Origin of the sequence: Acidisphaera sp. S103 (genome assembly GCF_009765975.1) — a bacterium.
GTDB lineage: Bacteria > Pseudomonadota > Alphaproteobacteria > Acetobacterales > Acetobacteraceae > Rhodopila.
The window spans coordinates 88,588-143,565 of record NZ_LMUJ01000036.1 but is presented as its reverse complement, the minus strand read 5'-3'; the positions used below and the strand labels follow the sequence as shown (position 1 = coordinate 143,565).

General features: G+C 63.5%; 59 protein-coding genes and 1 tRNA gene (1 of these 60 only partly in view). 39 read left to right on the top strand and 21 right to left on the bottom strand.

Translation table 11 applies throughout. From position 1 onward, the window contains the following. The 4 genes from GSQ89_RS09095 to GSQ89_RS09080 form a co-directional block, all read right to left on the bottom strand. Positions 1-591, bottom strand: partial view of a glycosyltransferase gene (locus tag GSQ89_RS09095; protein ID WP_158924189.1) — the 5' end (the start) only. It extends 1,806 nt beyond the left edge of the window; the window shows 591 of its 2,397 coding nt (coding positions 1-591); it begins with the start codon at positions 589-591; the stop codon falls past the left edge of the window. 466 nt (positions 592-1,057) lie between these two features. Continuing rightward, positions 1,058-1,357 carry a ribbon-helix-helix domain-containing protein gene (locus tag GSQ89_RS09090; RefSeq protein ID WP_158924187.1) on the bottom strand — a complete coding sequence of 100 codons (300 nt, stop codon included), beginning with the start codon at positions 1,355-1,357 and terminating at the stop codon, positions 1,058-1,060. A gap of 99 nt (positions 1,358-1,456) precedes the next feature. Next, positions 1,457-1,921 (bottom strand): Lrp/AsnC family transcriptional regulator, encoded by a 465-nt coding sequence (locus GSQ89_RS09085; RefSeq protein WP_158924185.1) that lies wholly within the window; start codon positions 1,919-1,921, stop codon positions 1,457-1,459. A gap of 119 nt (positions 1,922-2,040) precedes the next feature. Further along, the gene (locus tag GSQ89_RS09080; protein WP_158924183.1) at positions 2,041-2,352 is read right to left on the bottom strand and encodes a BolA family transcriptional regulator; all 312 of its coding nucleotides are present in this window, start codon (positions 2,350-2,352) and stop codon (positions 2,041-2,043) included. A 112-nt stretch (positions 2,353-2,464) separates the two neighbouring features. Here GSQ89_RS09080 and GSQ89_RS09075 point away from each other — a divergent pair, with 112 nt between their 5' ends. Beyond that, complete coding sequence (locus GSQ89_RS09075) at positions 2,465-3,235, top strand: hypothetical protein (RefSeq protein WP_158924181.1); 771 nt, start codon at positions 2,465-2,467, stop codon at positions 3,233-3,235. 15 nt (positions 3,236-3,250) lie between these two features. Then, positions 3,251-3,448: a hypothetical protein gene (locus GSQ89_RS09070; RefSeq protein ID WP_158924179.1), complete on the top strand. Its 198-nt coding sequence runs from the start codon at positions 3,251-3,253 to the stop codon at positions 3,446-3,448. Here the strand turns inward: GSQ89_RS09070 and GSQ89_RS09065 are convergent, their stop codons facing one another. The 3 genes from GSQ89_RS09065 to GSQ89_RS09055 all read right to left on the bottom strand — a co-directional run bounded on the left by GSQ89_RS09065 (position 3,449) and on the right by GSQ89_RS09055 (position 5,705). Beyond that, the gene (locus GSQ89_RS09065; protein WP_158924177.1) at positions 3,449-3,907 is read right to left on the bottom strand and encodes a hypothetical protein; all 459 of its coding nucleotides are present in this window, start codon (positions 3,905-3,907) and stop codon (positions 3,449-3,451) included. It lies immediately after the preceding gene. A 295-nt stretch (positions 3,908-4,202) separates the two neighbouring features. Next, positions 4,203-5,000, bottom strand: coding sequence for an alpha/beta fold hydrolase (locus GSQ89_RS09060; RefSeq protein WP_158924175.1), 798 nt, complete (start codon positions 4,998-5,000; stop codon positions 4,203-4,205). 81 nt (positions 5,001-5,081) lie between these two features. Continuing rightward, a complete protein-coding gene (locus GSQ89_RS09055; RefSeq protein ID WP_158924173.1) occupies positions 5,082-5,705 on the bottom strand; it encodes a TetR/AcrR family transcriptional regulator in 624 nt (207 codons plus the stop codon). Positions 5,706-5,800: 95 nt separating this feature from the next. On the opposite strand from GSQ89_RS09055, the gene GSQ89_RS09050 reads away from it, so the two are divergent. The 12 genes from GSQ89_RS09050 (at position 5,801) to GSQ89_RS08995 (ending at position 18,310) form a co-directional block, all read left to right on the top strand. Beyond that, positions 5,801-7,198 carry a carotenoid oxygenase family protein gene (locus GSQ89_RS09050; protein ID WP_158924171.1) on the top strand — a complete coding sequence of 466 codons (1,398 nt, stop codon included), beginning with the start codon at positions 5,801-5,803 and terminating at the stop codon, positions 7,196-7,198. Between the two features lie 22 nt (positions 7,199-7,220). Beyond that, positions 7,221-7,808 (top strand): inner membrane-spanning protein YciB, encoded by a 588-nt coding sequence (locus tag GSQ89_RS09045; RefSeq protein ID WP_158924169.1) that lies wholly within the window; start codon positions 7,221-7,223, stop codon positions 7,806-7,808. 103 nt (positions 7,809-7,911) lie between these two features. Continuing rightward, positions 7,912-8,496 carry a bacterioferritin gene (locus tag GSQ89_RS09040; RefSeq protein WP_254073133.1) on the top strand — a complete coding sequence of 195 codons (585 nt, stop codon included), beginning with the start codon at positions 7,912-7,914 and terminating at the stop codon, positions 8,494-8,496. Between the two features lie 63 nt (positions 8,497-8,559). Then, a complete protein-coding gene (gene hisD, locus GSQ89_RS09035) occupies positions 8,560-9,849 on the top strand; it encodes a histidinol dehydrogenase (protein WP_158924167.1) in 1,290 nt (429 codons plus the stop codon). A gap of 77 nt (positions 9,850-9,926) precedes the next feature. Next, positions 9,927-11,294: an acyclic terpene utilization AtuA family protein gene (locus GSQ89_RS09030; RefSeq protein WP_254073132.1), complete on the top strand. Its 1,368-nt coding sequence runs from the start codon at positions 9,927-9,929 to the stop codon at positions 11,292-11,294. A 1-nt stretch (position 11,295) separates the two neighbouring features. Continuing rightward, on the top strand, positions 11,296-11,616 hold the full coding sequence (locus GSQ89_RS09025; RefSeq protein WP_158924165.1) for a DUF4387 domain-containing protein: 321 nt from the start codon (positions 11,296-11,298) through the stop codon (positions 11,614-11,616). Then, the gene (locus GSQ89_RS09020; protein WP_158924163.1) at positions 11,613-12,977 is read left to right on the top strand and encodes an LLM class flavin-dependent oxidoreductase; all 1,365 of its coding nucleotides are present in this window, start codon (positions 11,613-11,615) and stop codon (positions 12,975-12,977) included. The genes GSQ89_RS09025 and GSQ89_RS09020 overlap by 4 nt, the downstream gene beginning before the upstream one ends. Next, the gene (locus GSQ89_RS09015) at positions 12,974-13,819 is read left to right on the top strand and encodes a CoA ester lyase (RefSeq protein WP_158924161.1); all 846 of its coding nucleotides are present in this window, start codon (positions 12,974-12,976) and stop codon (positions 13,817-13,819) included. The genes GSQ89_RS09020 and GSQ89_RS09015 overlap by 4 nt, the downstream gene beginning before the upstream one ends. Then, positions 13,816-15,018, top strand: a complete 1,203-nt coding sequence (locus GSQ89_RS09010; protein ID WP_158924159.1) for a CaiB/BaiF CoA-transferase family protein — start codon at positions 13,816-13,818, stop codon at positions 15,016-15,018. Before GSQ89_RS09015 ends, GSQ89_RS09010 begins: the two co-directional genes overlap by 4 nt. A 5-nt stretch (positions 15,019-15,023) precedes the next feature. Further along, positions 15,024-15,812 (top strand): carboxylesterase, encoded by a 789-nt coding sequence (locus tag GSQ89_RS09005; protein ID WP_158924157.1) that lies wholly within the window; start codon positions 15,024-15,026, stop codon positions 15,810-15,812. A 24-nt stretch (positions 15,813-15,836) separates the two neighbouring features. Beyond that, a complete protein-coding gene (gene paaK / locus GSQ89_RS09000) occupies positions 15,837-17,123 on the top strand; it encodes a phenylacetate--CoA ligase PaaK (protein ID WP_254073131.1) in 1,287 nt (428 codons plus the stop codon). Between the two features lie 5 nt (positions 17,124-17,128). After that, complete coding sequence (locus tag GSQ89_RS08995; protein WP_254073130.1) at positions 17,129-18,310, top strand: enoyl-CoA hydratase/isomerase family protein; 1,182 nt, start codon at positions 17,129-17,131, stop codon at positions 18,308-18,310. Between the two features lie 152 nt (positions 18,311-18,462). Here GSQ89_RS08995 and GSQ89_RS08990 read toward each other — a convergent pair whose 3' ends face one another. Beyond that, on the bottom strand, positions 18,463-19,692 hold the full coding sequence (locus GSQ89_RS08990) for a hypothetical protein (protein WP_158924153.1): 1,230 nt from the start codon (positions 19,690-19,692) through the stop codon (positions 18,463-18,465). A 136-nt stretch (positions 19,693-19,828) separates the two neighbouring features. Here GSQ89_RS08990 and GSQ89_RS08985 point away from each other — a divergent pair, with 136 nt between their 5' ends. Beyond that, positions 19,829-20,602: an SDR family NAD(P)-dependent oxidoreductase gene (locus GSQ89_RS08985; RefSeq protein WP_158924150.1), complete on the top strand. Its 774-nt coding sequence runs from the start codon at positions 19,829-19,831 to the stop codon at positions 20,600-20,602. A gap of 102 nt (positions 20,603-20,704) precedes the next feature. Here the strand turns inward: GSQ89_RS08985 and GSQ89_RS08980 are convergent, their stop codons facing one another. After that, positions 20,705-21,031 (bottom strand): hypothetical protein, encoded by a 327-nt coding sequence (locus GSQ89_RS08980; protein ID WP_158924147.1) that lies wholly within the window; start codon positions 21,029-21,031, stop codon positions 20,705-20,707. A gap of 102 nt (positions 21,032-21,133) precedes the next feature. After that, the gene (locus tag GSQ89_RS08975; RefSeq protein WP_158924145.1) at positions 21,134-22,411 is read right to left on the bottom strand and encodes an MFS transporter; all 1,278 of its coding nucleotides are present in this window, start codon (positions 22,409-22,411) and stop codon (positions 21,134-21,136) included. Positions 22,412-22,859: 448 nt separating this feature from the next. Here GSQ89_RS08975 and GSQ89_RS08970 point away from each other — a divergent pair, with 448 nt between their 5' ends. After that, the gene (locus tag GSQ89_RS08970; RefSeq protein WP_216856077.1) at positions 22,860-23,249 is read left to right on the top strand and encodes a cupin domain-containing protein; all 390 of its coding nucleotides are present in this window, start codon (positions 22,860-22,862) and stop codon (positions 23,247-23,249) included. Between the two features lie 86 nt (positions 23,250-23,335). Here the strand turns inward: GSQ89_RS08970 and GSQ89_RS08965 are convergent, their stop codons facing one another. The 3 genes from GSQ89_RS08965 to GSQ89_RS08955 all read right to left on the bottom strand — a co-directional run bounded on the left by GSQ89_RS08965 (position 23,336) and on the right by GSQ89_RS08955 (position 26,638). Beyond that, a complete protein-coding gene (locus GSQ89_RS08965) occupies positions 23,336-24,079 on the bottom strand; it encodes a GNAT family N-acetyltransferase (protein WP_158924143.1) in 744 nt (247 codons plus the stop codon). Positions 24,080-24,155: 76 nt separating this feature from the next. Further along, on the bottom strand, positions 24,156-24,818 hold the full coding sequence (locus GSQ89_RS08960; RefSeq protein ID WP_158924141.1) for an O-methyltransferase: 663 nt from the start codon (positions 24,816-24,818) through the stop codon (positions 24,156-24,158). A gap of 344 nt (positions 24,819-25,162) precedes the next feature. Further along, the gene (locus GSQ89_RS08955; RefSeq protein WP_158924139.1) at positions 25,163-26,638 is read right to left on the bottom strand and encodes a trypsin-like peptidase domain-containing protein; all 1,476 of its coding nucleotides are present in this window, start codon (positions 26,636-26,638) and stop codon (positions 25,163-25,165) included. A 265-nt stretch (positions 26,639-26,903) separates the two neighbouring features. Between GSQ89_RS08955 and GSQ89_RS08950 the strand changes: the two genes are divergently transcribed. Next, positions 26,904-27,881, top strand: coding sequence for a DUF2891 domain-containing protein (locus GSQ89_RS08950; RefSeq protein WP_158924137.1), 978 nt, complete (start codon positions 26,904-26,906; stop codon positions 27,879-27,881). A gap of 285 nt (positions 27,882-28,166) precedes the next feature. Here GSQ89_RS08950 and GSQ89_RS08945 read toward each other — a convergent pair whose 3' ends face one another. Both GSQ89_RS08945 and GSQ89_RS39150 read right to left on the bottom strand, forming a co-directional pair. Continuing rightward, on the bottom strand, positions 28,167-28,541 hold the full coding sequence (locus tag GSQ89_RS08945) for a GxxExxY protein (protein WP_158924135.1): 375 nt from the start codon (positions 28,539-28,541) through the stop codon (positions 28,167-28,169). Then, entirely contained in the window at positions 28,534-28,830 is a 297-nt protein-coding gene (locus GSQ89_RS39150) for a hypothetical protein (RefSeq protein ID WP_254073129.1), read from the bottom strand. Before GSQ89_RS39150 ends, GSQ89_RS08945 begins: the two co-directional genes overlap by 8 nt. Before the next feature lie 235 nt (positions 28,831-29,065). Between GSQ89_RS39150 and infA the strand changes: the two genes are divergently transcribed. From infA to GSQ89_RS08915, 5 genes are all read left to right on the top strand, one after another. Continuing rightward, positions 29,066-29,284 (top strand): translation initiation factor IF-1, encoded by a 219-nt coding sequence (gene infA / locus GSQ89_RS08935; RefSeq protein WP_158924133.1) that lies wholly within the window; start codon positions 29,066-29,068, stop codon positions 29,282-29,284. Between the two features lies 1 nt (position 29,285). Next, positions 29,286-29,876, top strand: coding sequence for a nucleoside triphosphate pyrophosphatase (locus GSQ89_RS08930; protein ID WP_256367310.1), 591 nt, complete (start codon positions 29,286-29,288; stop codon positions 29,874-29,876). After that, the gene (locus GSQ89_RS08925; RefSeq protein ID WP_158924129.1) at positions 29,873-30,973 is read left to right on the top strand and encodes a ribonuclease E/G; all 1,101 of its coding nucleotides are present in this window, start codon (positions 29,873-29,875) and stop codon (positions 30,971-30,973) included. Before GSQ89_RS08930 ends, GSQ89_RS08925 begins: the two co-directional genes overlap by 4 nt. Next, on the top strand, positions 30,966-31,148 hold the full coding sequence (locus tag GSQ89_RS08920; RefSeq protein WP_158924127.1) for a DNA gyrase inhibitor YacG: 183 nt from the start codon (positions 30,966-30,968) through the stop codon (positions 31,146-31,148). The genes GSQ89_RS08925 and GSQ89_RS08920 overlap by 8 nt, the downstream gene beginning before the upstream one ends. 86 nt (positions 31,149-31,234) lie before the next feature. Then, positions 31,235-31,310: transfer RNA gene (locus GSQ89_RS08915), tRNA-Phe, on the top strand. Between the two features lie 445 nt (positions 31,311-31,755). Here GSQ89_RS08915 and GSQ89_RS08910 read toward each other — a convergent pair. Beyond that, a complete protein-coding gene (locus GSQ89_RS08910; RefSeq protein ID WP_158924125.1) occupies positions 31,756-33,105 on the bottom strand; it encodes an MmgE/PrpD family protein in 1,350 nt (449 codons plus the stop codon). Positions 33,106-33,183: 78 nt separating this feature from the next. Between GSQ89_RS08910 and GSQ89_RS08905 the strand changes: the two genes are divergently transcribed. Both GSQ89_RS08905 and GSQ89_RS08900 read left to right on the top strand, forming a co-directional pair. Further along, entirely contained in the window at positions 33,184-34,509 is a 1,326-nt protein-coding gene (locus tag GSQ89_RS08905) for an MFS transporter (protein ID WP_158924123.1), read from the top strand. A 175-nt stretch (positions 34,510-34,684) separates the two neighbouring features. Further along, positions 34,685-36,070 (top strand): MFS transporter, encoded by a 1,386-nt coding sequence (locus GSQ89_RS08900; RefSeq protein WP_158924121.1) that lies wholly within the window; start codon positions 34,685-34,687, stop codon positions 36,068-36,070. A 30-nt stretch (positions 36,071-36,100) separates the two neighbouring features. On the opposite strand, the gene GSQ89_RS08895 is transcribed toward GSQ89_RS08900, so the two are convergent. Beyond that, on the bottom strand, positions 36,101-36,379 hold the full coding sequence (locus GSQ89_RS08895) for a hypothetical protein (RefSeq protein ID WP_158924119.1): 279 nt from the start codon (positions 36,377-36,379) through the stop codon (positions 36,101-36,103). A 296-nt stretch (positions 36,380-36,675) separates the two neighbouring features. On the opposite strand from GSQ89_RS08895, the gene GSQ89_RS08890 reads away from it, so the two are divergent. The 9 genes from GSQ89_RS08890 (at position 36,676) to GSQ89_RS08850 (ending at position 43,432) form a co-directional block, all read left to right on the top strand. Beyond that, entirely contained in the window at positions 36,676-37,359 is a 684-nt protein-coding gene (locus GSQ89_RS08890) for a GntR family transcriptional regulator (RefSeq protein WP_158924117.1), read from the top strand. Further along, positions 37,356-38,024: an amino acid ABC transporter permease gene (locus GSQ89_RS08885; protein ID WP_158924115.1), complete on the top strand. Its 669-nt coding sequence runs from the start codon at positions 37,356-37,358 to the stop codon at positions 38,022-38,024. The genes GSQ89_RS08890 and GSQ89_RS08885 overlap by 4 nt, the downstream gene beginning before the upstream one ends. 2 nt (positions 38,025-38,026) lie before the next feature. Then, on the top strand, positions 38,027-38,695 hold the full coding sequence (locus GSQ89_RS08880) for an amino acid ABC transporter permease (protein WP_158924113.1): 669 nt from the start codon (positions 38,027-38,029) through the stop codon (positions 38,693-38,695). 26 nt (positions 38,696-38,721) lie between these two features. Continuing rightward, complete coding sequence (locus GSQ89_RS08875; protein WP_158924111.1) at positions 38,722-39,540, top strand: transporter substrate-binding domain-containing protein; 819 nt, start codon at positions 38,722-38,724, stop codon at positions 39,538-39,540. 19 nt (positions 39,541-39,559) lie between these two features. Beyond that, on the top strand, positions 39,560-40,669 hold the full coding sequence (locus GSQ89_RS08870) for a mandelate racemase/muconate lactonizing enzyme family protein (protein ID WP_158924109.1): 1,110 nt from the start codon (positions 39,560-39,562) through the stop codon (positions 40,667-40,669). A 12-nt stretch (positions 40,670-40,681) separates the two neighbouring features. After that, positions 40,682-41,329 carry an RraA family protein gene (locus tag GSQ89_RS08865; protein ID WP_158924107.1) on the top strand — a complete coding sequence of 216 codons (648 nt, stop codon included), beginning with the start codon at positions 40,682-40,684 and terminating at the stop codon, positions 41,327-41,329. Beyond that, positions 41,329-41,649 (top strand): UxaA family hydrolase, encoded by a 321-nt coding sequence (locus GSQ89_RS08860; protein ID WP_216856076.1) that lies wholly within the window; start codon positions 41,329-41,331, stop codon positions 41,647-41,649. Before GSQ89_RS08865 ends, GSQ89_RS08860 begins: the two co-directional genes overlap by 1 nt. Continuing rightward, positions 41,646-42,842, top strand: a complete 1,197-nt coding sequence (locus GSQ89_RS08855; RefSeq protein ID WP_216856075.1) for a UxaA family hydrolase — start codon at positions 41,646-41,648, stop codon at positions 42,840-42,842. The genes GSQ89_RS08860 and GSQ89_RS08855 overlap by 4 nt, the downstream gene beginning before the upstream one ends. A 284-nt stretch (positions 42,843-43,126) precedes the next feature. After that, positions 43,127-43,432, top strand: a complete 306-nt coding sequence (locus GSQ89_RS08850) for an ABC transporter permease subunit (RefSeq protein WP_158924105.1) — start codon at positions 43,127-43,129, stop codon at positions 43,430-43,432. A gap of 349 nt (positions 43,433-43,781) precedes the next feature. On the opposite strand, the gene GSQ89_RS08845 is transcribed toward GSQ89_RS08850, so the two are convergent. Further along, positions 43,782-45,530, bottom strand: a complete 1,749-nt coding sequence (locus GSQ89_RS08845) for an MmgE/PrpD family protein (protein WP_256367309.1) — start codon at positions 45,528-45,530, stop codon at positions 43,782-43,784. Between the two features lie 142 nt (positions 45,531-45,672). Here GSQ89_RS08845 and GSQ89_RS08840 point away from each other — a divergent pair, with 142 nt between their 5' ends. Next, positions 45,673-46,545 (top strand): alpha/beta fold hydrolase, encoded by an 873-nt coding sequence (locus GSQ89_RS08840; RefSeq protein WP_158924100.1) that lies wholly within the window; start codon positions 45,673-45,675, stop codon positions 46,543-46,545. A gap of 423 nt (positions 46,546-46,968) precedes the next feature. On the opposite strand, the gene GSQ89_RS08830 is transcribed toward GSQ89_RS08840, so the two are convergent. Continuing rightward, positions 46,969-47,796, bottom strand: a complete 828-nt coding sequence (locus tag GSQ89_RS08830; protein WP_158924098.1) for an amidohydrolase — start codon at positions 47,794-47,796, stop codon at positions 46,969-46,971. A gap of 26 nt (positions 47,797-47,822) precedes the next feature. Here GSQ89_RS08830 and GSQ89_RS08825 point away from each other — a divergent pair, with 26 nt between their 5' ends. Together GSQ89_RS08825 and GSQ89_RS08820 are read left to right on the top strand one after the other, a co-directional pair. Further along, positions 47,823-47,978, top strand: coding sequence for a hypothetical protein (locus GSQ89_RS08825; protein WP_158924096.1), 156 nt, complete (start codon positions 47,823-47,825; stop codon positions 47,976-47,978). Positions 47,979-48,129: 151 nt separating this feature from the next. Then, positions 48,130-49,707 carry a winged helix-turn-helix domain-containing tetratricopeptide repeat protein gene (locus GSQ89_RS08820; protein ID WP_158924094.1) on the top strand — a complete coding sequence of 526 codons (1,578 nt, stop codon included), beginning with the start codon at positions 48,130-48,132 and terminating at the stop codon, positions 49,705-49,707. Positions 49,708-49,804: 97 nt separating this feature from the next. Here the strand turns inward: GSQ89_RS08820 and GSQ89_RS08815 are convergent, their stop codons facing one another. Next, positions 49,805-50,797 (bottom strand): LysR substrate-binding domain-containing protein, encoded by a 993-nt coding sequence (locus GSQ89_RS08815; protein ID WP_158924092.1) that lies wholly within the window; start codon positions 50,795-50,797, stop codon positions 49,805-49,807. A 436-nt stretch (positions 50,798-51,233) separates the two neighbouring features. Between GSQ89_RS08815 and GSQ89_RS40045 the strand changes: the two genes are divergently transcribed. The 3 genes from GSQ89_RS40045 (at position 51,234) to GSQ89_RS08805 (ending at position 53,597) form a co-directional block, all read left to right on the top strand. Continuing rightward, a complete protein-coding gene (locus GSQ89_RS40045; protein WP_371734238.1) occupies positions 51,234-51,674 on the top strand; it encodes a GCG_CRPN prefix-to-repeats domain-containing protein in 441 nt (146 codons plus the stop codon). A gap of 149 nt (positions 51,675-51,823) precedes the next feature. Then, positions 51,824-52,339, top strand: coding sequence for a hypothetical protein (locus tag GSQ89_RS08810; protein ID WP_158924090.1), 516 nt, complete (start codon positions 51,824-51,826; stop codon positions 52,337-52,339). 100 nt (positions 52,340-52,439) lie between these two features. Beyond that, positions 52,440-53,597: an alpha/beta fold hydrolase gene (locus GSQ89_RS08805; protein WP_158924088.1), complete on the top strand. Its 1,158-nt coding sequence runs from the start codon at positions 52,440-52,442 to the stop codon at positions 53,595-53,597. A gap of 89 nt (positions 53,598-53,686) precedes the next feature. On the opposite strand, the gene GSQ89_RS08800 is transcribed toward GSQ89_RS08805, so the two are convergent. After that, positions 53,687-54,757 carry a cupin domain-containing protein gene (locus GSQ89_RS08800; protein WP_216856074.1) on the bottom strand — a complete coding sequence of 357 codons (1,071 nt, stop codon included), beginning with the start codon at positions 54,755-54,757 and terminating at the stop codon, positions 53,687-53,689. Positions 54,758-54,978 lie beyond the last annotated feature (221 nt).

Here is a 54,978-nt window from a genome sequence, read left to right as displayed (position 1 = left end):
CACCATCGGATCCATCCAGTCATTCAGCACCTGGGTGTCGTTGTTGAGGAAATAGAGGTAGCGCCCTTTCGCCACCCTGGCTGCCTTGTTGCAACTGTGCAGGAAGCCGATATTGGTTTCATTTCGTATAAAACGGATACCGCGCACCTGGTCCAGTTGCGCCGCGCCGGCGCCGTTCCATGCGTCGTCGATCACGATCACCTCGATCGGCAGCGACGGCGCGTGCGCCGCGATCGACGCCAGGCAGCCCAGGGTGAACGGCAACTGCCCGTAGGTCGGAACGATCACGGAGACGACCGGCTGGTCGGAGAACGGCACCTTCAACTGCCGCGGGTCCACCGTTGCCATCGGTTGCACGGGTTCGGCGCGGGGCGCGGCACGACGGTCCAGACGAACGCGCAGGCAGCGGCCGAGTTGCGTGTGAAGCTGCAGCGTGACGGTCCACCACACCAGCAGCACGCACCGGCGAAGCTGTCTTGCCATCCAGGGCGACCGGCCATGGAGCGATCTCGCGAAGGTCAAGGTTCGGAACAGCGTGGCGTCGATCGCGGCCGCGACATGGATGCGTGAAACGCGGAAAGACTGGCTCACCCTGAGGTCTCCGTGAGAAGAACCCGTCCTACAGGGGAAGTCTTAACGTATCGTTAAGGGTGGGTGGGTCGTTTTGGCCGGTGCTCGGGAACAGGGTGTTGGGAGAAGGCCACTCAAGCGTTTCGGAATCACCGCGTCGGACGCCCGTGTATGATTGCGTTACCGTCATGGCTGGAAGGGTCCCAGGCATTTGTCCCATCGTGCGTGCGTAGATGGCCGGGACACGCCCGGCCATGACGGATGGGCCACAGCCACGCCCGGCCATGACGGGTGGGCTGCAGACACGCCCGGCCATGACGGGTGGGCTGCAGACACGCCCGGCCGTGACGGGTGGGCTGCAGACACGCCCGGCCGTGACGGGTGGGCTGCAGACACGCCCGGCCGTGACGGGTGGGCCGCAAGCCCACCATTTTGCTGGCACTTGCGTATGGCCCATAGCACGCGGATTTCCGCGTTCAGGCGATCGTCAGGCGGCGGAGCGGGCCAGTTCCGGTGCCACTCTGCGCAGCAGTGGCCCGTGACCGGCTGCCGCATGCCCGACCTCGGTCGCGGCTGTGTAGAAATAGGTCGTGACGTAGACACGGACCGCGCTTGTGCGGCCGCCCGCGTGCCCGGCCGCTTCGATCTGACGCACCAACGTGCTCATATCCTGCGCTTCGCGCTCACAGATTTCACTCAGCAAGTCCCAGAGTTCGGGTTCCAGCCGCATGCTGGTCCGACCGCGCTCCGCGACAACGTTTCGGTTGACTAGACGACTGACAGCCATTGGCCACCTCCTAATTGCCGGAGGGGAGAAGATCAGGAATTTATTAAGAGAAGGTTCACAGCGCGAAAAAAATTTGATTTTTTTGGCACGCGATGGTGTTCATACCGGCAACGGCGCGTCCTTCATCCGCTCCATGCTGAAGCGGCTGCTGACGTTGCGCAGCGGCACGGCGGCGATCAGCTTGCGGTAGAAATGGTCGTAGGAGGCGATATCGGCGACCACCACATGCAGCAGATAATCGACGTCACCGCTCATGCGCCAGGCGTCGACGATCTCCGGCGTGTCCTGGATCACCTTGGCGAATCGGCCGAGCCAGTCGCTGGAATGATCGGCGGTTTCGACGGCGACGAAGACCGAAACGGGCAGGCCGACCTTGTCCGCGTCCAGGATGGCGACGCGGCGCTGGATGATGCCGTCCTGCTCCATCCGGCGGATGCGTTTCCAGCACGGCGTCGGGGTCAGCCCAACCTTAGAGGCGATGTCGGCCAGGGACAGCGAGGCGTCGACCGATATCAATCGGAGGATTTCCCGGTCGAGACGATCGATATCTTTATCCGCGGACATTCAAGGCAGCCCCTTCTCTCAAACCTACCGTTCAGCAGATATTTTCCGTGATACAGCCATAACGAGTTCTTCGAGAGAAGAAAATACTCTAAATTCCTGGTGGGTGAGGATGGTGGGGATTATCCTCCGGGTCGGGCGGCGTACTCCCCGGGCGTGCGCAGGGTCAGGGCCAGGGCGTGCATGCCGCCCAGTTCGGCCGAACCGAATTCCGCCGCCAGGGCGGCATGCACGGCGCGGGACCGGGCGACGCGGCTGACGTCCTGGAAGGCGGCGCTGACCAGCAGCACGCTGAAGTGGGATTGGCCGCCGGCCTGGGCGCCGGCGTGACCGGCATGATGGGCGCTGTCGTCCTGAACGGTCAGTTCGGTTGGCGCGAATGCCCCGGTCAGGATGTCGCGGATCCGGTCGGCGCGCGATGGGATGTTTGTCATGGTGGGATTATCCGTCCTTTGTGGGAGGGCGCCAAGATCATAACGGGCCTGCTTTCGCCGGCACCCCGGCCTCGCATAGGGTGATGCCCGCAATTGAGATCGAGCCGTGACAATGAGCCTTCGTCTGTCGTGTTTCATCCTGGTTCTATCCCTGGTGGCCGGTTCGGCCCGATCGGCACCCCCGGATGCCGCCCGCCTGGTGGCGGGACCCGCCCTTGGCGCCGGCCTGATGGCGTTTCCGCGCATCGCGGCACCCGATGGAGCCGCGTCGCAGCGCATCAATAAAGCCCTGAGCGCCGCCGATGACCGGTTGCGCTCGGCCGCGAAAGACTGCGATGCGGGTGCGTCCGGCCCGCTGGCGGACCAGAAGGATGCCGGATGGCAGCGCAGCGTGACGGTGGCGATGCGCGGGCCGGGGTATCTCGCCCTGGTCGCGTCCGACGACCTGTTCTGCGGGGGCGCCCATCCCGACACCGACAGCTTCGCGCTGGCCTACGACCTGGGTACCGGGGCGCCGCTGAACTGGGAGCGGCTGCTGCCGAAGACGCTGGCGGGGAAAGCCTCGCTGGACACCGCAGCCGACGGAACCCGGCTGGGCGTGATGGCCTCACCGGCGTTGACGGCGCTGTATCTGAAGCTGTCGAAGCCGGATGCGGACTGCGCGCCGGCGCTGCGCGACACAGAGCTGCAATTCATGCTGTGGCCGGACGCGGCGCGTGAAGGCGTGGCGATGGAGCCGTCCGGCCTGCCGCACGTGATCGCCGCCTGCGGGACGGATGCGGTCATCCCACTGGCAACGCTGCGCTCGCTGGGCGTGGATCCGGCACTGCTGGACGCTATCGCGGCGGGTCACAAGGCCGGGCTATACGATTCCAAGCCGTAATACAGGAGGACGCCGATGGCGGATGCGACCGAGGAGTTTCAGCGGGGCTGGGACGCGGCCCTGCTCGCCGCGCGCGATTGGCATGAGGCCAAGGCCAAACAGGCCCTCGTGCAGTCGAGGCGCAGCCGATTTCCCAAAACGCTGGAGCGCGAGGCGGACTTTCACAAGCAATCCGCCGAGATGATCGTGACCCTTAGCCCCGACGACGTGTGATCAGAGCGCGGACCCCAGGCTGATCGCGAGCCCGCGCGCCATCATCAGGCCCATATCGCCGGGACGGTCGCTGAATTCCTTCATCGTCCGGTACGGCACGGCGGTGACCTCGGCGATGTAGTTCAGCTTCTGCGCCACATCGAGGGCGCTGAAACGTCCGGCTTTCGGCCGCCGCTCGAACAGCGACGCCACCGATTGCAGCGTTCGCGGCGGGATGACGGCCAGGACCTTGCGATGCTCCGGCGTGATGTCGTTGATGGTGAGGACGCGCGACGGGGTGGCGGATGCAGGGGCCGGCCCGGTTTTCGTCGCCGGGGGGGTCGCGGTCAGGTCACGCGTCGGAAAATCGATTTCGACGCCGTTGGCTTGCACCAAGTAGGTGGTGTCGCCGTCGCACTCCAGGACCGTGCCGCTGTGCTTGCCGGTCCTGTGATAGACTGTCTGTCCGACCGAAAACATGGGCCTGCTTTCTGTTTGGGTGCGGACAGGATACGCCTGTGACTGGCCCGCGATAGGGGGCGGCGCCGCGTGGGCGTCAGGGTCGGACGGCTTGACCGGATCGGCCGCGGTTGGCTCTTCGTGTGTTCGGGTACCCTTCGCATGAACGTCGGGGGGCGGATGGCCGGGACGCCGCCCGGCCATGACGGTGGAAGTGTGCACGCCGGTGACGGTGAAAGTGTGCGCGCCGGTGACGGTGAGAGTGGGAGTGGGCGGGCCAACGGGGCGTGTGCGGATGCCTCGGCGTCCGGACCGGTTATACCGCCGGCAGTGCCGTGATGAACCGATCGATCAGCGCGTTTGTCCGTGCGCTCTCGTCGAGCTGCGGGAAGTGGCCTGTGTCGGGGACGATCTCTATTTCGACCCAGGGGATGTTGGTGCGCACCATGTCGAGGTATGGGGTGATTTGCCCCTCGGTCATCGGGCGGCGTTCACGCTTCTCGTTGCTGTAGGTCGATTGCAGCGCCATGACGGGCACGCGCAGGCTGGCCAGCGATGCTGCCAGACGACCGACATCGTAGCGCTGCATGTCGGTCAGCATTTTCTCGCCGATCTCACGCGGTAGCGTGGCGGCACGCGCGCCGACGGCGGCGGCCACGGCCGGGTCGCTCCTGGTGGTGAACATGTCGGTGAACAAACCGTTCACCAGCGTCGCATAGCCGTCCGGCGCCGCGAAACGTTGCCGCAGCACCGTTGCCATCGAGGCGGCGAACTGGCTGCCGTCGACCAGGATCACCGCCGCGGTGTGGGCCGGCGCCTGCAGCGCGGCCTCGGTCACCACCCGGCATCCCATGCTGTGGCCCACCAGCACCGCCGGCGGCAATGACAACGCCCGCATGACGTCGGCGACATCGGCACCGTACCGCTCGATGGAGCAGTCCGCGGCCGATCCCGGGCTGGCGCCATGTCCGCGCAGATCGACGGCGACCGTTTGGTGACGTGGCGACAGATGCGCCACCTGGGCGTCCCAGTCGCCGTGGGCACAGCCAAAGCCGTGCACGAACACAATCGGCGGCCGTCCCTGGCCTGCTACGACATGATGGATCAGCGCCATTGTCTCCCCCCACCGTCATTCCGGGCGATTTCGGTCTGCAACCTGCTGCGGCGGGATAATTCTGACAAGCCTCCGGCCGGATCAGCCGTCGAACCGCGTCACCGCGAGAACGGCGTCCAGCAGGTCGTCGGCATCCTCGTTCGGGGATAACGACCCGATCATTCCGGCGAGCCGGCCGTCGAGCAGCAGCATCGCGAAGCCGTGGACCAGCGACCAGCGTGCCGCCGCCCGCGCGGCCGCCTGTAGTGGTGGCAGAGGCACGGCAGGGGGGGCACCGACAGAGCGGAGCGCCTGGGCCGCGGCGTCCATTGCGTCGCGCAAGGCCGGACGGGTGGTGTCGAGCCGCTCGCCACGGAACATCAGGATGAACAGGTTCGGGTAGGTGCGGGCAAACGTCACGTAGGCCTGGCCCATCGCCCTGGAGCCTGACGGCTGGCCGCCGCCACCGGTGGCGCGCGCGGCGGTCAGCATCGCGCTGAACCGGATGAATCCGACGGCGGCAAGCTCACTGAGCAGGCCGGTCAGGTCGCCGAAATGATTGGCCGGGGCCGCGTGGGAAACGCCGGCAGCCCGAGCGGCTGCTCGTAGCGTGAGGGCCTGGATGCCGTCGCGTTCGAGGATCGCCTCGGCTTGCGTGAGCAACGCGGTTTTCAGGTCGCCGTGGTGGTAGGGGCGGGCGACGGCCGTGGCTTCGGAGTGGTCCATGGGGGATGTTTACGGTGGAAAGATTGTTGTTGACAAGGCGGGGCGGGAGCGCCTAGCCATATGTTGTCAATGTCAATATCTGGAGTGCATCCAAGATGCCGAACGATTTCAATTTGGATCCGGATGACAATTTCGCGCCGATCGACCGTGGATACGGCCTGGCGGATCTGCGGATCGTGGGTGATTTGCCGCGTGGGATGAACGGCACGTTGTTCCGCAATGGGCCGAACCCGCAATTTCCGCCTCTCAACCCGATGGAGAATCATTGGTTCGCTGGTGACGGGATGGTTCACGCGTTCGCGCTGCGGAACGGCCGTGCGTCCTATCGCAATCGGTGGGTTCGCACGGACAAATGGATCGCCGAACGGGCCGCCGAACGGCCGCTGGTGGCGGTTTTCGGTGACGCGTCGTGTTCGGATATCCAGGTTCCCGACACCGGGATCGCCAACACCAACATCATCTGGCACGGCGGCCGGCTATTGGCGCTGGAGGAGGCACATCTGCCATTCGAACTCGATCCCGCGACGCTGGCGACGCGTGGCGTGCAAAGCTTCGGCGGAGTGCTTGAAGGGCCGTTCACCGCGCATCCGAAGATCGATCCGGTCACCGGGGAACTGGTGTTCTTCGGCTACTCGGTGGGCGGCCCTCTGACCCCGGGCATGACTTACGGGACGATCGGTTCGGACGGACGCCCGGGGCGCGTCGAGCGGTTCGAGGCCCCCTATTGCAGCATGGTGCATGATTTCGCCGTCACCGAACGGCACGTGCTGTTCCCGATCCTGCCGTTGAGCGGCAGCCTGGCGCGGGCGGAGGCCGGGCAGATGCCGTACGCCTGGGAACCCGATCTCGGCAGCCATATCGGGGTTATCCGGCGCGACCGGGGCGTTGCCTCGCTGCGCTGGTTCCGCGCGGAAAATTGTTATGTGTTCCATGTGCTCAATGCCTGGGACGAGGGAAGCAAGATCGTCGCCGATGTGATCCAGTATGACGAACCGCCCCTGTTTCCGCGCGCGGATGGCCAGCCCTCGGCCCCCGGCGCGACGCGCGGCAGGCTGGTGCGCTGGACGCTTGATCTGGATGCCGGCACGGATGCTCTCAAACGCAGCGAACTCGACGGCATGAACGGCGAATTCCCCCGCCTGGATGAGCGTCGCGCGGGGCTGCGCAACCGCTTCGGGACGTTTGCCGGGAAAACCCGCGACGAGGGTTGGCTGGACACGCTTGTCTGGCTCGACTTCGTGTCGGGGCAGCGAGCGGCCTACACGCTGCCGGCGGGCGATGCGGTCTCGGAGCCGGTATTCGTGCCGCGCGGGCCGCTGGCGGCGGAAGGCGATGGATGGGTGCTGGCCGTGGTGTGGCGCGGTGGGGAGCGGCGCAGCGACCTGATCGTGCTGGATACGGATGCGATCGAGCGGGGGCCGGTCGCGACGGTTCAACTGCCGCACCGCGTGCCGTTCGGGTTCCATGGCAACTGGGTCGGACATCCGGCCTGACCGAGCAGAAAGGGATAGTCCGATGCAAAATATGCTGAAGGCAGCGAAACTGCTACTGTTGGATATGGCCTCGACGTTCGCTTTACTCGTGGTTTATCTCGCGACGAAGAACATGAGCGTGGCGGTCGGTTGCGGCATGGCGCTGGGGATCGCCCAGATTGGCTATGAGTATGTGCGAAAGCGGCCGATCGATACCATGCAGTATCTGAGTCTGTTCCTTGTGGTGGGGTCGGGCGGCGCGGCGCTGCTGACCGGCGATCCGCGGTTCGTGATGCTGAAGCCGAGTGTCATCTATGGTGTGGTTGGCACCGTCATGCTGAAACCGGGCTGGATGAACCGCTATCTGCCGCCGATCGTGCAGGAACTGGTGCCGGACGTCGCATTCATCTTTGGCTTCGTCTGGGCGGCGCTGATGTTCTTCTCGGCCGGACTGAATATCGTGGTCGCGTTGCATTTCAGCGTGACGACGTGGTCGGCGTTCATGTCGTCGTATGCCATCGCCAGCAAGGCCGGGCTGTTCCTGATCCAGTATGCCATCATGCGGGCGATCGGCGTGCGCCGTCGTCATGCGCAGGTGGGGTTGACCGATGGCGGGGTCAGGCCGGCGTAGCGAATGACGGGAATGTCAAGCCGCGAGGCGTCGGGGCTGCTGGCAACCGGGGGGCGAGCCTTGCGTTAGGGGTTCGGTCCATCGACCCCAGAAGGAGATCGCGGTGAGTAACGCCCCTGTGAGCAAAGACGCGTCCGGCAAGCCCTTTCTGAGCGATGTCAAAACGTTGCGCGAGCGTGCGCGGAAGAACATGTCCTCGGGGGTGGTGACGTCCACGTATGGCGGCGACGTCAAGAAGACGATCGAAATCCTGCAGTCGGTATTGGCCACGGAGATCGTCTGCGTGTTGCGCTACACGATGCATGCGGTGACCGCGACCGGCATTTCCAGCGAGGGCATCAAGGCCGAGTTTGCCCAGCATGCGAAAGAAGAACAGGCCCATGCGATGGCGGTCGCGGAGCGGATCGACCAACTTGGTGGCAAGCCCAACTTCAACCCCGAGGGAATGGCGAGCCGTTCGGCATCGCAATACTCCGAGGGCGGTAATCTGGTGGACATGATCAAGGAGAACCTGATCGCCGAACGGATCGCGGTGGATCATTACCGGGAGTTGGTGCGCTATTTCGACAACGACGACCCGGCTACGCGGGTGATGCTGGAGGGGATCCTGTCGGTCGAAGAAGAGCACGCGACAGACATGCACGACCTGCTGATCGCGCATGAAGGCAAGCCTCGTCTGGAGGATTGATCGGCGCGTTGGGGTTTCACGAGACCCCATGACGCGCCGGTTCGGATCGGCTACAGCAGCGGCATGATCCGCCTTAGCATCTCCGATCCCGGCTTCGAACCCCAGTTCGTGGCGTTGCTCTCCCAGGCCCGCGAAACTACCGAGACGGTGGATCGTGTCGTGGCCGGCATTCTGGCCGATGTCCGAGCGCGCGGCGATGCGGCGGTTATAGATTATACTGCCAGGTTCGATCGGATGGTGCTGACGGCGGACCGGTTGCTTGTGTCCTCGGCCGAGGTCGATGCGGCGGTGGCGGGGATTCCGGCTGAACTGGCGGCGGCGTTGGATCTGGCGGCGACGCGGATCGAGGCGTTTCACAGGGCGCAGTTGCCGGCCGATTTGCGGATGACGGACGCGGCCGGGGTGACGATGGGCATGCGGTGGACGGCGCTGGATGCGGTCGGGCTGTATGTGCCGGGGGGCAAGGCGGCATATCCGTCGTCGGTGCTGATGAATGCGATCCCGGCGCGGGCAGCGGGGGTGGCGCGCATCGCGATGTGCGTGCCGACGCCGGATGGGGTGTTGAACCCGCTGGTGCTGGCGGCGGCTCGGCGCGCCGGGGTGTCGGAGATCTATCGGATCGGCGGGGCTCAGGCGGTGGCGGCGCTGGCGTATGGCACGGCGTCGATCGCGGCAGTGGACCGGATCGTCGGGCCGGGGAACGCGTATGTGGCCGAGGCGAAGCGGCAGGTGTTCGGGCGGGTCGGCATCGACAACATCGCCGGGCCGTCGGAGGTGGTGGTGTTGGCGGACCGGTCGAATGACCCTCGGCGGATTGCGGTCGATCTGTTGGCTCAGGCGGAGCACGATGAGGCGGCGCAGTCGATCCTGATCACGGATGATGCGGGGTTCGCGGATGCGGTGGCGGCGGCGGTGACGGCGGAGTTGCCCACCCTGCCCCGGTCTGCGATCGCGGGGGCGAGCTGGGATGCGCATGGGGCGGTTATCGTGGTGGAGAACTGGGACCAGGCGGTCGGGTTGGTAGACCGGTTGGCTCCGGAGCATTTGCAGTTGATGTTGCGCGATCCGGAGGCGGTGTTTGCCCGGGTGCGGCATGCGGGGGCGGTGTTCCTGGGGGCGTTCTGTCCGGAGGCGGTGGGGGATTATGTCGCCGGGCCGAACCATGTGCTGCCGACGGGGCGGACGGCTCGGTTTGCGTCCGGGTTGTCAGTGTTCGATTTTCTGAAGCGGACGACGTTCGTGTCGGCCTCGGAGGCGGCGCTGGCGGTTATCGGGCCGGCGGGGGTGGCGTTGGCGGAGGCCGAGGGGTTGCAGGCGCATGCTCGGAGTATTGCGCTGCGGCTGGGTGGGTGAACGCTTGCCCGTGACGTGGGATCAGTGCATTCCCTCTATAGGAGGAAATGATCGATGCCAGATGTTGAGCCTGCCGCATGAGCCGGGAAATTCGTCTGCTGTCCACCAGCGCGATCCTTGGGTACGGGTTTCCTGAGGCCTCGCTACAGGCTGGGCTTGATCGCCGGCCGGATGTGATCGGCGTGGATGGCGGCAGCGTCGATCCGGGGCCGCATTACCTGGGGTCGGGCAAGCCGTTCTGTTCCCCCATCGCCATCCGGCGTGATCTGCGATTGATGCTGAACGCGGCGGTGCGGGCGGGGATTCCGATGGTGATCGGGACTTGCGGCGGGGCGGGCGCGGCGCCGCATCTTGATCTGGTGGCGGGAATGGCGCGGGAGATCGCTCGGGAGGACGGGCTGCATTTCAAGATGGCGCTGATCGAGGCGGAGCAGGACAAGGCGTCGTTGAAAAGGCGGGTGGCGGCGGGGCGGGTGAAGCCGTTGGTTCGGCAGCCGGTGTTGGCGGATGCAACGATCGATGCATCCACACGCGTGGTGGCGATGATGGGGCCGGAACCGTTTGTCTCGGCGCTGGATAATGGGGCGCAAGTGGTGCTGGCGGGGCGGGCGAGCGATCCGGCGTCCTGGGTGGCGGCGGCGACGCGGGCGGGTTTGCCCCCTGCCCCGGCCTGGTATGCCGGCAAAATGCTGGAATGCGGGGCGACGCCGTCGATCCCGAAGGGGCATGACTGTCTGTTCGTTACGGTACGTGACGACCATGTCGAATGCGAGCCGACCAATCCGGCGCGCCGTTGCACGCCGCTGTCGATCGCCAACCACTCGCTGCACGAGAACAGCAGTCCGATCCATCATATCGAGCCGGGAGGGATGCTGGACACGTCCGATTGCCGGTTTGAGGCGGTCAGCGATCGGGCGGTGCGGATTTCTGGTATGCGATGGGTGAAGGCCGAGCGGTATACTGTCAAATTGGAGGGGGTTGCGCTGGCGGGGTATCGGTCGGTGTGCGTTTGCGGCACGCGCGACCCGTTGCTGATCGGGCGGTTGGACGACTTTATTTCCAGTGTCCGTGGTGAAGTTGCCTCGAAGGCGGCGGCGTTTGGTGCGTCTCCGGATAGTTACCAGCTTGGCATTCGTGTTTACGGACGTGATGGCGTGATGGCGGCCCGAGAGCCGCTGCGCGACGCGGTGCCGCATGAGCTGGGGTTTGTGTTGGAGGTTGTTTCCCAGGTGAGTCAGGAAATGGCCAGTGCGGTTCTGGGCATGGCGCGCACCAACATGCTGCACACCGATTTTCCCGGGCGATTGTGCCGGGAGGGGAACATGGCGTTCCCGTTCTCGCCTTCGGATATCGAGGTGGGGCCGGTTTACCGCTTCAGCGTGTATCACGTCGCCGAACTGGACGATCCGGTTGAGCCGTTCCCTATTCATTATGAGGCGTTGTGACATGGCGCTGCTGAAAGATGTCGCGAAAGTCTGCAAGAGCAAGAATGCCGGGCCGTTCGAGCTGACCGTGGATGTGGTGTTCGAGGATGCCGAGACGTTTCAGCGGGTGAAAGCCACTGGGGTGCTGTGCGCGGCGTTGTTCGCGCGTCTATACAATGTGCCCGAGGAGCATGTTCTGTTCACCCCGTATGATGCCGCGTTCGCGTTCAAGGCGACGTTTCCCCGGCTGGTTCCGGCGGGGGATTTTGGTGATACCGATGTTTATGGCTGTCAGCAGCATGCTCCGCTGCTGGATGTCGAGATTCCGGAGACGACACGATGAACCGCATGATGACCTTGGTTGCGTTCTTGCAGGCGCAGAATTGTTCCAATCTGCCGGGATCGTGGCGACATCCGTCGTCGATGTCTGACTTTATGACACCGGAATATTACCAGCGTATTGCTCGCACGTTGGAGGACGGGAAGATACAGTTGGCGTTCTTCGATGATCGCCTGGCGATGCCCGATCTATACACCGGTCACCACGCCGAGGCGGTCGGTGCCGGTGTGCGTGTGGTGAAGATGGATCCGTCGACGATCCTGATGGCGATGGGCATGGCGACGTCGAAGTTGGGGCTGGGGACGACGTATTCCACGACGTATTACGAGCCGTATCACGTGGCGCGTGTGTTCGCGACGATGGACCTGATGCTGAAAGGCCGCGTGGCGTGGAATATCGTTACGTCGCTGAATAGCGCGGAGGCGCTGAATTTTGGTCACGCCGAACACATGGAACATGATGCTCGTTACGACCGAGCGGATGAGTTCATGGAAGTGGTGATGGGGCATTGGAATACGTGGGAAGATGATGCTCTGATCTTGGATAAGGACGGTCGTTTCGCCGATCCGGCGAAGGTGCATCGGTTGGATCATGTGGGGCGGTATTTCAAATCGCGTGGGCCGTTCAGTGTGCCCAGGTCGGCGCAGGGTCATCCGGTGCTGATCCAGGCGGGCCAGTCGGGACGCGGGCAGTCGTTCGCCGCGCAATGGGCGGAACTGGTGTTCGTAATTTATCACAATCTGGAAGCCGGCAAGCAGCAATACGCCGACTTCAAGAAAGCCATCGCCGCTGCCGGGCGCGATCCGTCCCTGGTGCAGGTGGCGCCGGCCTGTTACGTGATCGTCGCGGAATCGGAAGAAGCTGCCCAGGACAAGCGGGCCGTCATCGAGGCATCGATGAAACCGGTCGATGCACTGGTGCTGATCTCTGAAGTGCTGAACTATGATTTTGGATCCAAAGGGTACGACGAGCCATTCAGCGATGAGGAACTGGCTGGGTTTTCGTGGCACGGGTTCCGGGAACGGGTGGTGAAGTTCTCGGGCAAGAAGAACCCCACGGTGCGTGATTTTGTCGAGGTATCCGGGCGCGGCACCATTGCCGAACACAAGGTGTTCTGCGGCACGCCGAAATCGGTGGCCGATCAGATGGAGGAATGGTTCACCGCGCCGGCGTGCGACGGTTTCGTTCTGGCTGCGACGCATATGCCGGGCGCTTATGAGGACGTCGTGCGGCTGCTGGTGCCGGAGTTGCAACGGCGTGGGCTGTTCCAGAAGGATTATCTGGGCACGACATTGCGGGAGAACCTGGGGCTGCCGGTTCCTCGGGCGGTTGATTGGCATAATGGACGGAGGGCGGCGCAATGAGGAGCATGCTGTTCGCGCCCGGCAATCATGCGCGCCGGGTGGAGAAGGCGCTGGGATTGCCGGCCGATGGGGTGATCCTGGACCTGGAAGATGCGGTTGCGGTGTCGGAGAAGGTCGCGACGCGGCCGGTGGTGGTTGGGGCGTTTGGCGCGCCTCGGGTTGGCAAGCTGTATGTGCGGGTCAATGCGCTGACGACGGATTGGTGCCATGGCGATTTGGTCGCGGTGGTGCAGAAGGGGTTGGACGGGATCATCCTGCCGAAGGTGGAACATGGTCATGAGCTGCGCACTGCGGACTGGCTGATCAGTAATCTGGAACGGGAACGCGGGCTGCCGGTTGGTGGGATCGACCTGATCCCGATCATCGAAACGACGCTTGGCATCAGCAATCTTTCGCGGATCTGCCGTTCGGGCACGCGGGCTAAGTGCCTAGCGTTCGGGGCGGGTGATTTCACCTTGGATATGGGCATGGTTTGGAGCCGGTCGGAGGCGGAGTTGTTGCCGCATCGGGCGGCTTGCGTGATGGAGTCTCGGGCGGCGGGGTGGGAACCGCCGATGGATACGGTCTGGGCGGATTTGCGAGACGCGGATGGTTTCATTGCGTCGGCAAAGCATGCGGCGGCGCTGGGGTTTCAGGGTAAGATGTGTATCCATCCCGATCAGGTGGCGCCTACCAACGCGGCGTTCAGTCCTGATGAGGCCACGGTCGCGCGGGCGAAACTGGTTGTTGCGGCCTTTGACGAAGCCGAGGCGAAGGGGTTGGCGTCGATACAACTGGATGGACAATTCATCGACTATCCCATTGTGCAACGCGCTCGGCGTGTATTGGCGGCTGTGCGATGATCGATGTGCAGGCGTTGCAGGGCTGCAAGGTCCTGGATGTGTCCACCTTCCTGGCGGGGCCGTTCTGCGCCACTCAGTTGGGCGAGTTCGGGGCGGATGTGATCAAGATCGAGCTTCCTGTTGTGGGCGATGCCACGCGGCGGTTCGGTACGATGACGGAATGCGGGGATTCGCTGCCGTGGCTGTCGGAATCGCGGAACAAGCGCTGCATTACGTTGGATTTGCGCAAGCCAGATGGGGCGGCTTTGTTGAAGCGGCTGGTCGCCGAGTCTGATGTGATGGTGGAGAATTTTCAGCCAGGTACGTTAGAGAAATGGGGCCTGGGCTACGATGTGCTGAGCGCGGTGAATCCTCGGCTGATCATGGTGCGGATTTCGGGGTATGGGCAGACGGGGCCGTATAAGGACCGTCCGGGGTTCGGGCGTATTGGCAATGCGTTTGGCGGGCTGTCGTTCCTGGCGGGGTATCCGGATCGGGCGCCGGTGACGCCTGGGTCGGCGACGATTCCGGATTATATGGCGGGGCTGTACGGCGCGCTGGGTACTCTGCTGGCGTTGCAGGCGAGGGAGAAGACCGGACGCGGGCAGGTCGTGGATATTGGGCTGTATGAGCCGATCTTTCGTATCCTGGATGAGCTTGCGCCAGCGTTTGCCTATAAGGGGACGGTGCGGCAGCGCATGGGGCCTGGGACGGTCAATGTCGTTCCGCACAGCCACTATCCGACCAAGGATGGGCGCTGGATCGCCATCGCCTGCACCAACGACAAGATATTTTCCCGACTCGCCGAGGCGATGGGGCGGCCGGAATTGGCGGATGCGGATCGTTGGGGTACCCTTGCGGCCAGGGAACGCGATCGGGCAGTCGTGGATGAAACGGTCGGGGCGTGGACGGCGACGTTGGATCGGGCGGAACTGATGTTTCGTTGCGAGACCAGTCAGGTTCCGTGTGGGCCGGTCTATTCGATTGAGGAAATATTCGAGGACCCGCAGTACGCTGCCCGGGGGAATATACTGCGGGTGCCGGACTCCCGGGTGGGTGAACTGGCGGTGCCGAATCTGGTGCCTCGGCTGACGGAGACGCCGGGGAAGGTCAACTGGCTGGGCATGGAACTTGGTGCGCACAACTCGGAAATTTACCAAGGGCGGCTGGGTTTGTCGGATGCGGAAATCGAACGGTTACAGGCGGAGGGGGTGATTTAGGCACGATGGCCGGGCATTTTCGGCGGCGAACCATCCTGACGTCTGTGCTGGCCGCGGGGATCGCGGGGCCGGTTTGGGCCGGAAGCGATATCGGCGTCGTCGTGTTGCATGGCACTCAGGGCCTGCCGGGAAGCATCGTCACGTCCCGCTTTGAAATGGCGTTGAAGAATGCCGGCTACGCGGTCCAGGCGCCGGAAATGTGCTGGTCACGCAACCGCATTTATGACGCCCCCTTCCCCGACTGCCTGCATGACATCGACGCCGCTGCTGGGAAATTGCGGGCGATGGGCGCCCGTCGCATCGTCATCGCCGGTCAGAGTGAAGGTGGCAATGCGGCGCTGACATATGCGTCGACCCATCCCGACATCGCCGGCGTCATCGCGTTGGCCCCGGCGGGCAATCCCCAAGGTCTGGTCCGTAATCAGAGCGTGCAGGAGAGCGTAACTCAGGCGCGGCAGATGGTCTCGAACGGCCATGGTAACGACCGAGCGCGCTTTACCGCGACCAATAATGGCAACCACTTCACGGTTTACACCACCGCCGCGATTTTCCTGAGTTTTACTGACCCCGAGGGTCCCGCGGTGTTCCCGCGCAGTCTTCCGAAGATAACGGTGCCGGTGCTGTGGGTCGCCGGCGATGACGATCGCTCGCAGGGCAATGCGGATGCCTGGTTCGCGACGCTGCCGGCGAACAACCTGAACCACATGGCACATGTCAGCGCAGTCCATCTCGGCACGCCCGACGCGGGGATCGAACCGGCGCTGGCGTGGCTGAGGACGCTGCCAATGCGATAGAGGATGCACGTGGAGGGAACAGTCATGGGAGGCGTCGAGTCGATCGAGACCGCAAGCGTCGATGAACTGCGAGCCTTGCAGTTGGATCGCATGCGGGATGTGGTGCGGCGGGCATATGAGCAGGTGCCGCATTATCGGTCTCGGTTCGATGCGGCCGGCGTGCATCCGGACGATCTGCGGCGGTTGGAAGATATCAGCCGGTTTCCGCTGACGGCCAAGGAAGACCTGCGGCAGAACTATCCGTTTGGGATGTTTGCGGTGCCGATGGACCGGATCGTGCGCATCCATGCGTCCAGCGGAACGACGGGGAAGCCGACGGTTTGTGGTTACACGAAGAACGACATCGAGGTGTGGTCGTTGCTGATGGCTCGGTCTATTCGGGCGGCGGGCGGACGGGCTTCGGACAAGATCCATGTGGCATATGGGTACGGGTTGTTCACCGGCGGCCTGGGCGCGCATTACGGCGGCGAATATTTGGGCGCGGCGGTCATTCCGGTGAGTGGCGGGTTCACCGAACGGCAGGTGCAGATCATCAACGACTTCACGCCTGATATTATCATGGTCACGCCGTCCTATCTGTTGGCGATTGCCGACGAGTTCGATCGGCAGGGGATCGATGCGCGCGCATGTAGTCTTCGGCTGGGTATTTTCGGCGCGGAACCTTGGGGTGAAGGGATGCGTGCCGAACTGGAGCGGCGGCTGGGGCTGGAGGCGCTGGATGTTTACGGGTTGTCGGAGGTCATGGGGCCGGGTGTGGCGCAGGAGTGCGCTGATTCAAAGGGCGCACTGACGATTTGGGAAGATCATTTCTTTCCGGAGATCATCGATCCGGCCACCGGCCAGCCGGTCGCGGACGGAGACATGGGGGAGCTGGTTTTTACCACGCTGACCAAGGAAGGCATGCCTCTGGTTCGCTATCGCACGCGCGATCTGACTCGTTTGTTGCCGCCGGCGAACCGGCCGATGCGGCGGATGGATCGTATTGGCGGGCGTAGTGACGATATGCTGATCATCCGGGGGGTGAATGTGTTTCCCTCGGCGATCGAGACGGTGCTGGCGAAGGACGCGAAGCTGGCGCCGCATTATGTGCTGGAACTGCGGCGGCCGGGCAGCCTGGATGAGCTCGATGTGGTGGTGGAGACGCGGGCTGCTCTGGGTGACGCCGAACGGGCGGAGATCGAGCGGCGGGCGGAACATCAGATCAAGGTGTTTGCCGGCGTTACGACGAAAGTGCGGGCGGTGGAACCGGGGACGCTGGAACGATCCCAGGGCAAGGCGAAACGGGTGGTGGATCTTCGACCGAAAGGGTGATGCCGATGCTGGCCAATCGTTCCGAACGGATGGCGTTCCTGCGCGATCATGTGGAGTCGGTGTATGATCGTTTGACCAACGGATTGACTCGGTTCGTGCGGGTCGAGGAGTTGGTGCTGCGGGCTGCCGATGCGTATCCAGGGCTGGTGCCGACACGGGCGGCGCTGGCGGAGGAAGCGGGGCGAAAGCTGAAGGATAAGGAGGGGATTGAGGTCGATCAGAGCCTGCTGCTGGCGCATATCCTGGCGAATCCTCGGTGTGGCACGCATCTGTGTCATGCGATGTTGCTGCCTCGGCCGGAGACGGCGGTGGCGTTGGCGGCACTGGATGCTCAGGGGTTCGTCGATCTGGGGGCGGTTCGGGTGGAACGGCACGGGCGGGCGGCGCATTTGTTGAGCAGTAATCCTCGGTATTTGAATGCGGAGGATCAGGGGACCATCGAGGCGATGGAAATCGGGGTCGATGTGGCGATACTCGATCCCGGGACGGATATTGCGGTGTTGCGGGGGCAACCGGTGCAGCATGCCAAGTATGCTGGGCGGCGGATCTTTGGCAGCGGCATTAATCTGACGCATCTGTATCATGGCTCGATCCCGTTCGTGTGGTATCTGCAACGGGAACTTGGTTTCATGCACAAGTATTTCCGTGGTGTGGCGACACCGGACGTGCTGCCGGATGATGTGAATGGCGTGGCGCGGGAGAAGCCGTGGATCGCGGCGGTCGAGGGGTGGGCTATTGGCGGGCACTGCCAGATTTTGCTTGCCATGGACTATGTTCTTGCGACGCGCGGGTCGTTCATTACGTTGCCTGCTCGGAAGGAAGGTATTATTCCGGGGGCGGCCAATTTGCGGTTGGCTCGGTTTACCGGGGATCGGCTGGCACGGCAGTTGATTCAGGCGGAGCGGCGGATTGAGAGTGATAGTGCCGAGGGTCGTTTGCTTTGTGATGAAATCATCCCGGATGGGGGGATGGATGAGGCGATTGAAGATACGGTGGCGTTGCTGACCAGTTCTGGGGCGGTGGGGGCGATTGGGAACCGGCGGGCGTTGCGGGTAGCGGTGGAACCGTTGGATTTGTTCCGGCGGTATTGCGCGGTTTACGCTCGGGAACAGGCGTCCTGCCACTTTAGTCCGGCGTTGGTGCGGAATTTGGAGGAGAATTGGGGGGCGGGGAACCGGGCGGTTTGAGGAGACGTCGTCTGCTCAAAGGCGTGGATGGCCGGCCTGCGCCGGCCATGACGCGGGGGGATTGGGCGGCGTCGGATGACAGGCGACTACGGGTGGCGGGCGCGGCGGGACGGGCGCGGCGGGACGGGACGGGAGTGGACACGCGGGCGGTGTCATAGGCCCCGGAAGCCGGTTGGGCGGCCGAAATGGGCGCGGGCTACGTAGGTCGCCTGGTTGTTCTGTAGAGCCGAGACGTGGGAGTTGTACATCGCCACGTCTCGGTAGTAGCGGTCCAGGCGGCTGCCTTTTTTTGTTGGGGCGGACAGGGAGTTTTGGAACAGCAGTTCCACCGCCTGGCGGGCCAGGCCTCCGGCTTGTTGGGCGAGTGCCCATAGGCGCAAATTGTCCTCGACGGTGAAGGGGGTACGGTCGCGGTCCCAGGCGCGGCAGTGGGCCATGTAGCGGTCGGCTACGCCGTATAAGATCGTTTCGGCGGCCTCGGTCATTGACATGGCAAGACCGAATGGGCGCAGGTAGTCGGGGTGGTCGGCCCATAGCAGGGTTGGATCGGCCAAGGAACGGTTGCGCAGCATCAGCGTTTCGAATTCGTCCAGTGCGGCCCAGGCGGCGCCAACCACCACCGATACCAGAGAGCAATGATATGGTCCCATCATGCGGCCGAGATACATCGGGTTGCCGTGCAGGCGGGTGCCGGCCGTGCCGTTCTCCAGGCCGTCGGGGCGGGCGCCCATCCAGTCGAGGCGGATCACCATGTGTTCGGGGACGAAGGCGTCTCGGATGCGGGCGCTGTGGGAACCGCTGGCGCGCATGCCCAGGGTGCGATCGCCGCCCCAGTCGTCGAGGACCTCGAACGACGCCCGCGGCACCACCACCTGGCGCGGGTCCCCTGCCCCGTCCAGCGTGGCGCCGCACAGCAGGTGTGTCGCGTAGGGAATGCCGGAGCAATAGTTCCACTGGCCGTTCAGGATGTAGCCGCCGTCCACCGGTTTCAGGGTGCCCATGGTGGCCGGGCGGTGCGGGGCGATGAAGTGGCCGTCGGTGCCGAACAGTTCTCGTTGGGCCTGCTCGGGCCAGTGCGAGCCGACGACGTAGGCGTGGGAGCCGCCTAGGGACAGACACCAGCCGGCGGCGGGGTGGCCTCGGGCGATCTCGACGATCAGGCGGTAGTTGGTTCGCAGTTCAAATTCATAGCCGCCGAACAGGCGGGGCTGGGTGACACGGTAGAAGCCGGCCTGGCGGAAGGCTTCGTGCACGTCCGGGGAGTAGGTGCCGAGTTCGTCGGCCTCATCTTGCTGCGCTCGCAGCAGGGGGCGCAGGGCGATGGCGCGTTCCCACAGACGTTCGGGGGTCATATCGGGTTCGGGAACCGGGATCGGGGTCACGTGGCTTGCTCCGGCATGTCTGGGGTGGACAATTCGGGCGTGTGGGCGGACGGGTCAAGAGCGTTTGTGGGTTGCATTATGCAATCTTGATCCCCACTCTGAGGTTGATATTGTCATGCAACCTAGGGAGACTTTCATGCGACTGGACGGTAAAGCGGCCTTGATCACAGGCGGCAACAGCGGGATCGGGCTGGCGACCGCTCGGGTTTTCGTCGAGCAAGGGGCGAAGGTGGCGATCACCGGGCGCGACCAGGCGACGCTGGATGAGGCTGTCGCCAGTCTGGGGCCGAATGCGTTGGCGTTTCGCGCGGACATCATGGATGCGGCGGCCAATGAGGCGGCGATCCGCGCGGCGGGCGAAGCGTTCGGTCATCTGGATATCGTGGTGGCGAATGCGGGGATCGCCGGTGGGACACCGGTAGGCGGCACCTCGGCGGAGCAGTTTGGACGGATATTGACCACCAATGTCACCGGGGTGTTCCTGACGGTGCAGGCGGCGGCGCCGTATTTGCGCCAGGGGGCGTCGGTGGTGCTGATCGGGTCGGTGCATGCGGTGCTGGGTATGCCGGGTTATGCCGCCTACGCCGCCAGCAAGGGTGCGGTGAGCTCTCTGGGGCGGGTGTTGGCGTCGGAACTGGCGACGGCCGGGGTTCGGGTGAACGTGGTGGTGCCGGGGGCGACGCGGACGCCGATCTGGTCTCGGTTCGGGCGTGGGCCGAATGCGCTGGCGGAGATGGAGCCCGCGATGGTGCGGGCGGTACCGAGCGGGCGGATCAGTGAGGTGGCGGAGATTGCCAATACGATTTTGTTTCTGGCATCGGACGATGCGACGAACATCACCGCGGCGGAGATCGTGGTGGATGGCGGGCTGACCGGGGCGCCGTCGGGGGCTCCGATTTATCGGGGGTGACGTTGGCGGCGGTTGCTGGTTCGGGTCCCGCCGTTGCGTTGCTTCGGGCAGCGGACGGCGGGGGGCGAGCCGGATGGCCAAAGGCAAAGGACTATACCAGGCTTATGTGCGTTGGCCAAAATGCCACAGTGAGGTGTAGTGCATGATCGGGCGCTGGAACGTCGCGCCTTCGGCGACAAATCGCTTTCCCGCATCCAGCATGGGCTGGAAGGTATCAAGTTGCCTGGCGTGGTCCAGCGTGTCCCAAACACTGGTATTGATCAGCGACAGTGTTGCCTCATCCGCGCCGGCGTAGAAGGAGAGCAGCCCTGGCATTGCCTCGATGCCGGGCCGAAGGGATGCCTCGGCGTCCAACATCATCCTTTGCAACAGCGCGAACTTCGTCGCGTCACACCGTAGGATGGACACACGCAACACGGGGTCAGACATCGAGTACCTCAGCAAGACCTAACGCGCTCTGACTGCACGTTAGGCCATGCCGAATCCCGCCTGCAAGCCGCATTCGCGGGGATGCAGGCGGGGCGGCTGTCATCACGCCAGCTGAATATCCGCAACCAGCTGCGTGCCCTTCGTTTCGGGGCTGAACAACATCGCGATGAACACCGAACCGGCGGCGACGGTGGTGCCGATCATCATCGGTATCGCGAAGCCCATGTGCCAACTGGTGGCGAAGTAAGCCAGCACCGGCCCCACCAGGCCGCCGAAGATCGCGCCCTGATGATAGCAGAATCCGGTGGCTGTCGCCCGCACCTCGGTCGGGAAGCGTTCGGACAGGTAATGCGGCCATTGCGTGTGCATGCCACCGCCACCAAACCAACCTTGCAACGTGAAGAATATGACGATCATCGTATAGTTGGTGGTCAGAAGATAGAATGGCGCAATCGGAATCGTTACGAGAGCGGTGATGATGAGAGTCAGCCGCCGGCCATAACGGTCGGAGAACCAGCCCCAGAGGATTGCCGAGAGGAAGAACATCAGGCTCTGCAGCATGATCGGCAGGGCGACATAGGCGGTGGGAAGGCCGAGGTCCCTCTGCAGGTAAGAGGGGAACATGCCGCCGACCGAGTAGCCGACGACGAACGCGCTGGCCATCATCCAGCACGCCGTGAGGGTATTGCCGAGCACGGCCGGTTTGAAAATGCTGAACAGAGGTGTGCGGAACTCGCGGTTCTCCTCGCGTTGCTTGCGCCGGTTTTCGATCCACACCGGCGGTTCTTTGACGTATTTACGGATGTAGACAATCACCAAAGCGGGCAGCACGCCGATCAGCAACAGGCCGCGCCAGCCGATGGAGTCATAGAGCAAGGCGTAGGCTGCGCTGGAGAGCAGCGCTCCCAAACCCCAGGAGCCTTGCAGGACCGATCCCATGAAGCCGCGTGAACGTTGCGGCCACGTTTCCATTGCCAGCGCGGCACCGGCCGGCCATTCGGCGCCCATGCCGATGCCCAGGGCCGTGCGGAACAGCAACAGCAGCAAGAAGCTCGGTGCCAAGCCGGCCAAGAGGTTACAGACCGAGAACCAGGCGATCGAGATCATCAACGGCTTTTTGCGGCCGATCCGGTCGGAGACCCAGCCGGAGGCGGTGGCGCCGACCAGGCGCATCCACAGGGTCAGAGTGAAGACGACGGCAACCTCGGTCAGCGGCACGCCGAAGGTCTTGGAAATCGGCACCATCAGCAGCAGGAAGATGGTGAAATCGAAGGCATCGAGGGTCCATCCGAGCCAGGCGGCGACCCAGGCGAGCCATTGATCCTTGGTTGGTTCTTTCCACCACGGAATCGGAACTGTATTGGCGGCTGTCGCTGACATGAAGCGTTCTCCCGTCTCTTTTTTTAGATTGTTTGGACGCACTTCGGCGGCGCGAACCCATCATTGTGGGGTCACCAGCGCGGCGGGACTTCACCGCATCGCGCTGCCGCTTCTTACTCTAATTCTTGGCGCCGCGTCGAAGCATGGTTTGCCGATGGATGCAGACGGGCCCCTTACAAAAGATCACGATCGAGTTATCGATTGTCTTCGCGATCCGAGCCAATAATCCCCAATCTACTGTAATCCTTTTGCCGCCCCTCCAAAGTACGCGGCATTATGACTTACAGTCATGATGGCATGAATCGTAGCGGCGGTTACCATAAGGATGTATTATAGTCGGAATGACGCCAGACTATATCGTGAAACCACCACGCCCTGACCTACTGCCCAGATGGGTGGATCGGCCGCCCGTTGGGTAAATGTCGGACAAATATACAGGGGGAGTTCCATGCGCGCAGCATTCGTTGTCACCCCGGCAACCGCGCCGGATCCGTTAGACGTCGTCGGCGAGAAAATCACGGTTCTCGCGTCGGGTGCACAAACCGGCAGTTATGAGATTTTTCGTCAGGCGGGTCCCGAAGGCAGCGGGCCGCCGCCTCACAGCCACCCGTGGGATGAATCCTTCTACGTGGTGAAGGGCGATATCGCGTTCGGCGTCGGTGCCGAGGACATGATCGCCGTCCCGGGCACGCTGGTGCATCTGCCAGCCGGAACGACACACTGGCTCCGCTTCGGCAAGGGCGGTGGGGAGATGATTTCCATGACGTCGCGCGAGGCGGCATCGCATTTTCACCGATGTGCACCGCGCGATCTCGCCCGAGAAGCCGGATATCGCTAAACTTGTCGAGGTTGCCAATGAGCATCAGCTGACGGTCGCGGCTCCCCCAGGCTGACGCATTTCGAAGCCACAGCCAATCGGCAGGATCAGCGTCCGGAAGCCGTTGGCGGACGCCGCTGCATCGCCTCGGACAGTGAGTGGCGGGCGTTGCCGGCGGGGTCGAAATTGGCGTCGTCGAGCCAGGTTTTGATGATCGCTCGGACTTCGGGCCACTCGTCGTCCAGGATGGAATACCAGGCGGTGTCGCGATTGCGGCCCTTGGTGACCATGTGATTGTAGAATACGCCCTCAAACCGGAAGCCCAGGCGGCGCGCGGCGTTGCGCGATTTGAGGTTGAGCGCGTTGCAGCGCCACTGCATGCGGCGATAGCCGAGGTCGTCCATGGCATAGGACAGCAGAAGCAAAAGCGCCTCGGTGGCCGCGCGGGTTCGCTGTAGCGCCGGGGCGAACCAGATGCCGCCGATCTCAATGACGCCATCCAACGGACGGATGTCGAGGTAGCCGGCCATTCCGGCGACCGTTCCGCTCGCATGGGACCGCAGCGCGAACCGGATGGGGTCGAAGGCGGCGGCCTGGGTTTTCAGCCATGCCAGGAAAGACGGCTGATCCGGCCATGGTCCGGCAGGCAGATAGTCCCAGACCCGCAATGCCTCCGGCGAACCGTGGCCAGCCTGGTAGAGGTCCGCGGCATGAACGGACGGGTTTAGCGGCTCCCATTGGATATGCCGGCCGGACAGTATGGTGCGAGCCGGGACCAGCCCGGGTGGTGGGTTGGGAACGGGGCGTCCTGAAGGCGGGCGTGGGTAGGGCTGTTCAAGGGCGTCGGGCATGACTGGATTTGTCAGTTTAAATGGGCTGACTGGAAAGGTCCGATTGGTTCTGTTGGGCTGGTCCGATTGACCTCTTTCAAGCCGGGCAGCGCACCGACAGTTCGAAGCCGCCGCCGAACGGCAGGGTCATCGTGCGAAAGCGGTTGGCGGGGTCGTTCAGGAAGGCGAAATAGTCGGCGTAAGCCTCGCGATGCTGTTCGGTGTTGTCGCAGACGACGATGGCGCCGGGCCGCAGGTGCTGGGCCACCCGTTCCAGTGCCGGCCGAGCCATGGCGATCCAGATGTCTACCAGCACGAAGTCCACGGGACCGTCGATCTGCTTCAGAGTCTCGCGCAGGTCGCCTTCACGCAGATCGATTAACTGGCTCAGGCCCGCCTGGGCGAAATGAGCGCGCGCGGCGGCGGCCTTTTCGGGCTCGTATTCGGTGCCGATGACCGTGCCGGCGCCGCCGTTGGTTCGGATGTTGTCGCGCACGGCGGCGGCGAGATACAGGGTCGAAACCCCGTAAGAGGTGCCGATTTCGACGATCCGCCGGGCGTCGGACGCTCGGCAGAGCTGGTAGCAAAATTCCGCTTTGTCGCGGTCGAGCGCGACCAGTTTGTCGCGGCGGAAGTCCTTCATCTCATCGGGTGTTGCCTGCTGGGCAGTGTAGCCGGCGATCACCGGGATCTGCGCGTCGCTTCTGGCGTGCAGGGCAGCCAGCAATTGTTCCAGTTCCGGATCGTGAAGAATGCCCATGGCAGTCGGCTCCTGATGATCGCCGGCACGATAGAACTGGCCTTGCGTCGATGTCCGGCCAGAAACTGTCGCGCACAGGCCAGCCGGCCGTGTTTAGAGCAGGATGACTTTGCTTTCGCTCAGCCGTCCAGATCCAGTAACAATTGGCATTGCTTCTGACGTACTACCCCTACCGTCATGGCTCGGCTTGTCCTGACCACCAATCGCCGCCCGTGCTGGACCAGATGGCCCGGACACGCCGGGCTATGACGGGAATGAAGCGCCGACGTCAACGACGGTTGGTATAACTCTTTGTTTGATCGCGTAATTCAGACCTCGGCGATTCCGCGTCCGGTCATCACGCGCTAGCCGCCCGAAGCGATCTTGTCCTTTGCAACCAGCCGCAGCGCCACCCATTCCGGGCCTGGCACAGTACGCACCTTGGGGTAGATCAGCATCATGACAAAATCGCGCTTCTCGGCGCGCACCGCGTCGACGCCGGCCCAGACCTCGGCCGGCGTGGTAACCGGCTTGTCCTGCACGCGCAGAATGACGTCTCCGGCGGTCATGCCGCGGGTCGCCGGATCGGAATCCTTTACGACGTTCGTCACCTGGACGCCCTTGAGATCATCCACCAACCCAAGCTTGGTTTTGTCCGCCGGTAAGATCGGCGCCAGCGTCAGGCCGAGATGGGGTGGAACAGGGTTGTTCGGTCGCAGGATCGGGGCTGGCGCGTCCAGTGCCTCCCACTGATTGCGAGGCCATGCGTCAACGGTGAGCGGAAGCGTGAGCCGCTTGCCGTCGCGCAGTACCACTATCGACGTCGCAACGCCCGCGGAGGTATGGGCGATGGCGCGCAGCAGCGCTCGTTCGTCGCTGGGTGTCCTGCCGTCGAATTGCAAAATGACATCGCGGACCTGCAGGCCGGCCTTCATCGCCGGTCCACCCGACAGCACCCACGACACCACGGAACCCTCGGATTGGGCCAAGCCCATGGCGGCGGCGATTTCGTCCGTCATCGTCTGGACCTTCACGCCGATCCAACCGGGGTGGACCCAGCCATAGGTCCGCAACTGGTCGACCACGAAGTGGGCACTGTTCGACGGGATGGCGAAACCCAGGCCGACCGAACCTGTGGTGGGTGAGATGATCGTCGAATCGACTCCGATCACATTGCCCTGCATGTCGAACAGCGGGCCGCCGGAATTGCCGTGATTCAACGTGGCGTCGGTCTGGATCAGGTCGTCATACGGCGAGTTCATGATGTTCCGATTGAGCGCACTGACGATGCCGCCAGTCACCGTAAGACCCAGTCCGAACGGATTGCCGGCGGCGAAGACCTGGTCGCCGACCTGCAGCGTGTCGCTGTCGCCCCAATGCGCCGCCGGTAAAGGATGATCCGCCTTCACCTGCACCAGCGCCAGGTCGGCGAGCTTCGACGCGCTGGTCACCGTGCCCTCCAGCCGCGTGCCGTCGGACAGCGTGACGACGATCAGGTAGGCACCGTCCACGACGTGATAGTTGGTCACGATCAAGCCGGACGGATCGATGATGAAGCCGGAACCGACATAGCCCTTGATGGTCGTGGCGCCCTCGGATGCCAGTTTCGCGGAATCCGTGGCGGGTGCGTCGACGGTGGCGGCCGCGGCGGTGGGCGGCGTGACCGCCTCTACCTTCTGGACGTGGATGTTGACCACGGTCGGCAACAGACGGTGGATGATTTGGGATTCGTTCATGGCGGCGTCATCGGCTCGCGCGGGAAGGGCCGCCGCACCGATCATCAGGGTGGCGATCATGGCAGCCGCAAGAAGATGGCGAAGAGAGGCCTGATGTCGGGTCATTGTCATCGTGCTCCGATCTGGTCGCGCGGTCATGATAACGGCCGTTTTAACGCGTGGATAGGATGAACCATCGGTGGTGTTGCGTGCCAGCAGTTCTCCTTCTGCCACAGGAGGCTTCGGAAGGCCTTAGCGTCGCAATGATAATTTGGGACTGGGCGTGGCCTGCAGGGCCAGATGAGAATTGCTGGTCGCGGGCCGCGTGATTCGCCCTGCGGCTTGGGCGGCCCTTATGATGGGGCGGACAATACTTTCGGGTCGGTGGTCGATGGAACAAGATCTTGCCCATGCGTTTGCCGGGATTGCGTTGGGGCACGTCACCCGCGAATACCCCAACAAGCTGGACCACGTGCTGGCCGGACCCCAGGATGTGCGCGGCCCTCGGGACCTGCATCCGGTGTTCTACGGTAGCTTCGACTGGCATTCCTGCGTGCATGGCTATTGGATGCTGGCGAATTTGTACCGGCGGTTTCCGGGGATGCCGCGCGCCGGGGCAATCCGCGCGTTGTTCGACGCGCATCTGGTGCCGGACCTTGTGGCGGCGGAGTGTGCGTATCTCGATCGGCCGGCGTCTCGGGGGTTCGAGCGGCCGTACGGCTGGGCGTGGCTGCTGAAGCTGGCGGCGGAACTGGCATTGCATGAGACGCCGGAGGGACGGGCCTGGGCGGCGGCGCTGCAACCGCTGGCCCGTGCTTTCGCGGCCAGGTTCATGGCGTTCCTGCCGTTGGCGACGTACCCGATCAGGGCCGGGGTGCATACGAACACCGCGTTCGCGGTTCGGCTGGCGCTGGATTATCCGGACTCGGCGCTGCGGGCGTTGCTGACGGACACGGTTCGGCGTTGGTATGCCGGGGACGCCGGTTGCCAGGCGTGGGAGCCGGGTGGAGACGAGTTCCTGTCGCCCACGCTGATCGAGGCGGAATGCATGCGCGCGGCGCTGCCCGATGCGGAATTCCGCGGGTGGTTCGCCGGATTCCTGCCTCAGGTGGGCCAGGGGTTGCCGGCCAGTCTGTTCACGCCGGCGATCGTCAGCGACCGGAGCGACGGGAAGATCGCGCATCTGGATGGGCTGAACCTGAGCCGGGCATGGTGCTGGCAGGCGCTGGCGGCGTTCACCCCCGATCCGGAGGCGATACGGCGGACAGCCCAGGCTCACGTCGATGCCAGCTTGCCGCATGTCGGTGGCGACTACATGGGCGAGCACTGGCTGTGCAGTTTTGCGGTGCTGGCGTTGGGTGGAGGATAATCCGCTTATCGACCACGTGCTGAGAGAGAATCGACGCCTCTCTGGACAGTGGATTGCAAAGCATGAGTCGAATCGGAGCAGACCGGCGCCCCTATGGGGCCGGGCCGACCGATGCTGTCGATGGCAAAAGAAGACGCTCCACCCGGGCTGCCGCGTAGCCAATTTCATTGGGGTTTGCATCTTCGTTTCAACGATTCGGCCCGCGTTGGTACTTTGACGCTACTCCGCGAATTTTTGCACGAAGGGAGACGGAGGACCACGAAAAGCCACGGAGGGCATCACGCCTCACACGATGAAGCGCAGTAAACCGTCTTTCAGGCGAGGCGCGTGAAAATTCAACAGCAGGCCGACGCGGACGTGGCTCATACGCAGATAGGTCAAAATTTGCGCTTCGTGTGCCGGGATAAGGGCCGCGACGCCTTTGATCTCCAGAATCACCGCATCCGCGACCACAATATCCGCCCGAAATCCGAGCGAGATTGACGTACCTTTGTAAACAACAGGAATATTGACCTGACGCCGAAAAGGAATGCCGGCCAGCTTAAGTTCGACGCACAGGCCGGTCTCGTAGACCGCTTCCAGAAGCCCCGGCCCTACCGTTCGGTGAACCTCGATCGCCAATCCGATGACCCGTTCGGTCAGGTCGCGATGTTCAAGCATAGCCGCCCTCCGTGGCGCTTCGTGATCCTCCGTCGTTCTCCGTGAAGAGAATTACCAAATCATGAATCGGCACGAATTTTCCACGCACGCCAGGCTGACACGGCCAGGATGAGCACGCCCGGAAGGCACGCGGCTGAAGATCGGCAATGCCGCCGTCAATTATTGCGGCAGCTTCAATGCAGCCGCCTACAATGACACCTCGATATCCGGAATAGACCGAAACAGCACCAAAGGATCGTCCCGGCTCGGCAAAACCATCCTGGCTCATGCGCAGGAAAGTGGTTTCCATCAGCACGTCCTCCGCCGCACGCACTGCCGCGTCCCGCGCGAAATCCGTGCGGGAGCGGCCACGCAAAACTTATCGAAGCATTTGGTTTTCGGGCCTCGCATCGTCTCGTAAAGGCCAAACGGCGCGCCGGAACCCTCGCGCCAAGCATCTTTCCGCCCTCCGGTTACAGGCGCGACTTGACCTTACCCCCGCCGAACATCATGTTCCCGCCGAATCAACAGAACCAAGAGGCCTGATGTCAAAAGAAGACATGATCGAATTCAGCGGTACGGTGATGGAGCTTCTGCCCAACGCCATGTTTCGTGTGAAGTTGGATAACGAGCACTCCATTCTTGCCCACACCAGTGGCAAGATGCGGAAGAACCGCATCCGCGTGCTGGCTGGCGACCGGGTGAATGTCGAGATGACGCCCTACGACCTGTCCAAGGGCCGCATCACCTTCCGCTTCAAGTAGCGTGCAAAACCAGCGGGTGACTCCGCCCCCGCTGATCCTGGCTTCCTCCAGCCCGCGACGACTGATGCTGTTGAAGCAAATCGGCATCGTGCCGGATCAGGTCGTCTCCCCCGACATCGACGAGACTCCCCGGCGCGACGAATTGCCGCGCCCCTACGCGATCCGCATGGCCCGAGCCAAGGCGGCGGCGGTGATTTCGCCTGATCATCTGGTGCTGGCCGCCGACACCGTTGTGTCCGCTGGCCGCCGTATCCTGCCGAAGGCGGAGAGTGCGGCGCAGGTGCGTGCCTGCCTGACGCTGCTGTCGGGGCGGCGCCACCGGGTGATGACCGCGATCGTGCTGACCGGTCCCGGTGGCCGCGTCACCGACCGGCTGGTCGAGAGTGTCGTCACGTTCAACCGCCTGACGGATACCCAGATCGAACGCTACGTCGCCACGCGGGAGGGCGAGGGCAAGGCCGGCGGCTATGCGATCAACGGCGAGGCGGCCAGTTTCGTGCGCTTCCTGTCCGGCAGCCACTCCGGCGTGGTGGGGTTGCCGTTGTTCGAAACCGCGCAGTTGCTGCGCGGGCATGGCTGGCAGGTGCCGTGACGATCTCGATTCGCGTCGCCACCAGCCCTGGCGAGGCTCGGATCGCCGTCGTTGACGACAACCGGCTGGTGGATTTTTTCCTGTGGCGGTTCGGTACGCCGGACGGCGTCGGCGATGTGCATCGCGGCCGGATCATGGCCCATGTCCCCGCCATGGCGGGTGCGTTCGTCGCCCTGGCCGATGCCGAGGGCTTCCTGCCCGACAGCGAGGGCGCCAAGGGGCTGACCGCCGGCACCATCCTGACCGTGCGGATCACGCGCGCCGCACAAGGCCATAAGGGGCCTCGCCTGACCGCCAGGGGTTGCGATCCCGCGGCCGGTGGACCGGTGGGGTTGATCCACCGCGGTCCCGACCCTGTGGCACGCCTCGCCGGCCGTTACCCCGACGCGGCCGTGCTGGTAGACGACGCGGGGGTGGCGGCGGGTTTGCGGCTGGGTGCCCGCGTGTCCGTCACGCCGTCGGTCTGGGAGGAGGACGTGGCGGAGGCGATCGACGCGCTGTCGGAGCCGGTCGTGGTGCTGCCGGGGGGTGCCAGCCTGTCGATCTGGCCGACGCCGGCGCTGGTTGCGATCGACGTGGACGCCGGCGGCGCGCTGACCGGTGCGGGTGGGGCTCGGTCCCGGCATGAGGCGCTGAACCGAGCGGTGGTGCCGGCGTTGGCGGAACAGATCAGGCTGCGGAATTTGTCGGGGGGGATCGTCGTTGACCTCGCCGGGCTGTCGCCGCGCAAGCGGGCGGGCCTGGGACCGGATTTCGTCGCCGCCCTGGCGGGCGATCCGCTGCGGCCCAGGTTCCTCGGTTTTACCGCTTTGGGTTTGGCTGAAATCGTGCGTTCGCGGGTGCATCCGCCGTTGCACGAATTGCTGGCGGGGCCGCTGGCGGCAGGACTGATGGCGTTGCGGGCCGTGATGGCAGCGTTCGGGCGGGACCCGCGCGGGATGCCGGCAGTACGGGCTCACCCGGCGGTGGTGTCGGCGTTGCAGGGCGACACGGCGGCGCTGGCTGACCTTGCGCGACGCACCGGACGGGGGGTTACACTGCGTTCGGACCCGTCGCTGCCGGCGACGGCGTGGGTGCTGGAGAAAGACCATGGCTAAACAACCACCAGCGTGCCCCATCTGCGGGCGGCGTTCGTCCGAGGCTTACAGGCCGTTCTGCACGCCTCGCTGCCAGGAGGTCGATCTGGGGCGCTGGCTGACCGGCGTTTACCGCGTTCCGGGACCGCCGGCGGAGTTGGACGACGATCCGCCGCCATCTTCGGATGCGGCTTGAGGATCGGTCGAAACCGGCTTGATCCGCGTGCGGGCATGGGTTAAGCACCCGGCCTCGTTGCCGCTCCCTTGGTTCGGCCACGGTGTGCCCAGGTAGCTCAGTTGGTAGAGCATGCGACTGAAAATCGCAGTGTCGGTGGTTCGATTCCGCCCCTGGGCACCATTATATATGAAATTTCAACAATTTACAGCGAATGGCACGATGATGGCACAGAATCGGATTGTGCCAAGGATTTGATGGTGCGAGTGCGACTCGCCCCTCATCGCGCCTCCCGACCCCAAATCGGCACCGTCGCTCCGCGCATCCCCACCCCAGGCGCCAGCCATGCATCGGCGACGCATCCGCGGCACGTCTGGCATCGCATGCGCCACAACACGACCCCATGCGTCTCGTCCGCTCTATCCACGCCGGCGACATCCCGCAGCATCAGCGGTCGGCGTCCACAGGCTCGGTCGCGGTCCACCACCAGGATCATGTCGCCTATGTCGGATATTCCGACCGCCCGGACAGGTTATACCGGCGGCCACTAACGTTGGCACATCAGCCGCGTCATGGACCAGGAGTTAGCCCCAGGGGGCGAAGACGCTGAACGCGGCGATCGTGGCGGCTAACGCCTCAGCATCCCGGTAAGCGTCCGCATCGAACCAACATCCTCCAACCGCGCCACGGTTTGGATCACGCCGTCTATCTGGTTGGCGGACAGAACCGATGCGGCATAACGCCGGAACTTCGCCCGCACCTGTTCTGTTGTCAGTGGGTTCTCTGGCGAGCCTCTGGTGTGGATGCAGCGCGCGGCAAGTGTGGTGCCGTTTTGCAGCCGGAGTTCAACCGTCGCCTCGGGACCGGTCAGGGCGGTGTCGAGCGACACGCTGACGTTTTCCGTGGCGAAACGGACGATATCCGATGCCTCATACCGTTCCGGCTCAAACTGGTGCAGCGACAGGTCGCGGTCGTGCAAGACCGCCGCGGCCGCGTAGTGCGCCGATAGCATCGCCTGGAATTTGCCTTTGTATGTGGCATAGAAGCCATGCATGTCGTAGGCACGCTGCCCGAGCGCGACATGCACGTGGCGCACGTCTTCGGCACGGAAATCGTGTTGTTCCAGCAGATCGAACAGAGCGGAGATCATTCCCTGGATCGCGGCGGCGGCGGGCCAGGGGCGCAGGGCGATTTCGCCTAGTTCCCAGCGCGTGCCGAGATCCTCGGTCACCCGTTCGGGATATCCTCTGTCCGAATAGGCGCTGAACAGGCCGCCGTCGGGGCAGGTCAGGAAGTCAGGATTGGCGACGAATCCTTGCTGCGCCAGCAGCGCTGCCATCAGGCCGGACATTGCGCCGCGACATTGGTGGAATTTGACTGTCGGTGTGCCCCAGGCTGCGAACGTCCCCGCCGCCTGACTGCCGGCGAGCCCGAAACTACGCGCCATAGTCGCCGCGTCGAACCGCAGCAGGCGTCCCACCGCGGCGGCGGCTCCGAACGGGCCGAGAATGCCCGGCCCATGAAATCCGCGTGCGCGAAAGGCTGGAAAATCGAGGCCGAGGCCGATGCGCGTGGTGACCTCGAATCCTGCCGCCAGGGCGGCTAGAAAGTCACGGCCGGACAGATTGTCGCGTTCGGCGATCGCCAGCGCGGGAGGCACCACTTCCGGCGTCACGTGGGTCAGGGTGGCGCGATGCGCGTCGCACATGGTGACGGCGGTGATCAGGAATGCGTTCAAGATCGTGGCGCCGGTGAGGGACAGGTACGCGCCGCCGATGATGCTGGTGTCGGCGCCTGGCGCCAAAGCCGTGGCGAAGGCGGCGACCTGGGGCGTTTCCTCACCGGCATGACCAGCCACGGCGCAGGCGAGCGCATCCAGCAGGAGGTTCTTGCACTGCATGCGCACCTTGTCGGGGATGGCATCGACGTCGAGCGTTGCCGCATACCCCGCCAGTGCCTGTGTCGCTTCTTCCGCCATGATTCTGTCCTCCGGCCAGCAGATTGACAGAGCGTGTCCGGTGAACAAGCCTGGGCAGCAAGAAATTGGGGGAAATCGATGCCGAGCAGCAGTACGGCGCGTGGGCGTGGGTGGCTGCGCGACATTACATCCTATCAGTGGCGGGTCTTGCTGCTGGCGTGGTTCGGTTGGGCGCTCGACAATACCGATTTCAATCTGTTCGCACTGGTCTTGCATCCGGCACTGACGGACCTGCTGGGCGGCAATCCGTCGATTGCCGCGGTTGGACGGGTTGGCGGGCTGCTAAGTATGGTGGGGCTGCTTGGTTGGGCGTTGGGCGGCATGTGTTTCGGTGTCGTCGGCGATTATATCGGCCGCATCCGGACCCTGGCGTTGAGCGTGGTGCTGGTGGCGATCTTTACGGCGCTGCAAGGGCTGTCGCCGAATACCGTTGTGTTTGGCATTTGCCGTTTTTGCGCCGGTGTGGGGACCGGGGCGGAGTTTGTCGTCGGTATTCCGTTGGTTGCCGAGGCGTTTGCCGATCTGCCTCGCGCCCGGATGCTGGGGTTCATGATGACCGGCGCGTCGTTCGGCAGCGTGTTTGGTGGGCAGTTGTTTGCCTGGCTTGGCCCCTTGGGGTGGCGGTATCCATTGTTTGCTGGCGTGATTCCCGCGTTGGTGTTGCTGGCCTTGCGCCGCGGCATGGAGGAACCGGAACGATTCCAGGTCGTCCACGCCCGGCGTCAGGCGCTGAAGGCGTCTCGGACGCTGAGCGTGGAGGATCGCCGATTCCTTGGTTTCGCGCCGAAACAACTGTTCAACCGGGAGAATCGTTACGCAACCATGGTCGGGGTGCTGTTCTCCCTTGGCGCGTTGCTGGGGATTTGGCCCAGCAACGTGTGGCTGCCGACGATTCAGGGACAAATGCTGGTTCGGAACGGGATTACGGGTGCGGCGGCGGCTCCGTTCATTGGGCACGGTATGATCCTGTTCGGGATCGGCGGGATGCTGGGACAGGCGGCGTATGGGTTCATTGCGGATGCGATCGGGCGGCGTGGGGCGAATGTGCTGTATAGTTCGGTGACGCTGGTCTCCGGGCTGGTCCTGTACGTGTTGTTGCAGGACTATAGCTATTATCCGTATGTGCTGCCGATCTTCGGGTTCTCGGTGTTCGGGATCTTCGCCGGCCTGGCTGTGTATTTGCCGGAATTGTTCCCAACGCATGTGCGGGCGACGGCGGTATCGTTCTGTAGTGGGTCGGGGCGGGTGGTCACGGCATTTGGACCGCTGGTGGCTGGTTTGCTGGTGGTTCCGTTCGGCGGGAATTTCGCTTTGGCCACGGCCGCGATCACCGGCTTCGCCGTGCTGGCGATCGTGGCGATGGCGTTGGGGCGGGAGACGAAGGACGATATCCTGCCATTGTGAGCGTTATATCGATACCGGTACTATTTCCATCCTGCTTAGCCATCAGCACTGGCGGCATCGGTGTGAGCCGCGTTGAGCGACCGACGCGCCGACGCCGCACGTCTCAATTGAGTGTTGCCGCTCGGACGATTCTCGCCGCAGTGTGATTCCAAAGTGGTTCGACGGAGATGCCTATATGCAGAGCGATCAGCCTATGTGTTCAATCCTTGCACGCCTCGATCGGCTGCCTCCGACGCGTTATTTCGTGCAACTCGTCGCGCTTATAGCCATTGGCGGCTGGTTTGAGTTCTACGAGTTCGCCATGCCGGGCGGCATATCACTGGGCCTGACGCAGCACATATTCACGACCACCAGCGTCGGAATGCTGGCCTGGAACAGCTTCGCCAGCTTTCTTGCCTCGTTTTTTCTGGGGATGTTCGTCGGCGCGTTCGTGTTCAGTTGGATTTCCGATCGCTTTGGGCGGCGTTCGACCTTCACGTGGTCGATGCTTGCCTATTCGGTCGCCATATTCCTCACCGCGTTCCAAAGTTCTGCCATGGTCATCGACGGGTTGCGATTTATTGCCGGTTTCGGCATCAGCGTGCAGCTCATCAACAACGACTCGTTCATTGCGGAGATCACGCCGCGGCGGTGGCGCGGGCGCTACATGGCGTTCAGCATCATGGTCGTGCTGACATCCGGACCCGTGGCGCTGCTGCTGTCATGGCTGCTTGTACCGCACAGGATACTGGGCCTCGACGGGTGGCGTTGGATCGTCATTATCGGTGCGCTGGGTGGTGTTTTCGTACTGTTCATCCGCCGGAATTTACCTGAGTCACCACGCTGGCTGCAGAGCCGTGGCCGCCACGCTGAGGCGAACGCAGCGATGGAGCGAATGGAGGCGCGAGTACGTCACGAACTTGGTCGCGACCTGCCGCAGCCTGATCCGGAACACGTCGAACCCGTTGTCACACGCGGCTCCTGGCACGAGATGTTCAGCCCGCTGTATCGGCGCCGCACGATCATGTTGTCACTGTTTCAGTTCAGCCAGACGATCGCAGCATTCGGCTTCATCACCTGGGTTCCAATCATGCTGGTGCGAGAGGGGTTCGCTATCGCCCATTCATTGGAATTCACCGCGACAATCGCACTTCTGGCGCCCGTGGGTGCGGCACTAGGTCTGATTTTCGCTGAACGAATCGAGCGGAAATGGCAGTTAGTCGGGACGGCGATCGGTATTGGCGTGTTTGGTTTGCTGTTTTCGCTGGCCCGAACGAATTGGTCGATCCTGCTTTGCGGCGCACTGGTGTCACTATGCATGAACTGGATGATAGCCATTTTCCATCCATACGCAGCCGAACTATTCCCCACCCGCATACGCGCGCAGGCGCTCGGTTTTACGTTCAGCTGGAGCCGGGTCAGTTCGATTTTGGTAGGATATGCGATCACGTTCCTGCTCGCAGCGCACGGCACGGTGGGCGTGTTTTCGATGATCGCCATCGCCATGCTTGTGATCGTGCTGGCGGTTTGGATCATGGGGCCGACGAGCAATCGTCAAAGCCTGGAAGTCCTGTCACGATGATGCCACGCCTGGATGACACGCTTGGTGCCATCAGTTGCAAAAAACAGCGTCCCAGAATGGCAGCATCCAACGATAACCGTGCAAGGCCATGATGGGATCGGCATCTCTTCCGTGCGGATAACGATCGGCGAATGACTCCTGCATGCCAACCAGATTCAGCGGCCGTTCGATCCTCGGGCCGCGATCCTGTCGATCGCCGATACGCCGCACGATAAAAGCCTCCGCCAGAATATCGCGCGCCCGTTCATATGGATTGAGCGACGCATACGGACGTCGCATATCGCGACAGGGTCGTTCGATCGGTGCCATCGAACGGCACCTGTACGCCCGCGACGATGATGCCGGTCAGCAGCGACTGGCCGGGCCGAGCATGCCCGCCGTTTCCTCGATGTAGAAGGACGGGGAGCCAGTCCGGCCGCCTCGGCGGCACACCTTCCGCTATCCGTTGAGCTGCCTTGTCAGAAACAGCCTTGCTCCTGGTGATTGATGCCAAACGGGTCCCTCGTCGAGCCTGAGTTGACCGGATATAGAAAATTTTCTATAGAAAGTTCTCTGCCTCTAAACCAATTCAAGGACCCGCGCTGAAGCCGGGCAGGAAACGTTCCGTGGGCTCCATCGTCCGCTCCACCCTGGCCGAACAGGCCTATTTCGATCTGCGCGAACAGATCATGTCCGGCCGCCTGCCAGCCGGACATCGGCTGCTGCCTGAGGAACTGTCACTGACGCTCGCGATCAGCGCGACGCCGATCAAGGAGGCGCTGGTAAAGCTGGATCAGGATGGGTTGGTGGCAATGGAGACACGGCGCGGGGCCGTGGTGCGCCGTTTTACCGCCGCGGATGTCCGCAACCTCTATGAGGCACGCGAACTGATCGAGTTGCACGCTATGTCTCGTGCCTTCGCGGAACGGCGCATCGACCGTGCGCTGTCGGAACACCTGCACGCGACGCAGGCCAATCTGCTCGCGTATCGGGCGCAGGGGACCGAAGCCGGCCTGATCGACGCGCTGGCGCAGGATCGTGCCTTTCACCGGTTAATCGTGGCGCTGTCCAACAATCAAACGCTGGTGGACTGGCATGAGCGCGTGATGATGCAGACGCATACGGTGCGGGTCTATTCGCTCGCCACCTACCCGCTGGAACGCCTGGCAGCAGAGCATGCCGCGGTCATTGCCGCTGTACGGGACGCCGACGCGACCGCCGCCCGCGCCGCGCTGGAGCGTCATCTGGTGCTGAGCCGCGACGAAATCCTGTCGCGGTTGCCCGACGGGGATGGGGTCGCAGCCCGATGATGTTCGATTTCTCCGGCACGTTCGCACGCTGGCCGGAACTGGCTTGGGGGGCCACCACGACGATCTGGCTGGCGATCCTGTCGATGATGCTGGGGCTGCTGCTGGGCTCGCTGGGTGCGGCGGCCCGCCTGTCCCGCCACGGCGCGCTCCGGCTGGTGCCGACGGTCTATGTGGAGACGATCCGCAACACGCCGCTGCTGGTGCAGATCTATATCATCTACTTCGGGCTTCCCGCCGCCGGTATCCGCTTCACGCCGCCGGTTGCCGCCGTGCTGGCATTGGGCATCTATACCGGCGCATACGCCACCGAAATCCTGCGATCCGGCATCCAGTCGATCCCGAAGGGGCAGTTGGAGGCGGCGCGGGCACTGGGCCTGTCGCGCTGGCGCACGTTGCGGAACGTGGAGGCAGGGCAGGCATTGGCCGCGGTGTACCCGGCACTGATGAGCCAGTTCGTGCTGGTGATGCTGGCAACGAGCCTGGTTTCCGCGATCTCGGTGACCGACCTGACGGCGTCGGCGAACAACATCCAGGGGCTGACGTTTCGCTCGTTCGAAGCGTACTTGGTGGTCGCGGCGATTTACCTCGTGCTGACTTTCGTATTGCGCAGCCTGCTATCGGGGCTGGAGCGCGTGGTTTGCCCGTTCAAGTTCGTTGGGCGCTAGCGATGTTCCAAACATTTTCCTTCGGGCATGTGGTGTTTCTGGCGCACGCCGCGCTGTGGACGGCCGCGCTCGCCGGGATCGCATTGGGCGGTGGCGCGGTGGGTGGGATGATGATCGCCGTGCTGCGCGTGTCGCGGACGCGCGCGCTGCAATGGATCGCGATCGCCTTCGTCACGATCGTGCAGGGGACGCCACTGCTGGTGCAACTGTTCCTGGCCTACTTTGGCGCGGCCTTCGCCGGGCTGGACGTTCCGCCGTTGGCGGCGGCGGCGTTGGCTTTCACATTGTATGCCTCGGCCTTCTTCGGCGACATCTGGCGCGGTGCCATCGAGGGCGTGCCGACCGGCCAATGGGAGGCAGCGGGCGCGCTGGGTCTGGGCCGGATGGCCACGCTGCGGCTGGTTGTCGTGCCGCAGGCGATACGGCCCGCCATTCCACCGACCGTGGGGTTCATCGTGCAGTTGGTGAAGAACACCGCCCTGGCCTCGATCATCGGCTTCCGTGAGTTGACGCGGGCGGGGCAGATTGTTTCCAATGTTACGTTTCAGCCGCTGGCGGTCTTTCTGACCGTGGCCGCCTTCTACTTCGCGATCTGCTATCCGATCTCACTTGCCAGCCGCCGGCTGGAGGCTCGGATGGGGCGCGGACATGTCGAACCGTCACTGATCTGACCCATCAACAAACCGGAGGAATACATATGACGATCTCCCGCCGCCTTGCTTTCGGGGCCGCTGCGTTGCCGCTGGCGTTGGCTGCCACGGTCGAGGATGCCCGAGCCCAGTCTGCACCGGGCGGCGACACGCTGGACACGATCATCAAGCGTGGGTCGCTGATCGTGGGCACCTCGCTGGGCACGCCGCCCTATGGGCTGACCAACTCGAACATGGAACCGGACGGCTACGATGTCGGCACGGCGAAGCTGATCGCCAAGGAACTCGGGGTGAAGGTTCAGATCGTCGATATCGTCGCCGCCAACCGGATCCCGTCGCTGACTTCGGGCAAGGTGGACATCGTGATCTCGTCGTTCTCCATCACGTCGGAACGGGCCAAGGCGATCGCGTTTTCCAACTGCGTGTTCGTGGATCAGCAGGTGGCGCTCGCGCCCAAGTCGCTCGGGCTGACCGGCAACGCCGACCTGAAGGGCAAGCGTATCGGCGTTACGCGCTCCACCACCAACGACATCGCGGTGACGCGCCATGCGCCCGAGGGCACCGATATCCAGCGCTACGACGACGACGCGAGCACCAGCCAGGCGCTGCTGGCCGGACAGGTCCAGGCGATCGTGACGTCGGCGGCGCTGGGTGTCGCCATCCGCGATCGCAACCCGGCGTTGGCACTGGAGACGAAATACGTGGTGTCGCAGGCGCCGATGGCGATCGGGCTGCGCCGTGGTGATGCCGATCTGCTGCACTGGGTCAACACCGCGCTGTTCATGCTGTGGACGAACCAGGAGATCCAGCCGCTGCAGCAGAAATGGATGGGCACGGTGAACGCCGAATTGCCGCGTTATTCATAACCGGGGGAAGGCGTAACCAATGGCGAAGATCGTCAAGGTCGAGGCGCTGCTTGTGGACCTCGTGCCCAAGGTGAAGCGCGTCGATGCGATCCAGAGTTTCGTGTCGCAGGAAACGCCGATCGTGCGCATCACCGATTCGGATGGTGCGACCGGGGCCGGCTATTCCTACACGATCGGCACCGGCGGCGCTTCGGTGATGAAGCTGATCGAACGCACCTTCGCCCCTGCCCTGCTCGGGCGGGATGCGGCGGAGGTGGAGCGCATCTGGCGCGACCTGATGTTCATGACACATGCAACGACCGTGGGGGCGATCACAGCCATCGCACAGGCGGCGGTGGATACGGCGCTATGGGATCTGCGCTGCCGCAAGGCGGGGTTGCCGCTGCATGTCATGGCCGGGGGCGCGCAGCCATCGGTGCCGCTATATACGACTGAAGGCGGATGGTTGCATCTGGAACCGCAGGCGCTGGTGGATGATGCGCTGCGGGCGAAGGAAGCCGGGTTCGGCGGTGTGAAGATCAAGATCGGCCGGCCGCATGTGTCCGAGGACGTGGCCAGGCTGTCGGCGGTGCGCGATGCGATCGGGCCAGCCATGGAAATCATGACCGATGCCAACCAGGCCTTCACCGTTGACGAAGCGATCCGCCGAGCGCGGCAGTATGAGCCGCTGGATATAGCCTGGTTCGAGGAACCTCTGCCGGCCGACGATCTGGGTGGGCATGTGCGGCTGGCGCGCAGTACGGCGGTGCCCATCGCTGTCGGCGAAAGCATCTACAGCCCGTTGCATTTCCGCGAATACATCGCGGCCGGCGCATGTTCGATCGTGCAGGTGGATGTCGGGCGCATCGGTGGGATCACGCCATGGCTGAAGGTCGCGCATCTGGCGGAGACATTCAATGTGCCGGTTTGCCCGCATTTCCTGATGGAGCTGCATGTCGCGCTGTGCTGCGCGGTGCCGAATGCGCGCTGGGTGGAATACATCCCGCAGTTGGACAGCATTACGACCGAGGGGATGCGGATCGAGAACGGACGGGCGGTGCCTTCGACCGAACCCGGCATTGGCATCGCGTGGGATTGGCCGGCGATCGAAAAGATGGCGGACGCTTCGCTGGGATTCACGGCGGTTTAAGGAGACAGGATAATGGATGCGCTGACCGAACGGTTGGAGCGTTGCTATACAGGTGTGGTGCATGACGTGATGCGCGGCATGGGTTTGCGCGACTTCACCTTTCCGCCGGAACTACGACCGATCATGCCGGAACGCCGCATGGCGGGACCGGCGTTCACCATCGAGGGCATGACGTCCGCCGATTTTGACGCGCACGACACGTTGCTGGCGTGGACGGGGCTGTTGTCCAAGGCGCCGGCGGGTCATATCTGGATCAATCAGCCGAACGACCGGATCGTGGCGCATATGGGTGAGTTGTCGGCCGAGACCCTGCGCAACAAGGGTGTACGCGGTTGCCTGGTGGACGGGTTCGCGCGCGATATCGACTTCCTGCTGGAGCTCGGGTTCCAGACCTGGTGCCGTGGCTTCACGCCGCGCGATATCGTGGCGTGGTGGAAGCCGCGCGCGACCGATGTGGAAATCAAGATCGGCGACGTGGTCGTGCAACCCGGCGATTACATCCTGGGCGACCGCGACGGTGCGATCCGCGTGCCCAAGGCGATCGTCGAGGACGTGATCGGCAAGTCTGAGACCGCCATCGCAACCGAGAACAAGGTGCGTTCGGCCATTCTGTCGGGCGTCGATCCGCAGGAAGCCTATCTGCGTCACGGTAAATTCTGATGGCCGCCCTTATGCCGGACGCGGATACCGATCGCCGCCTGCTGCTGCTGCATGCGGACGACAACGTGCTGATCACGCGCTCGCCGATCGGTGTGGGGGAAACGATCCAGATTCGCGGTGCGGACGTGACGATGGTTCGGGCCATGCCGCTGGGCCACAAGTTGGCGCGCCGTCCGATCGCGGCGGGCGAGAAAGTCAGCAAATACGGCGCGCCGATCGGAACGGCGACACGCGATATCGCCGCCGGCGAGCATGTGCATGTGCATAATATCGCCAGCGACTACACGCAGAGCATATCGTTACAGGGAGCGAGCCAATGAGTGTCATGCGCGGCTGGCTGCGTCACGACGGGCGCAAAGGCATCCGTAACGTCGTCGCGGTGGCGTATCTGGTGGAATGTGCTCACCACGTGGCTCGGGAAATCGCGCTGCCGCTGCGCGAGAACGATGTGCATGTCATCGGTTTTCCCGGCTGCTACCCGAACGATTACGCGCATTTGATGCTGGAGCGGCTGTGTACGCATCCCAATGTGGGTGCGGTGCTGCTGGTGTCGCTGGGGTGCGAGAGTTTCGACCGGTTTCGGCTGGCCGAGTTTGTCGCCGCGTCCGAACGCCCGGTGCATACGATCACCATTCAACGGACCGGCGGCACGCGTGCGGCGATCGCCGAGGGACGCGCCTGGGTCGCGGACCGGCGGGCCGAACTGGATGCGGCACCGACCGTGGCGATGAACGTTTCGGAGTTGGTGATCGGCACCGTCTGCGGCGGATCGGATGGCACGTCCGGCCTGACCGGCAATCCCGCCGCGGGCATCGCGTTCGATCTGCTGGTCGACGAAGGGGCGGCGTGCATCTTTGAGGAAACCGGTGAGTTGATCGGCTGCGAACACATCATGGCAGCGCGTGCCGCGACACCGGAATTGGGGCGCGAGATCGAGGGCGCCGTGGCCAAGGCCGCACGCTATTACGAGACGCTGGGCTACGGCTCGTTTGCCGCGGGCAATGCGGAAGGCGGGCTGTCCACGATCGAAGAGAAATCGCTGGGGGCGTATGCCAAATCGGGGTCTTCGCACATCGCGGGGCTGATCAAGCCGGGCGATGTGCCGCCGCGCGGCGGGCTTTACCTGTTGGATGTCGTACCCGACGGAGAGGTGCGCTTCGGTTTCCCCAATATCAACGACAACGCCGAGATTGCCGAATTGATCGCCTGCGGCAGTCATGCCGTGCTGTTCGTCACCGGACGCGGGTCGGTGGTGGGGTCGGCGATTTCACCGGTGGTGAAGATCTGCGCCAACCCCGAAACCTATCGCCGGATGCATGAGGACATGGACGTCGATGCCGGCCGCATCCTGGAAGGCCGGGCGGAGCTGGCGGAGGTCGGTCAGGAAATCCGCGATCTGGTGGTGTCTCTGGGGAACGGGACGAAGACGTGTTCCGAGTCACTGGGGCACCAGGAGTTTATCCTGACTTACAAGAGTTTTGAGCCGATCGGTCCTTCCTGCCTTCCTGCATAGTGTCTGCGCCGCGGTTCAAATAGCAAAAAATCCACTGGAGCCTGGGCATAGGGGCGATGGCGTGGGCTGGCGCAGGGCGCATGGTTCAACGAAAACTGCTGCTCGTTTTCGACGATCTCGCGCGCGCTTCTCACTCCCTGCGGCTGCGCGGTCCGACAGCTTCTGACCTTTCTCGGACTATAGGAAGCCGACGACCTCGTGCGGAACGTAAGGTTCCTCAAGTGCGGCGATCTCATCTCCGGACAGTCTTACGTCCACCGCGGCGATCGCGTCGCCCGCCGTTGATGATCGGCGGTGTCGCCGTTGGATATCAACTGCTGTGGATCGTGGGGACGTCGGCGCTTGCGATCCTGGCGCTGGCCGTGTTCTTCGGGCTGACCCGCACCGGCAAGGCAATGCGGGCCTGCGCCATCGACCGCGAGGCGGCGGCATTGCAGGGCATTCCGGTGGCGCGAATGTTGTCCCTGGCGTTCGCGCTGAGCGCTGCCCTTCGGGCGTTGGCCGGGATCCTGATCACGCCCACACAATATACCGCCTTTCGGACCCGGCGGCCTGCTGGTGGTTCCGCCGAATGTGGAGCATTGGGGTGAGGTGGTCGGCGATGAGCCGGTTCTCAATCTCGATGTCTTTTCACCGAGCAGACCAGAGTACGCCAGCTAGTGGTATGAGTCTCGTTCGGCGTGTGGCCGCCCCGCCAACCCCACGCGGCCCCAGACGCGCGCGTTATCGAGTCGGTCGCGATAGAATACGTCCGTCGCGAGCAGGTACACTTCGATCGCCAGGATTGCCGAGCCCAATGCTTCGACGGCCCGGCGATCACTCGATCGATGATCAGCGTTCACCAGGCACGAGCGAACGCGACACGTGCATGCCCGGGAGCCGAGAGTGCGCTGATCGGGCGGCAAAATCTGCGACAGAACCTGCGCCCGCCATCGCCAATCAGATCGTCAGCGTGTCCATAAGCTCCTTGACCGCCGGGGTCTTATCAAGCGCCTCTAACATCGCGATCGACTGCTCCAACCGTTCGCCCTGCAGAACGCGCGATGCGCAACCACGATACTTGCCAACCAACTCGTCGCGCGTCATCGGGTTGCCCGGGCTGCCGCGTACCTTCTCCACGGTCCTGGTGAACGTCCGTCCATCATTCATCGTGATGGTGACCGGGGACTTGCGACGCGCCGTCGCGTCATTCGGCCATCCGGCGTGAGCGTTGACCTGCACCTTGTCCAGCGACGCCCGCATCCGCGGCGCGTTGCAGTACGCGTCGGTGAACGAGTCCAGATCGACGCGCCCATCGAGCAGCATCGCTGCCAGCACATAATCGATCGAGAACTTGCCACGGAAGCCCTGCCTGGGCTTATGAAATCGCACGACATGCAGTAGGTCCGGATGCACATCGACCTCCAGCCTGGCCACGTCGTCGAACCGAATGTCGTTCTCCCGCAGCAATGCCTGCGCGGCATCGAGGGCGCGTAGATTGCCGCCGCAGCATGGATAATTCTTGATGGTCAGGCCTGGATCGACGATCGACCAATGCGTGCCCAGCCCATCCGCCATCTTGCCGAGATCATAGTTGCCCGGGCCATGGAACGCTGAGAAGAACCCATAGTCGCCCTCGATACATTCAAGGTCGGCGAGATAGTCTTTCCGCGCCAGCAACACAGACGTCACGCCCGCGCGCGCCGCGTTGCCGGCGTGGATGCCCTTGCCCCAGGTGCCGAAATGCTGCGTCAGTCCACCGGCGTTGGCCGCCGCGAGTCCGATGGCGACCGCCATCTGCGTGGGGTTCAGTCCGACGATGTTGCCCGCCGCCGCCGCGGCCGCCGAACACCCATACAACGACGTGGGATGAAAGCCGCGGCGCCGCAGTGCCGGCTCGTGTTGTCGCCCGGATGATGACAGCCGCTCGAAGACTTCCAGGCCGACGCAAACGGCAGCCACCAGATCGCTACCGCTCGCGCCAATGCTTTCCGCCATCGCCAGCGCGGCCGGCAAAATGCAAGCCGTCGGGTGCGAGAACCCGGTATCGTCATAGTCCAGCAGATGCGCGAGCGCCCCATTGGCCCAAGCCGCCGCAACAGTGGTCGTGCGCAGGCCCGACCCGAATACCCTTGCCTGCGCTGCGCCACCCTGTTCCTCCGTGATATCGAGGATGATGCGCCCCGCCGGTTCCGTCGCGGCCGCGAGCGCCACGCCGGCGCAATCCAGGATATGCCGCTTGGTCGCAGCAATCGCCTCGGCACTGATGTCGTGCGGGCGGGTCCTGCTGGCAAATGCGGACAGTACGGCGGTTGCTTCCATGTCGTTTCCTCCTCCTGCGGTGGCGGCGCGTGCCGCGGCAATTCCCGGCATGCCTCCCGCGTCGCGCGTCCTCATCGTGTCGACGTGATCAGTATGCCAGTACCGAATTCCAGACGGCAGGTGCAGTTGGGCCTTTGAGGCATAATGTGCCGAGATCGAAGGGGGCGCGGTTGCAGTGTTGTTGGCGACCTCGGGGCCGGCGACGCCCTCGATCGCGCCTTTGCCGAAGCGGAATGGGTCTTTGGCGATGCGGCGTTCCGTCGCGTAGGAGACAAAAGAGGCGAGTAAGGGGCCGGGGCCGGAGAAGATGCCCAGGAAGGCACCCAGCATGGATCCTCGGGCGGCAAGCGCTATTGTCTTTCCTTCAAACCGCCCTGCCCTTTCCATCAGCACTATCAACGTTGATCGATAAGGACAATTCAGTAATCCTGGGGCTAAATGACACGTCTGACTTATCAGCGTATTTTTCGTGTTCATGGCATTTTGCCGTGACATGCCCGGCGGGCGATCGAGAGGAAGGAAATTATCGATGTTCGAGAACTTCACGGATACGTTTATCGAAACGACCGGCGCTCGGATTCGGGTTCGGCAAGGGGGTGAAGGTCCGCCGTTGCTGTTGCTGCATGGAAATCCGCAAACGCATGTCTGCTGGCACAAAATCGCCAACCAGCTTGCCGAACGGTACCATGTGGTGGCGACGGATTTGCGTGGCTATGGCGACAGTTCGGCGCCAGAACCGGACGAGACGGCCTCCAATTACTCATTCCGAGCGATGGGGCAGGATCAGATCGAGGTAATGCGGGCACTTGGTTACGAGCGGTTCTATGTCGCCGGCCATGACCGCGGCGGGCGCACGGCACATCGGATGGTGCAGGATCATCCGAACGCGGTGATCAAATGCGCCATCCTGGATATTCTTCCCAGCCGGCATGTCTGGCACAATGCCTCGCGGTCCTGGGCGATGAAGTCGTGGCACTGGGTGTTCATGCCGCAAGGGCGCGGGCTGCCGGAAGCGATGATGGCGGCAGTGCCGCCGGAGCAGTTTCTGGACACGATGATGGTGCGGCCGCCGGCGGGGCGGGACATTTTTACGCCCGAAGCCTGGGCGGAATATGTGCGCTGCTTCACGCCGAAGATGATTATGGCGTCGTGCGCCGATTACCGTGCCTGCGCGACAATCGATCTGGCGATGGATGATGCCGATTTCGGGCGCAAGACGGATGTGCCGCTGCTGATCATGTGGGGGGCGGAAAGCCATACGCAGGCGGTGTTCGACAATGTGCTGGATGTTTGGCGGGAATATGCCACGCATGTGGAAGGCGGGCCGGTGATCAGCGGCCATTTCATTCCGGAGCAGGCGCCGGAGGAGACGTTGAGCCGGTTTCTCGCGTTTTTTGTTTAAGGCATCGAGGGTCAGGGTCGAAGTCCTGGCCACACCGTTATTTATTCAAGCGCGGAATCTCTCGACGGCGTCCCAATCGATATCTACGCCGAAGCCTGGGATTTTACTGAGTGCTGCCATCCCGTCTTTTATCGTGATGCCGCCTTGGTAGATCGCGTTTTGGATAGGGTGGCGGGTATCGGAGATGCAGCCTGGACATCGTAGGGCGCGCGTGCTGGCAACGGAGGCTCGTGACTACCTGCTGAAGCCTTCGTTGGTGAAAGCGACGGTAGATTACTGATGCCGGCGGGCCGACAGGAACCTTGGTCCTGCCGTCACCAGCGGCAGATCGTAAAGGCACGCCCTTAAAAGCTGTGACAGAACCCATCCGTCGACCATGGCGCGAAAGGTCAGAATGTCACCTGCCGCGCTACTATCCGCACTTCACCACTTGTAGATTTTCTGCAACGTTCCGCCCATGAGCATGGCCTTGTCGTTCTCGGACAGACGTTTGGTATCGCGGAACGGCGCGACGCCCTGTTCATAGGTCAGCATGCCGATCGTTCGCGTCCAGTCGGTGCCCCACATGCAGCGATCCAGTCCGAACGCATCGATGACCCGCAGGACCGGTTCCCAGATGTCGTCGTAGGGGAACGGAAGGTGCGACATCGTGCAGGCGCCGCTGACCTTCACCCTTACGTTCGGGTATTCGGCCAAAGCGAGCAGCTTCGGCAGATCAGCCCAGACATCGGCAGGAACCGGCGGACGGGCGGGCTGCAGCAGGCCGAGGTGGTCGATCACGATGACCGTATCGGGATGTTGCCGGATATGTGGAAGGCCTTTGTCCAGGATCCCCCAGCACAGCAAATTGACCGGCAAGCCATGCCTGGCGGCGGCGGAGAAAGCACGATTCAGGCCGGGATGACCGGCATCCGTCGGCAGGCCGTCGCGCATGCGGATCCTGATGCCTCGTGCGCCTGGTGTGGCCGCCCATTTCGATACCACATCATCGATCGCCGGATCGGTCGCATCCACGGGCGTCACGACGCGAAATTTGTCCGGATAGGTGTTGTAAACCTCAAGCGCATAACTTGGATCGTACTCATAGGCACTGAACGACGACACCATGATCGCGCCGTCGACGCCGACACTGGTCATGGCGGCGACCATCTGCTCGCCCGTCGCGGAATCCAGGCCGTGCGAGGGGCCAGCCCAGGGCCGGCCGGGGTGATTGCGATCGAAGGGATGCACCTGAACGTCGATCACTGGCATGGCCGTCCTCCTGTCTGTTCGGTTCATTGTCCGATATCGTGACCGACTTTGCCAGAGAGGCCGACGAAGATCTGGAGGAGGATGCCATGAAGGCCGGATTCACACGTATTTTCGTGGGCGCAGGTGCCACCCCTTCCATGCAAGGCATCGCCGGGGGTTATGTCGCGAAGTTGGCCCACTGATCCGCTTGGCGTACGTTTGCCAGCGGCGATCTTGCTGGGCAAGCGAGCGATGATCTCCTTGCCTCCTTCGATCGCTGCCCGACCAGGGCGCTATGGTTGAAATTAACCGGATCTTCGTCTGAACTGCCCGCAATTGGCGAAGAGACGGGTGATGGAAGACGAACCCAGGGCCATTTATCGGTTCGATCGGTTTAGGCTCGACCTCGACGGCGGGCTTCTGTTGGGAGACGACGGTGAGGAGTTGGCGCTCCGTCCGAAGGCATTCGCCATGCTTCGTCATTTCGTCGAAAATGCAGGCCGGTTGATCGATCGCGACGAACTGATGCGGACGATTTGGCCGGATGTCATCGTATCCGACGACAGTATCGCGCAGTGTATCACGGAAATCCGGCGTGCCTTGGGCGCGGATGGGCAGCGTCTTTTACGAACCGTGCAGCGTCGGGGTTACCGTTTCGAAGGCCCGGTATCGAAAGACGAGCAACGGAAGATCCCAGGCTCGCCGGAAATCCCGGTATTCGATGCGCTTCCACCCCCGGCGGCGGTCGCAGGCAACCCGCCGACGATCGCCGTTTTGCCATTCCAGAACATGAGCGGCGATACGGAGCAGGACTACTTCGCCGACGGCATGGTGGAGGAAATCATCACGGCGCTGTCGCGCATCCGATGGCTGTTTGTGCTGGCACGAAACTCCACGTTTACTTACAAAGGACGTGCCGTCGACATCAAACAGGTCGGGCAGGAACTGAACGCGCGATACGTGCTTGAAGGATCGGTCCGCCGGTCCGCAAGCGTTGTACGTGTGACGGCACAGTTGATCGACGCCAGCAACGGCGCACATCTCTGGGCCGAACGCTATGATGGTCCGATGGAGGACGTGTTCGCCCTGCAAGACAAAATAGCGCTGGCAGTCGCCGGCATCATTGAACCGACACTCCAGGCCGCGGAAACGATCCGCGCCGTGGAACGCCCGACCGCCGATCTGACCGCCTATGACCTATATCTGCGCGGCTACGCGACCGCCCTGTCATCCGCCGCGCGCTTCCGCGAGGCGCTCGTGCTCATGGAGCAGGCTATCGCCCGCGATCCGAGCTACGGCCCCGCCTTGTCCTTTGCGTCGGTCTGCTATTTTCGGTTGGTCTTCGATGGCCGAAGCGACGACCCAGGGTCCGACGGACGCAAATCGATCGACCTCTCGCGACGGGCTCTGCAGGCGGCGCCCGATGATCCCTCTGTCATGGCGCATGCCGCAAACATCCTCATGTATTTCGGCGAAGACGCCGCCACGATGATCACACTGGTGGATCGCGCGATGATGCTCAGCCCGAGTTTCGCACGCGGCTGGTACATCAGCGGCACGATGCGGGTCTGGACCGGCCAAACGGACGAGGGCATCGAGCATGTCGAGAAGGCCCTTCGTCTCAGCCCACGCGTCCGGGTCGGTTGGGTGGGGTCGGTCATCGGCATCGCGCATTTCCTGACCGGGCGGTTCGAAGACGCGGTGCCGAGGTTTCTGCTGGCGATTCAGGAAGACCCGACCTATCCGGATCCCTATCGGTTTTTAGCCGCAAGCTATGCGCATATGAAGCAGCTCGAAGCGGCACGCGACGTCGTGGCACGACTGCGCGCGGTCAGTTCTGTCGTGATTCCCACCGTGGATCATCTTCGGGTCGCGGAGCAACGGGAACTCTTCCTGTCAGGTCTGCGCATGGCGACCGGCGAGAGAGCATGACCGCGACGGCGGGGACCTAGCCTGTATGTTCGAGAGCGTTGTTTGATCGCATGATTCACGCGCTCTGGACGTTCCGCCCAGCGCGATCATGCTCTGATTATGCCGCCCGGGCGAGTGTGGGTTGCTGACGGCGGGCGCGTGCAGAGTCCAGACAGGCGACCCGCGCAACAGGTTCAGCGCCTGGTGGCAAGGATGCGAGGCACTCCTTCTCGACAAAGGCGATCAGCAAGTCGCGCACAGCCTCGGCCGCTTGCGTCAGCGCTTCGTCCGCCAGCCACAATACCGAAGCCGTCAACTGGATTTTCGGCTCGATCAGGGTGGTGAACAGGCTGCCGTTGCCGGGAACGTCGGAGAAGTCGCTTTTCGGCATGATGGCGCCGCCGATGCCGGCATGCACCGCGGACAAGCTGTTGGACATCACGTCGGTCTCCGCCGCGATATGCGGCGCCAGGCCGGCCCCGGCGAAGACCCGATCGAGCTTGCTGCGCACGACGTTCGGAGCCGCCGGAAGGACCAGTGGCAGGGCGGTCAGATCCCGCAGCGACACCGTCGCCGGATTGCCGGGCAGCGGCGCATTCCGGACCAGGTAACAGGATTGGCGAAATACCGACTGGCGCGCGAATGCCGGCGAGAAATCGTCTTCGAAAGCGTACGCCAGATGCAGGGTGTGTGCCTCAAGTCGAGCCTTCAGCGTGGTGGCGCCGTCGGAACAGCAGCGCAGGGTCACCTTCGGAAGCGCCGCACGGCACGCCTTGACGAACGATCCGAACAGGGTCGCGGCCAGGGTGGATGATGCTCCGAGGTTCACTGTCCCCTCGATTTCCGGTCCGCCGGAGCGCAGCAGCTCTGCAAGTTGCTCGACGCGGCCGAGGATCGAGACCGCCTCGTGATACAGGATGTCACCGGCCGGTGTCGGCCGCACCCCCCGCGCGCTGCGGTGCAATAGCGTCACGCCCAGGTCGAGTTCCAGTTCGGCGATCTGCTGGCTCAGGGCGGGCTGGGCGATGTGTACGACCGAAGCGGCGCGCGAGAAGCTCCCCGCCTCGACGATCCGCGTGAAATAGCGCAGGTGGCGCAGTTGCACTGGCATGGAAGGAACCCCCTTATCGGTTTCATTCATTGCGCGGCAAGACGTCGTGCGGCACCGCGGCCCAGGGATCAGCTACCGAAGGCCACCCTTGAAGTCCTGATGGTAAGTTGAATTTCTGCCGAAATCGGTATCCAGGATTCGTTCGGTAAGGTCCGGCGTGGTCCCCGGAGACGGCGATTGCCCCCTTTGTGCCGGCCTTTGTCCAATTCGGCCATTCGTTGGCGCCGCCGTGATCGTCGCCCTGGCCATGTGAACGTCGCCCTCAAACCGCCGTGGCCATGATCCGCCTGGCGACGCGCCACCGGCGTCACGGTCCACCTCACCGGAACCGGCTATATCCGCCACCGATACCTGGATAACGAACCAGTATTTGTGGTTGGAATTCGCATCGACTTATTTCCGACAGCGCACCACGACGGCGGCAACGACCGATCCAATGCTCGCCACCGGACGATGTGCAAGAGCTGACGATTTCCGTTTTCCGACGCCGACAGCGTCGCCGAATGACGCTGTCACCCACTCAGGAAACGAGGCGATCGCGGCCCGGCGAAAGTGGCTATCCGATTGGAATAACCTGGAGGGTGAAATGATGAAATCGTTTGCTGCCTGCGCGATTGTTGCAGGTCTGCTTGGCGCCGCATCGACCGCGGATGCTGCGATCGCGACCGCGCCATTCGCAGAATCGAATGGAGCCATCGTGCTTGCCGCCGATGGTTGTGGAGCCGGCTGGTATCGTGGACCCGGCGGGGCATGTCACCGCTTCGGTCATGGTCCAGGCCCGGTCTGGTCGGGACCTCGGTTCTATTGCGGCAGCCATCGGGCGTGGGTCCAGGGACCGTACGGCGGCTGGCACTGGAGGTGGATGCCCAATTGCTGACCAACAGCCAGCAGCAGCGACGTACATCCGGCGCGACGGTTGATGCCGGATGGCTGCCTGCCGCCGACGGTGAGCAAGCGACACAGCTTCGGCCAACGTGCAATTCTGGCGAATACGCAAGCGCAACTGCTGATACGGAGGCTGCCCACATGTCAGTCGATCCCATGATCAAGGCGTCCGCGATTCAACCGATGCCGTTCCGGCGATTGCTCGCGGTTCTGGTGCTGGCAGCGCTCGCGTTGCCGATTGCCACGGCACACGCCGCGCAGCCGGCAGCCGCCTGTACGCAGATCGGCACCGATGACACGCCGCGACCGATCCCGGAGAGTTTCGTACCAGCGGTCAACGCGGCGTTCGGCACCAGCATGCCAGCCGACGCGGCAATCCGCACGACCGTGTTCCGCTGTGCCGACAGACACGTGCTGGTCTGCACGACAGGGGCCAACCTTCCCTGCAGCCCGGCAAACACCAGCCGAACGCCGGGGGCGGGCGAGGTGAACTGGTGTCGTGAGCATCCGGATGCCGCGTTCATTCCGATGGTAGCGACCGGGCACGACACCATCTACGCCTGGCGTTGCCATGGCACCGCGCCGCAGATCGTCCGGCAGGTGCAGGACGTCGATGCGCGCGGCTTCATCGCCCCGTATTGGAAAGAGTTACCCTGACACCGCTGCCCCGACGCTGTGCCTGGCCGCATGGCCGTTGCCGGCATCGGTTGCCATCGCCATCCGGCCATCTTCGAGACGCCCGAACAGGACTGAGCCAATGTGCCGTGCTCTGACGAAATGCTGCTGCTTGTGTCTGCTGCTGATAGCCGGATGCGCATTCGGTGCGTCGCCGGCGCCGGGTCGTGCCATCCAGACACAGGACAGGCCGGGCACCGTGCTGCAACAGGAGGCGATTTCCGGTGCGCCATTCGCCGCGACGGCGTACCGGGTGCTGTACCGATCCACCGGCCTGGATGGCCGGCCGATTGTCGTCTCCGGGCTTGTGGTCATTCCCGCCGGACCGGTACCGCCGGGCGGTCGGCCGATCGTTGCCTGGGCGCATCCGACAACCGGCGTGGTTCCCCGCTGCGCGCCATCCCTCGCGTTCTTTCACTTCCAACAGATCCAGGGCCTGCGCGACATGGTTCAGCACGGCTACATCGTCGCCGCGACAGACTATCCCGGCCTGGGAACCGAGGGGCCGCACCCATATCTGGTCGGCGTCAGCGAGGCGCGCGCAGTGCTCGATTCGGTGCGGGCCGCGCGTGCCATCGCCGGGGCCGATGCGAGTTCGCGTTTCGCCCTCTGGGGCCACTCGCAAGGTGGCCAGGCAGTACTGTTCTCCGCCATCATCGCCGCGCACTATGCGCCTGAACTGCAGCTCGTCGGGGTCGCGGCCGCCGCACCGGCAACCGAACTTGCCGAACTGCTTCAGGCGGATCTCGACACGCCAGCCGGCAAGAACCTGACGGCCATGACGCTTTGGTCCTGGTCCCGCCTGTATAATGCGCCGATCGCCAAGGTGGCAGCACCATCGGCCATACCGGTCATCGACCGGCTGGCGAATGAGTGCATCGAGTCGATCTATGGTCTCTATCTTCGGGAGCACACGGAGCGACCGCTCGAGACGGCCTTCCTGACGGTCCCCGATCTGTCGACGACGGAGCCGTGGGCCGAGCTGGTGGCCCGCAACACACCCGGCACGCTGCCGCCCGACATCCCGGTGTTCATTGCCCAGGGCACCGATGATCGCATCGTCCCGCCGCGCATCACGCAAGACTATGTGCGACGCCTTTGCGCCGCGGGCAGCCGTGTGACCCTCGACGAGATGGCAGGCGTCGGGCACGGGTTCGCCGGCATGCGCAGCGCCCGCGACGCCGACTCCTGGATCGCGGATCGCTTCGCCGGCCGCGAGGCGCCGAACGATTGTTCGTAGTACTGTTGGGAGGCCATCTGGACGATGTGTCTGGTGTTGGCGGTGATGCAAGCGAAATGGTCCCGAACGAGGAAGTTGAGTTGCTTCGATCAGTTCGGGGCCGAAATCCCGCTCTGGATTGGCTGACAGTCTACCCAAAGCAATCGTAGGAGAGACGGACCATTGTTGCGAAGAGCCACCGCCTCGCCTGCCGGCACATGCAAGCCGTCCAGATAGCCGAGGCATGTATTGGTGTTCTCCAATTTGGTAATCAGCTGACCTTCAACGACAAGATACAACCGTGTCACCCGCCGCGCCGCGCGTGGAATACTGTTGCCTGGCTCCAAAACCGTCATGCCGATGCTGATCTTGTCGTTCCGGACCGCGCTGTCGGGGTTGGGATCGACCGACCCGGCGAAACCACCGACCCAGTTCACCGACCATCGCATTGTTCCCGGTTCGCGAGCATCTGGCTCCGGAAACGCGGCCTCCAGGTCGGCGAAGCGCACAAGCTTTATTGGCGGCACATCTCCGAACGGATGATCATCCGCATAGTAGACCGCCGCATCGTTGCGTTCGATGCCATCATGTACCCAGATCAATACGACATCGTCCAATCCGCAGTTGCGGACCCCATGCGGACACCCCGCGGGAATGTAGGTACAATCCATCGGCCCCGAGCGATGCGGATGGCCGGATGCATCGAACCCCTCCAATTGGCCGCGTAAAACGATGTAGACCTCGGTGACGCCATGCGTGTGCTTGCCGGCCTGCCGCTGGCCGCGTGGCAGATACATCATGCCCACAGCGCATTGCGTGCTTTCGATCGCATCGTCTGGATTGGTGTTGATATATTCGGCGGGCCCGCCAACCCAGGTGACGAGCCAACGCATATAGCCCGGTTGCCGCGCCTGTCTGGTGTTCCAGGAGGCTTCGAGATCGTTGAAACGAACGATGCTTGGCATGGCGTTTCCCTGTATATGGCGAACTCGTCTAGCGGGCGTGGACCCTGTTGACGCCTGTTGTAGCGTTCCGGTTTGCCGCTGGACAAGCCATCCCCGAACAGACCCTCGTTTGACCGCACTACAGAGATATTGCAGAGTGCGGGGCGCTCCCACGTTCGTGAGCGCTGATTTGAATACAAAAAAGGAAACGCCAGGCATGATGTCGCGAACCAGCAATCTCCGGTCCATCGGAAACCATCCGGTGCCGCAACATCGTCATTGCGGCGTTCGCATTGCTGGTTGTTCCAATCGGGCCTAGAAGCCACACTCGGCTGATTCAGTCGCGTCATGACCCGTGCCAAGGTCGGGATGACGATTCGGGCATGTTTTGACAATTAATAAATGGGGAAAGTCCTGTCATGGCGAAGTTGAAAGTGCTCGCCGCCACGCTTTGTCTG

Bases quoted from the DNA above. Each gene is read 5' to 3' on its own strand.
- GSQ89_RS09050 (WP_158924171.1), top strand. From the start codon at position 5,801: ATGCCGAACGATTTCAATTTGGATCCGGATGACAATTTCGCGCCGATC.
- infA (WP_158924133.1), top strand. From the start codon at position 29,066: ATGTCAAAAGAAGACATGATCGAATTCAGCGGTACGGTGATGGAGCTT.
- GSQ89_RS40045 (WP_371734238.1), top strand. From the start codon at position 51,234: ATGCTCGCCACCGGACGATGTGCAAGAGCTGACGATTTCCGTTTTCCG.
- GSQ89_RS08965 (WP_158924143.1), bottom strand. From the start codon at position 24,079: ATGCCCGACGCCCTTGAACAGCCCTACCCACGCCCGCCTTCAGGACGC.
- GSQ89_RS08920 (WP_158924127.1), top strand. From the start codon at position 30,966: ATGGCTAAACAACCACCAGCGTGCCCCATCTGCGGGCGGCGTTCGTCC.
- GSQ89_RS08845 (WP_256367309.1), bottom strand. From the start codon at position 45,530: ATGGAAAGGGCAGGGCGGTTTGAAGGAAAGACAATAGCGCTTGCCGCC.
- GSQ89_RS08955 (WP_158924139.1), bottom strand. From the start codon at position 26,638: ATGACCCGACATCAGGCCTCTCTTCGCCATCTTCTTGCGGCTGCCATG.
- GSQ89_RS09005 (WP_158924157.1), top strand. From the start codon at position 15,024: ATGGCCGGGCATTTTCGGCGGCGAACCATCCTGACGTCTGTGCTGGCC.
- GSQ89_RS08985 (WP_158924150.1), top strand. From the start codon at position 19,829: ATGCGACTGGACGGTAAAGCGGCCTTGATCACAGGCGGCAACAGCGGG.
- GSQ89_RS08820 (WP_158924094.1), top strand. From the start codon at position 48,130: ATGGAAGACGAACCCAGGGCCATTTATCGGTTCGATCGGTTTAGGCTC.
- GSQ89_RS08840 (WP_158924100.1), top strand. From the start codon at position 45,673: ATGTTCGAGAACTTCACGGATACGTTTATCGAAACGACCGGCGCTCGG.
- GSQ89_RS08905 (WP_158924123.1), top strand. From the start codon at position 33,184: ATGCCGAGCAGCAGTACGGCGCGTGGGCGTGGGTGGCTGCGCGACATT.
- GSQ89_RS39150 (WP_254073129.1), bottom strand. From the start codon at position 28,830: ATGGAAACCACTTTCCTGCGCATGAGCCAGGATGGTTTTGCCGAGCCG.
- GSQ89_RS09055 (WP_158924173.1), bottom strand. From the start codon at position 5,705: ATGGACCACTCCGAAGCCACGGCCGTCGCCCGCCCCTACCACCACGGC.
- GSQ89_RS08880 (WP_158924113.1), top strand. From the start codon at position 38,027: ATGTTCCAAACATTTTCCTTCGGGCATGTGGTGTTTCTGGCGCACGCC.
- GSQ89_RS09020 (WP_158924163.1), top strand. From the start codon at position 11,613: ATGAACCGCATGATGACCTTGGTTGCGTTCTTGCAGGCGCAGAATTGT.
- GSQ89_RS08975 (WP_158924145.1), bottom strand. From the start codon at position 22,411: ATGTCAGCGACAGCCGCCAATACAGTTCCGATTCCGTGGTGGAAAGAA.
- GSQ89_RS09065 (WP_158924177.1), bottom strand. From the start codon at position 3,907: ATGTTTTCGGTCGGACAGACAGTCTATCACAGGACCGGCAAGCACAGC.
- GSQ89_RS08815 (WP_158924092.1), bottom strand. From the start codon at position 50,797: ATGCCAGTGCAACTGCGCCACCTGCGCTATTTCACGCGGATCGTCGAG.
- GSQ89_RS09060 (WP_158924175.1), bottom strand. From the start codon at position 5,000: ATGGCGCTGATCCATCATGTCGTAGCAGGCCAGGGACGGCCGCCGATT.
- GSQ89_RS08860 (WP_216856076.1), top strand. From the start codon at position 41,329: ATGGCCGCCCTTATGCCGGACGCGGATACCGATCGCCGCCTGCTGCTG.
- GSQ89_RS08810 (WP_158924090.1), top strand. From the start codon at position 51,824: ATGTCAGTCGATCCCATGATCAAGGCGTCCGCGATTCAACCGATGCCG.
- GSQ89_RS09025 (WP_158924165.1), top strand. From the start codon at position 11,296: ATGGCGCTGCTGAAAGATGTCGCGAAAGTCTGCAAGAGCAAGAATGCC.
- paaK (WP_254073131.1), top strand. From the start codon at position 15,837: ATGGGAGGCGTCGAGTCGATCGAGACCGCAAGCGTCGATGAACTGCGA.
- GSQ89_RS08995 (WP_254073130.1), top strand. From the start codon at position 17,129: ATGCTGGCCAATCGTTCCGAACGGATGGCGTTCCTGCGCGATCATGTG.
- GSQ89_RS09090 (WP_158924187.1), bottom strand. From the start codon at position 1,357: ATGGCTGTCAGTCGTCTAGTCAACCGAAACGTTGTCGCGGAGCGCGGT.
- hisD (WP_158924167.1), top strand. From the start codon at position 8,560: ATGATCCGCCTTAGCATCTCCGATCCCGGCTTCGAACCCCAGTTCGTG.
- GSQ89_RS09015 (WP_158924161.1), top strand. From the start codon at position 12,974: ATGAGGAGCATGCTGTTCGCGCCCGGCAATCATGCGCGCCGGGTGGAG.
- GSQ89_RS09070 (WP_158924179.1), top strand. From the start codon at position 3,251: ATGGCGGATGCGACCGAGGAGTTTCAGCGGGGCTGGGACGCGGCCCTG.
- GSQ89_RS08895 (WP_158924119.1), bottom strand. From the start codon at position 36,379: ATGGCACCGATCGAACGACCCTGTCGCGATATGCGACGTCCGTATGCG.
- GSQ89_RS08900 (WP_158924121.1), top strand. From the start codon at position 34,685: ATGCAGAGCGATCAGCCTATGTGTTCAATCCTTGCACGCCTCGATCGG.
- GSQ89_RS09080 (WP_158924183.1), bottom strand. From the start codon at position 2,352: ATGACAAACATCCCATCGCGCGCCGACCGGATCCGCGACATCCTGACC.
- GSQ89_RS08960 (WP_158924141.1), bottom strand. From the start codon at position 24,818: ATGGGCATTCTTCACGATCCGGAACTGGAACAATTGCTGGCTGCCCTG.
- GSQ89_RS09075 (WP_158924181.1), top strand. From the start codon at position 2,465: ATGAGCCTTCGTCTGTCGTGTTTCATCCTGGTTCTATCCCTGGTGGCC.
- GSQ89_RS08970 (WP_216856077.1), top strand. From the start codon at position 22,860: ATGCGCGCAGCATTCGTTGTCACCCCGGCAACCGCGCCGGATCCGTTA.
- GSQ89_RS08805 (WP_158924088.1), top strand. From the start codon at position 52,440: ATGTGCCGTGCTCTGACGAAATGCTGCTGCTTGTGTCTGCTGCTGATA.
- GSQ89_RS09010 (WP_158924159.1), top strand. From the start codon at position 13,816: ATGATCGATGTGCAGGCGTTGCAGGGCTGCAAGGTCCTGGATGTGTCC.
- GSQ89_RS08870 (WP_158924109.1), top strand. From the start codon at position 39,560: ATGGCGAAGATCGTCAAGGTCGAGGCGCTGCTTGTGGACCTCGTGCCC.
- GSQ89_RS08910 (WP_158924125.1), bottom strand. From the start codon at position 33,105: ATGGCGGAAGAAGCGACACAGGCACTGGCGGGGTATGCGGCAACGCTC.
- GSQ89_RS09085 (WP_158924185.1), bottom strand. From the start codon at position 1,921: ATGTCCGCGGATAAAGATATCGATCGTCTCGACCGGGAAATCCTCCGA.
- GSQ89_RS09030 (WP_254073132.1), top strand. From the start codon at position 9,927: ATGAGCCGGGAAATTCGTCTGCTGTCCACCAGCGCGATCCTTGGGTAC.
- GSQ89_RS09045 (WP_158924169.1), top strand. From the start codon at position 7,221: ATGCAAAATATGCTGAAGGCAGCGAAACTGCTACTGTTGGATATGGCC.
- GSQ89_RS08830 (WP_158924098.1), bottom strand. From the start codon at position 47,796: ATGCCAGTGATCGACGTTCAGGTGCATCCCTTCGATCGCAATCACCCC.
- GSQ89_RS08945 (WP_158924135.1), bottom strand. From the start codon at position 28,541: ATGCTTGAACATCGCGACCTGACCGAACGGGTCATCGGATTGGCGATC.
- GSQ89_RS08885 (WP_158924115.1), top strand. From the start codon at position 37,356: ATGATGTTCGATTTCTCCGGCACGTTCGCACGCTGGCCGGAACTGGCT.
- GSQ89_RS08855 (WP_216856075.1), top strand. From the start codon at position 41,646: ATGAGTGTCATGCGCGGCTGGCTGCGTCACGACGGGCGCAAAGGCATC.
- GSQ89_RS08875 (WP_158924111.1), top strand. From the start codon at position 38,722: ATGACGATCTCCCGCCGCCTTGCTTTCGGGGCCGCTGCGTTGCCGCTG.
- GSQ89_RS08950 (WP_158924137.1), top strand. From the start codon at position 26,904: ATGGAACAAGATCTTGCCCATGCGTTTGCCGGGATTGCGTTGGGGCAC.
- GSQ89_RS08980 (WP_158924147.1), bottom strand. From the start codon at position 21,031: ATGTCTGACCCCGTGTTGCGTGTGTCCATCCTACGGTGTGACGCGACG.
- GSQ89_RS08865 (WP_158924107.1), top strand. From the start codon at position 40,682: ATGGATGCGCTGACCGAACGGTTGGAGCGTTGCTATACAGGTGTGGTG.
- GSQ89_RS08850 (WP_158924105.1), top strand. From the start codon at position 43,127: ATGATCGGCGGTGTCGCCGTTGGATATCAACTGCTGTGGATCGTGGGG.